The organism is Verrucomicrobiia bacterium, assembly GCA_036268055.1.
In the GTDB taxonomy this organism is placed as follows: Bacteria; Verrucomicrobiota; Verrucomicrobiia; order Limisphaerales; family Pedosphaeraceae; genus DATAUW01.
Map to the genome: position 1 here is coordinate 1 of DATAUW010000038.1, position 57,671 is coordinate 57,671.

The 57,671-nt window shown below is 54.5% G+C and carries 50 protein-coding genes and 1 tRNA gene; 6 read left to right on the plus strand and 45 right to left on the minus strand.

Translation table 11 applies throughout. The annotated features are described in order from the left end of the window. The 29 genes from VH413_19160 to VH413_19300 form a co-directional block, all read right to left on the minus strand. A partial coding sequence (locus VH413_19160) for a glycosyltransferase family 1 protein (protein ID HEX3800822.1) occupies positions 1–1,007 on the minus strand: 1,007 nt, incomplete at its 3' end. Between the two features lie 36 nt (positions 1,008–1,043). Beyond that, on the minus strand, positions 1,044–1,847 hold the full coding sequence (locus VH413_19165; protein HEX3800823.1) for a methyltransferase domain-containing protein: 804 nt from the start codon (positions 1,845–1,847) through the stop codon (positions 1,044–1,046). 53 nt (positions 1,848–1,900) lie between these two features. Further along, a complete protein-coding gene (locus VH413_19170; protein HEX3800824.1) occupies positions 1,901–3,202 on the minus strand; it encodes an ABC transporter ATP-binding protein in 1,302 nt (433 codons plus the stop codon). A 26-nt stretch (positions 3,203–3,228) separates the two neighbouring features. Further along, positions 3,229–4,059, minus strand: a complete 831-nt coding sequence (locus VH413_19175; GenBank protein HEX3800825.1) for an ABC transporter permease — start codon at positions 4,057–4,059, stop codon at positions 3,229–3,231. An 87-nt stretch (positions 4,060–4,146) separates the two neighbouring features. Beyond that, positions 4,147–4,851 (minus strand): ElyC/SanA/YdcF family protein, encoded by a 705-nt coding sequence (locus VH413_19180; protein ID HEX3800826.1) that lies wholly within the window; start codon positions 4,849–4,851, stop codon positions 4,147–4,149. A gap of 21 nt (positions 4,852–4,872) precedes the next feature. After that, the gene (locus VH413_19185) at positions 4,873–5,814 is read right to left on the minus strand and encodes a glycosyltransferase (GenBank protein ID HEX3800827.1); all 942 of its coding nucleotides are present in this window, start codon (positions 5,812–5,814) and stop codon (positions 4,873–4,875) included. A gap of 43 nt (positions 5,815–5,857) precedes the next feature. Next, a complete protein-coding gene (locus VH413_19190; GenBank protein ID HEX3800828.1) occupies positions 5,858–6,862 on the minus strand; it encodes a glycosyltransferase family A protein in 1,005 nt (334 codons plus the stop codon). A 1-nt stretch (position 6,863) separates the two neighbouring features. Next, a complete protein-coding gene (locus VH413_19195) occupies positions 6,864–8,030 on the minus strand; it encodes a glycosyltransferase family 4 protein (GenBank protein HEX3800829.1) in 1,167 nt (388 codons plus the stop codon). 27 nt (positions 8,031–8,057) lie between these two features. After that, positions 8,058–8,678 (minus strand): class I SAM-dependent methyltransferase, encoded by a 621-nt coding sequence (locus VH413_19200; GenBank protein HEX3800830.1) that lies wholly within the window; start codon positions 8,676–8,678, stop codon positions 8,058–8,060. A gap of 107 nt (positions 8,679–8,785) precedes the next feature. Then, a complete protein-coding gene (locus tag VH413_19205) occupies positions 8,786–10,585 on the minus strand; it encodes a right-handed parallel beta-helix repeat-containing protein (GenBank protein ID HEX3800831.1) in 1,800 nt (599 codons plus the stop codon). Between the two features lie 180 nt (positions 10,586–10,765). Further along, positions 10,766–12,163: an O-antigen ligase family protein gene (locus tag VH413_19210; GenBank protein HEX3800832.1), complete on the minus strand. Its 1,398-nt coding sequence runs from the start codon at positions 12,161–12,163 to the stop codon at positions 10,766–10,768. Positions 12,164–12,179: 16 nt separating this feature from the next. Continuing rightward, positions 12,180–13,955, minus strand: a complete 1,776-nt coding sequence (locus VH413_19215; GenBank protein ID HEX3800833.1) for a hypothetical protein — start codon at positions 13,953–13,955, stop codon at positions 12,180–12,182. A gap of 135 nt (positions 13,956–14,090) precedes the next feature. Then, positions 14,091–14,185 (minus strand) — tRNA-Cys (locus tag VH413_19220). 74 nt (positions 14,186–14,259) lie between these two features. Further along, positions 14,260–15,204: a hypothetical protein gene (locus VH413_19225; GenBank protein ID HEX3800834.1), complete on the minus strand. Its 945-nt coding sequence runs from the start codon at positions 15,202–15,204 to the stop codon at positions 14,260–14,262. Positions 15,205–15,238: 34 nt separating this feature from the next. After that, the gene (locus VH413_19230) at positions 15,239–15,988 is read right to left on the minus strand and encodes a ChbG/HpnK family deacetylase (protein ID HEX3800835.1); all 750 of its coding nucleotides are present in this window, start codon (positions 15,986–15,988) and stop codon (positions 15,239–15,241) included. Beyond that, positions 15,985–16,893 (minus strand): glycosyltransferase family 2 protein, encoded by a 909-nt coding sequence (locus VH413_19235; GenBank protein ID HEX3800836.1) that lies wholly within the window; start codon positions 16,891–16,893, stop codon positions 15,985–15,987. The genes VH413_19230 and VH413_19235 overlap by 4 nt, the downstream gene beginning before the upstream one ends. A gap of 73 nt (positions 16,894–16,966) precedes the next feature. After that, positions 16,967–18,229: a hypothetical protein gene (locus VH413_19240; protein HEX3800837.1), complete on the minus strand. Its 1,263-nt coding sequence runs from the start codon at positions 18,227–18,229 to the stop codon at positions 16,967–16,969. Beyond that, positions 18,226–19,467, minus strand: coding sequence for a glycosyltransferase family 4 protein (locus VH413_19245; protein HEX3800838.1), 1,242 nt, complete (start codon positions 19,465–19,467; stop codon positions 18,226–18,228). Before VH413_19245 ends, VH413_19240 begins: the two co-directional genes overlap by 4 nt. 20 nt (positions 19,468–19,487) lie before the next feature. Beyond that, positions 19,488–20,792 carry a UDP-glucose/GDP-mannose dehydrogenase family protein gene (locus VH413_19250; protein ID HEX3800839.1) on the minus strand — a complete coding sequence of 435 codons (1,305 nt, stop codon included), beginning with the start codon at positions 20,790–20,792 and terminating at the stop codon, positions 19,488–19,490. 28 nt (positions 20,793–20,820) lie between these two features. Beyond that, entirely contained in the window at positions 20,821–21,777 is a 957-nt protein-coding gene (locus VH413_19255) for a hypothetical protein (protein ID HEX3800840.1), read from the minus strand. A gap of 131 nt (positions 21,778–21,908) precedes the next feature. Further along, positions 21,909–24,227 carry an AAA family ATPase gene (locus tag VH413_19260; GenBank protein HEX3800841.1) on the minus strand — a complete coding sequence of 773 codons (2,319 nt, stop codon included), beginning with the start codon at positions 24,225–24,227 and terminating at the stop codon, positions 21,909–21,911. 62 nt (positions 24,228–24,289) lie between these two features. Further along, complete coding sequence (locus tag VH413_19265) at positions 24,290–25,327, minus strand: GNAT family N-acetyltransferase (protein HEX3800842.1); 1,038 nt, start codon at positions 25,325–25,327, stop codon at positions 24,290–24,292. A 59-nt stretch (positions 25,328–25,386) separates the two neighbouring features. After that, a complete protein-coding gene (locus VH413_19270) occupies positions 25,387–25,908 on the minus strand; it encodes an acyltransferase (protein HEX3800843.1) in 522 nt (173 codons plus the stop codon). A 3-nt stretch (positions 25,909–25,911) separates the two neighbouring features. Continuing rightward, positions 25,912–27,111, minus strand: a complete 1,200-nt coding sequence (locus VH413_19275; GenBank protein HEX3800844.1) for a Gfo/Idh/MocA family oxidoreductase — start codon at positions 27,109–27,111, stop codon at positions 25,912–25,914. 20 nt (positions 27,112–27,131) lie between these two features. Continuing rightward, the gene (locus VH413_19280; protein ID HEX3800845.1) at positions 27,132–27,905 is read right to left on the minus strand and encodes a sugar transferase; all 774 of its coding nucleotides are present in this window, start codon (positions 27,903–27,905) and stop codon (positions 27,132–27,134) included. A 164-nt stretch (positions 27,906–28,069) separates the two neighbouring features. Continuing rightward, on the minus strand, positions 28,070–29,158 hold the full coding sequence (locus tag VH413_19285; GenBank protein HEX3800846.1) for a PAS domain-containing protein: 1,089 nt from the start codon (positions 29,156–29,158) through the stop codon (positions 28,070–28,072). A 156-nt stretch (positions 29,159–29,314) separates the two neighbouring features. Then, positions 29,315–29,887 (minus strand): transcriptional activator RfaH, encoded by a 573-nt coding sequence (locus tag VH413_19290; protein ID HEX3800847.1) that lies wholly within the window; start codon positions 29,885–29,887, stop codon positions 29,315–29,317. Between the two features lie 556 nt (positions 29,888–30,443). Next, positions 30,444–31,205, minus strand: a complete 762-nt coding sequence (locus tag VH413_19295) for a hypothetical protein (protein HEX3800848.1) — start codon at positions 31,203–31,205, stop codon at positions 30,444–30,446. A 119-nt stretch (positions 31,206–31,324) separates the two neighbouring features. Then, a complete protein-coding gene (locus VH413_19300; GenBank protein HEX3800849.1) occupies positions 31,325–31,543 on the minus strand; it encodes a hypothetical protein in 219 nt (72 codons plus the stop codon). 327 nt (positions 31,544–31,870) lie between these two features. Between VH413_19300 and VH413_19305 the strand changes: the two genes are divergently transcribed. Then, positions 31,871–32,632, plus strand: coding sequence for a polysaccharide biosynthesis/export family protein (locus tag VH413_19305; GenBank protein ID HEX3800850.1), 762 nt, complete (start codon positions 31,871–31,873; stop codon positions 32,630–32,632). Positions 32,633–32,739: 107 nt separating this feature from the next. On the opposite strand, the gene VH413_19310 is transcribed toward VH413_19305, so the two are convergent. Further along, entirely contained in the window at positions 32,740–32,916 is a 177-nt protein-coding gene (locus VH413_19310; GenBank protein HEX3800851.1) for a hypothetical protein, read from the minus strand. A gap of 676 nt (positions 32,917–33,592) precedes the next feature. Here VH413_19310 and VH413_19315 point away from each other — a divergent pair. Continuing rightward, complete coding sequence (locus VH413_19315; GenBank protein HEX3800852.1) at positions 33,593–34,219, plus strand: fibronectin type III domain-containing protein; 627 nt, start codon at positions 33,593–33,595, stop codon at positions 34,217–34,219. A 428-nt stretch (positions 34,220–34,647) separates the two neighbouring features. Here the strand turns inward: VH413_19315 and VH413_19320 are convergent, their stop codons facing one another. From VH413_19320 to glk, 3 genes are all read right to left on the minus strand, one after another. Further along, positions 34,648–35,358: a YMGG-like glycine zipper-containing protein gene (locus VH413_19320; GenBank protein ID HEX3800853.1), complete on the minus strand. Its 711-nt coding sequence runs from the start codon at positions 35,356–35,358 to the stop codon at positions 34,648–34,650. Between the two features lie 82 nt (positions 35,359–35,440). After that, complete coding sequence (locus tag VH413_19325) at positions 35,441–36,127, minus strand: hypothetical protein (protein HEX3800854.1); 687 nt, start codon at positions 36,125–36,127, stop codon at positions 35,441–35,443. Between the two features lie 222 nt (positions 36,128–36,349). Beyond that, on the minus strand, positions 36,350–37,354 hold the full coding sequence (gene glk / locus VH413_19330; protein HEX3800855.1) for a glucokinase: 1,005 nt from the start codon (positions 37,352–37,354) through the stop codon (positions 36,350–36,352). 839 nt (positions 37,355–38,193) lie between these two features. Between glk and VH413_19335 the strand changes: the two genes are divergently transcribed. The 3 genes from VH413_19335 (at position 38,194) to VH413_19345 (ending at position 41,008) form a co-directional block, all read left to right on the plus strand. Beyond that, complete coding sequence (locus VH413_19335) at positions 38,194–38,622, plus strand: GxGYxYP domain-containing protein (protein HEX3800856.1); 429 nt, start codon at positions 38,194–38,196, stop codon at positions 38,620–38,622. Positions 38,623–38,685: 63 nt separating this feature from the next. Further along, a complete protein-coding gene (locus VH413_19340) occupies positions 38,686–40,149 on the plus strand; it encodes a hypothetical protein (GenBank protein ID HEX3800857.1) in 1,464 nt (487 codons plus the stop codon). A 256-nt stretch (positions 40,150–40,405) separates the two neighbouring features. After that, positions 40,406–41,008, plus strand: a complete 603-nt coding sequence (locus VH413_19345; protein ID HEX3800858.1) for a TetR/AcrR family transcriptional regulator — start codon at positions 40,406–40,408, stop codon at positions 41,006–41,008. 11 nt (positions 41,009–41,019) lie between these two features. On the opposite strand, the gene VH413_19350 is transcribed toward VH413_19345, so the two are convergent. The 9 genes from VH413_19350 to VH413_19390 all read right to left on the minus strand — a co-directional run bounded on the left by VH413_19350 (position 41,020) and on the right by VH413_19390 (position 53,112). Next, a complete protein-coding gene (locus VH413_19350) occupies positions 41,020–42,573 on the minus strand; it encodes a sigma-70 family RNA polymerase sigma factor (protein HEX3800859.1) in 1,554 nt (517 codons plus the stop codon). A gap of 374 nt (positions 42,574–42,947) precedes the next feature. Next, the gene (locus VH413_19355) at positions 42,948–45,077 is read right to left on the minus strand and encodes a DNA topoisomerase IV subunit A (protein HEX3800860.1); all 2,130 of its coding nucleotides are present in this window, start codon (positions 45,075–45,077) and stop codon (positions 42,948–42,950) included. 22 nt (positions 45,078–45,099) lie between these two features. Beyond that, a complete protein-coding gene (locus tag VH413_19360; protein HEX3800861.1) occupies positions 45,100–46,932 on the minus strand; it encodes a DNA topoisomerase IV subunit B in 1,833 nt (610 codons plus the stop codon). A gap of 166 nt (positions 46,933–47,098) precedes the next feature. After that, positions 47,099–47,437, minus strand: a complete 339-nt coding sequence (locus VH413_19365) for a hypothetical protein (GenBank protein HEX3800862.1) — start codon at positions 47,435–47,437, stop codon at positions 47,099–47,101. 75 nt (positions 47,438–47,512) lie between these two features. After that, entirely contained in the window at positions 47,513–49,408 is a 1,896-nt protein-coding gene (cysC, locus tag VH413_19370; protein ID HEX3800863.1) for an adenylyl-sulfate kinase, read from the minus strand. Positions 49,409–49,435: 27 nt separating this feature from the next. Beyond that, positions 49,436–49,750 (minus strand): thioredoxin family protein, encoded by a 315-nt coding sequence (locus tag VH413_19375; protein ID HEX3800864.1) that lies wholly within the window; start codon positions 49,748–49,750, stop codon positions 49,436–49,438. A gap of 10 nt (positions 49,751–49,760) precedes the next feature. Then, the gene (gene cysD, locus VH413_19380; GenBank protein ID HEX3800865.1) at positions 49,761–50,573 is read right to left on the minus strand and encodes a sulfate adenylyltransferase subunit CysD; all 813 of its coding nucleotides are present in this window, start codon (positions 50,571–50,573) and stop codon (positions 49,761–49,763) included. Positions 50,574–50,628: 55 nt separating this feature from the next. Next, entirely contained in the window at positions 50,629–51,411 is a 783-nt protein-coding gene (locus VH413_19385) for a phosphoadenylyl-sulfate reductase (protein ID HEX3800866.1), read from the minus strand. Between the two features lie 6 nt (positions 51,412–51,417). Continuing rightward, complete coding sequence (locus tag VH413_19390; protein HEX3800867.1) at positions 51,418–53,112, minus strand: NADPH-dependent assimilatory sulfite reductase hemoprotein subunit; 1,695 nt, start codon at positions 53,110–53,112, stop codon at positions 51,418–51,420. A 270-nt stretch (positions 53,113–53,382) separates the two neighbouring features. Between VH413_19390 and nifS the strand changes: the two genes are divergently transcribed. After that, the gene (gene nifS / locus VH413_19395; protein ID HEX3800868.1) at positions 53,383–54,588 is read left to right on the plus strand and encodes a cysteine desulfurase NifS; all 1,206 of its coding nucleotides are present in this window, start codon (positions 53,383–53,385) and stop codon (positions 54,586–54,588) included. 24 nt (positions 54,589–54,612) lie between these two features. On the opposite strand, the gene VH413_19400 is transcribed toward nifS, so the two are convergent. The 3 genes from VH413_19400 to VH413_19410 all read right to left on the minus strand — a co-directional run bounded on the left by VH413_19400 (position 54,613) and on the right by VH413_19410 (position 57,640). Continuing rightward, a complete protein-coding gene (locus VH413_19400) occupies positions 54,613–55,464 on the minus strand; it encodes a UbiA family prenyltransferase (protein ID HEX3800869.1) in 852 nt (283 codons plus the stop codon). 90 nt (positions 55,465–55,554) lie between these two features. Next, positions 55,555–56,727 carry a metabolite traffic protein EboE gene (gene eboE / locus VH413_19405; protein ID HEX3800870.1) on the minus strand — a complete coding sequence of 391 codons (1,173 nt, stop codon included), beginning with the start codon at positions 56,725–56,727 and terminating at the stop codon, positions 55,555–55,557. 55 nt (positions 56,728–56,782) lie between these two features. Beyond that, positions 56,783–57,640, minus strand: coding sequence for an alpha/beta hydrolase (locus tag VH413_19410; protein ID HEX3800871.1), 858 nt, complete (start codon positions 57,638–57,640; stop codon positions 56,783–56,785). Positions 57,641–57,671: the final 31 nt, after the last annotated feature.

Sequence of the window (57,671 nt, forward strand, 5' to 3'; positions counted from 1 at the left end):
CCACGCTCAATCATTTCCCCCCGTTCACCGCCCCCCTGCGCCGCCTTCAACATCGCCTCCACCCAATCATTCTCGCGCAACGGGTCCAGCATGATCCCCCCGTCCCCCACCACTTCCGGCAAACTCGTTGTGTTCGAAGTGATCGCCAGCGTACGGCAAGCCATCGCCTCCAGCGGCGGAATCCCGAACCCTTCGTGCAGCGACGGATACACCAGCGCCACACTTGAGCGATACAACTTCATCAAGTCCGCCTCGCTCGGAAACACCGAAACCTCCACCGCGTCCGTCAAACCGAGAAAATACAACTGCCATTTCTCATCCCCCGTAAGCGGCGATCCCGCCACCCGCAGGCGCAACTTGCCATTGACTTCCCGCGCCTTCGCAAACGCCCGCAACAAAAACGAAAAATTCTTATACCCACCGCGCCCGCCCACGAACAAAAAGGTCGGCTGCTCAAAAATCGTTTCCGCCGCCACCGGCGGCTGCACCTCAAAAGACGAACCCAAATAACTCACCGAAGTCTTGCCGCGTTTCTCCGGAAACCGTTCCAGCAATCCTTCCTCCGTCGCCTTGGAAATGCATACCACGTGATCCGCCCGCTCGACGGCCTTCCGTTGGTCCCGCAGCACCCGGTCGGAGCCATCAATCACCTTCGCATACCAGGCATAGACAAAATCATAAACCGTCACCACCAGCGGCCCCTTGAAATCCTCCAGCGCGTACCCCCACGTCACATCATAATAAGTCGGATGAAACACATCCACCCCGCGCAACAACTGAGGCTTCCACCACGCGTCGTAAAATTGCGCGATGCCCGGTCGCGAAGCTCCCTTCAGCCGCGGCTGCTTCAAGTTCGGATGATTCGGCGCGTGATTCCCAAAATCCTCCACCCCCGTCACCAGCGGCTCATATTCCGCCGGCAAACCGGAAATCACCTCCGCAAAATAACGGTTGATCCCTCCCGCCTTCTGCATCTGAAAAATGCGCCCGTCGTAAAAAATCCTCATAAAGAAATTCGCGAAATGCTTTTCAATGCCAAAACGCTATTTCTTTCTTAGAATTTCGTTTGCGATCAAATCGTGGTCCTTCATGGTGAACGAGGGCCGCGTCGGCAATGTCTTTCTCTCTTTCCAAAATTGCCAGCGGGGCGGCAACGGAGGCTGATAAAAAATATTTTGCGGAATGGCTCTTTTAGAGAAAATATGAAGATCGTCCCCGTTGGTCGCCATCTGAAATCCAAATCGCCGCGCCAGCGCGTCCAGACTCTTGCGCGTGTATAAAGCGACGTGTTGTCCGTGCTCCAAGCCAAAGTACCACCAATCTTCCGGTTTCGGAGCGGGCTCCGGCAAAAGTTTCGTGCTCAAAACCAGGCATGTGGTGATCTTTGAAATGATCTCCATTTCGTCACCCGGATTGACCAGATGCTCGAACACCTCGAAGGCCGTTACGCACTCGAACGGCCCGGCCAGTGGTGTTGGCGCTTCAAATCCGCGGCTGAAAAGATTTTCGCAATACATATCCGCCCAGCGGAAATCGTATCCCGCATCGCGCATCAGCCGGACAAACATTCCATATCCAGCGGCATAATCCAAAAAAATGCCCGCTGGATTCAAATACGTCTCGATGCAGTAGCGCATTTTATCGCGCGCCCAAAGATTTCGCGAAACATAGCCCGTGTCCGAGCGGTTGATCGGCTCGGCATACACTTCCGCGATCCACGTTGGTTCGGGAACAAAAATAAATCCGCAATCTTCACACCGGACAAATAGCGCCTGGTATTTGTTTTTGATGAGCGTGCGGGCGTGCTCAACCGTTGAACCATTACAAATCTTGCAAGGCATTGGCATTGGTTTTAGAAATTTTCAACCGCATTCGCCACCGGTGGCAAATGGACTGTGCTTCAATGGCGAACGCCGCACTCAGCAGGCTTGTTGCTGGAAGTTCGCCATTTTAATTGCGGGCAAACCACGCCCGGCCATTTTTCCGCAAAACGGCCGCTCGTTCCGCCCGTTTGCTCGACAGAAATGCTTAACGCCCGTTCTGCCAAAAAAAGAACTTTTTGAAACGGTATGTCGGCGCTGAGTTGCAAATCGTACGAGCCCTCATTGAGCAAATTTCCGTCAACCGAACAAACCGCCGTATAAACTCCCGGCTCACAGGACTTGCTTTCGTAACTCTCGTCAGAACTTTCGGAAGTCGTAAAGGCCACCGTTCCATCCGGCGTCATGAACCTCAACGCAATTCGAAAAGGAGGAAGCGTCTCCAAAATTTCGTACTCTATTTCGACCGTGAAGGGCTGGCGGATGTCAAAATTGCTGGATATATCCCGGTCGGGCGACAAGGTGCGGATCGCGCGAATTTTTAAGCGTGAATCTTTATTGCTCTCATCCGTTCCATTCCACGTTCTATAACCATCGGTATGTTTTCCACTGTTCAAATAATGAGGAATAACTGCTTCTGTCAGCCCAAATTCGATTAGTTGTCCGGACTTCATCAGTGCGCACTTTTGGCAAAGTCTCGTGATGGCCGCCATGCTGTGGCTGACGAAAAGCACCGTCCGCCCGCCCTTGCTCACGTCCTGCATTTTCCCCATGCACTTCTTTTGAAACTCCGCGTCACCGACGGCCAGCACTTCATCGCAAATCAAAATCTCCGGCTCCAGATGCGCCGCCACCGCGAACGCCAGCCGCACATACATCCCGCTCGAATACCGCTTCACTGGCGTCTCCAAAAATTTCTCGATCTCGGAGAACGCCACGATTTCGTCAAACTTGCGTTTGATCTCCACCTTGCTCATCCCGAGGATGGCGCCGTTGAGAAAAATATTTTCCCGGCCCGTCAACTCCGGGTGAAAGCCTGTACCCACTTCAAGCAGGCTCGCCACCCGCCCCTTGAGCGTGATGCGTCCCGACGTCGGCTCGGTGATCCGGCTTAGGACTTTCAGCAATGTGGATTTGCCCGCGCCGTTGCGGCCAATGAATCCCACCACTTCTCCCTGCTTGATCTCAAACGAAACGTCCTTAAGCGCCCAAAAATCTTCCGTGCCTTTTTTCTTCGGCTCGCCGCTGCCATTCCCTTTGAACCATTTCGCCGGGTTCAACCAGCCTTCCATGCGATGGCGCAAGTCATCCTTGGGATCGCGCTTCCCCCCGATCGCATATTTTTTCGAGACGTTCTCGACTTTGATGACCGCGTCACTCATGACTAAGATTTAAAATGATTTTTCGCTCAGATCACGTCCGCAAATGACTTTTCCGTCTTGCGAAAATACCAGATGCCGGATGCCAGCAGCAGCGTGATCACCACAATCGCGAACACGAAGCTGGGCCAGTAAAAATAATTCCCGTTGCCAAGAATGCACCAGCGAAACCCGTCAATCACCCCCGCCATCGGATTCAACGAATACACGATCCGCCATTTCGGCCCCAATCTCTCAGTGACCGTGCTGCTCAAATAAGCTACCGGCGTAACATAAAGCCCAAACTGAACCAGGAACGGCACGATCACGCGAAAATCGCGATACTCCACCATCAGTGCCGCAATCCAAATTCCCGCCCCCAGCGATGCCGCCACCGCCATCAAAACAAAAAACGGCAGGAACACGATATTCGCGCTCGGCACGAAATGATACCACAGCATCAGCACGACCAGGAACGTGGACGACACCGCAAAATCCACAAAGCTGGTGATCACGCTGCTCGCCGGTACGATCAACCGCGGGAAATAAATCTTCGAGATCAAATTGGAGTTCGCCACCAGACTGCTGCCACTCTCCGACAACGCCGTTGAGAAAAACTGCCACGGCAGCGTGCCGCAAAGCACCATCAGCGCATAAGGCACGCCACCCGATGGCATGTGCCCCACCGCGCCAAACACCACCGTCAGCACTGCCACCGTCAGCAACGGGCGGATCACCGACCACGCCACGCCCACCACCGTCTGCTTGTAACGGACGAGCAAGTCGCGCCACGCTAGGAAATAAAACAGTTCGCGGTAGCGCCACAAATCGCGCCAGTAATGCCGCTCCGCCCGTCCCGCTTCTAAAACAAGTTCCTGCATATCAAATCTATATATCGGCAAAGACTACCCTATCGTTAAGCCAAATCAAACCGCATCCCGTTCCGCCGGAATATTTCACATCGCGCTTCATTGAAAATTCGCCTCGTCCGGATGTCGCGTCGGATGAAAAATCAGCTTCGCGTAAAAATACGCGATGCTTTCGCTGATGGTTTCGCGCACCCCTTCGCTCGACCGCCACCAATGCGCCCGGTCATATTCATCATCCACGAGGCACACCACCCCCACACTCACACTGTCGCCCATCGCCTCTTGGAACAACATCCGCGACCGCCGCGCGTGTGCGCCCAGGGTCAACACATCAATGCTCGTGGGTTTCAAATGATTTGCGTCCAGCCAATTTCTCACCGCCAGCGCCGAGTGATAAGTGCGGTCCCTTTCCGTCAACGGCCCCGGCACACACGCCAGAGAATTCGTATCAAACCCGATATGCTGAAGTTCCTCCGCCGCCAGCAAGGCATACGTTACATTGTGTTCGTAACTCCACTGCCCCTTCGCCTGCCCGCCGCTCGTGATGATTTTTTTGTAATGGCCGATCTTGAATTCGTTCGTCGAATCATCAATCGCGTAAGCCGGCATCCACCCTTCGACCACCAAATAATCCCCGCGCAACGGCGCATTGAGACTCAAAAACGGCTGGATCCATCCCTTGAATCCCAGCGCCCCGACAACCAACACCATCAGCACGACCAACCGGGCCGGCCACGAAAGCCTCCAGCCCGTCCGGCGAACCAACATTCCAAAGAAACGCCGCTCATGGGTTGAATCAGGCATGAATTTAAACAATGCCGCGATTCACTTGCGTTGCGACAGCGGCTGCAAGCCGTTCGCCGCGATAAAATTCACCGCGCCGTTTTGGCCCTGCGCCATCGCCCACTGGCATTGCATCGAAAATTTCCCGTTCTTGAGCCCATGCAATAAAATCCGGATCCACTGCGCCAGACTGATCCGCCGATGCCGCAACCCCGTCAACAGATAAGCCAGGATGTCCTGCGAAAAACGATGCCCCTGGATCAGCCGCACGAAATACGGTTGATTGAGCCGCTGCGCAAAAATCAAATGCGTGATGCTCAACTCGGGAAAAATCCCGAAACCTTTTCCACACGCCGCCGCCGCCCACGAAAATAAATCGTCTCCTCCGCTAAAGAGAAGTTTCCCGCGCCGATCCAAAACTTCCTGCGCATTCAATCGCCGGACCAGCTCCGGATAATAGTCAGCCGTTTGCCGCGTCACACACAAGCCCGCGCCCCACGGATAACACGCCGAGTCCTTGGGATTATTGCTCCAAAGCTCCGTTGAGACAGTTCGCAACGCCAGCATGGATAATTTTGGAACCAATTCCGGCGGCGGCGGCGTCTCAAATTCCGGCTCCAATCTCCCCGCGCCAAACGCCCCCAGATGCGGGCATCGCGCCGCGATCCCGACCGCGCGCTCCAAAAATTCCGGCCCGAGAATATTATCGTCGTCAATGAACAGCAGCAATTCACCCTTCGCTTCGCGGATGCCGCGCAACCGCGCCGGCGTAAGTCCAAGCTGATCTTCACGGACGTGGCGGGCATTCGGCTGCCACGTCATGTCCCACGCTTCCGACAGATTTTTCTCCGAATGATTGTCCACCAGCAGCAGCTCCCATCGCTCGCGTGGAAGCGTCTGCGCCTGGAGCGCGCTCATCACCCGCTCCAGCGAATACTGCCGCGGATTGTGCGTGCAAATGATTACCGACAAGGAAATCGCCATAGCAACCGATCACTGCGAAAATTCTGCGAACTCAATCGCAACTTTATTTTGCCAGCTTGAAACACGTCTTGTCCCAGAAACGGTACGCTGAAATCTTGATTTGCGGCACCAGTGCATGCGCCCGCTTCGCCACGCTCCAGCCGAACAATTTTTGCACGATCGCATACCGCCGGTTCCACAACCGCGGTTCCGTCAAGGTTCCGCCTAGCGCATTCACCATCTTTTCCGTTTCGCGAAACAAGTCCGGCCGGTTGGGCAAAAAATAAAACGACCACGTCCGCAAATAATCCACCGCCGTCGCCCGCGTCGCGTCGCTCTCTTCCACCGCGAAAAAATATTGCAGATGCAACCGCATGGACAACATCAGCGATTCCATTTTTTTATTCGATTCGCCGACCACGCTCATGCTGCCCGAACCCGAACTGCGATAATAGGATTTTGCTTCCGGCACGAATTTTACCGCGTCGCTCAACGCCACGATCCGAGTGAAATATTCCCCGTCGTCGTCAAAATTAAGCCGCGTATCCCACGGTCCCGCCTGTTGCGTGAGTTCGCGGCTGACCAGCCACACGATCGGCGGCAGATAAAGACATGGCCCCATTTTTAACTTTAGCCATTCAAGCGGACTCAAATCGTTCCAAAAATCATTAGGACTGAACTTGGCTTTGTTCGCGCGGTAAAAAAACATACCCCAGCTCGACGAAAAAATCGTCCGCGGACTCGTGTTCTCTTCGGCCGCCTTCATCTGGCTCGCGATTTTATCCGGCGCGAGCAGATCGTCCGCGTCCAGCCATTGAATATACTCGCCCTGCGAAACCGCGAACGCCTTGTTCCGCGCCGCCGAGCCGCCCTGGTTGGTTTGCGCGACGAGCTTGACGCCTTGCGAAATAAATTGCCGCGCCACATCCGCCGTCCGGTCCGTCGAACCATCATCCACCACGATCACTTCAATGTTCGGCCAGGTCTGCGCCAGCGCCGAACGAATCGTTTCGGCCAGCCATTTCTCCGCGTTATACGCGGGTATCAATATGGAAACAAGCGGCGGCATTTTAATTTTGTAAAACCTGCTGATAAACTTTCTCGGTCAATTTCCCAATCCGTTCCCAGGAATAACGCTCGGCGGCGTATTCGCGGATGCGCGCGCGATGACTTTCCGGGTCGCGCATAAAATCGCTGGCGAGGTATTCCTCCAAAGCCTGCGTGAGACCCGCCGCGTCATTCGTCTGGCAAACCACGCCGGCGTTCGCCGCTTCCACGTCTTCACGCAATGAGCCGACATCCGTGACGGCCACCGGAAGACCAAAGCGATACGTCAGAAACAAAGCACCGCTCTGAAAAATCTCGCGGTACGGCAACACCATCACGTCAGCGGCCTTCAAATAAATCTCCACGTCCTCGTCGGGCACATGCCGCAAATCGGTGCGAACATTTTTTTTCAAACTGCACTGCTCGATCAGCCCTTCGATTTTTTCCCAATAATCGCGGCATTCTTTTACCCGGCCAACGATGACTAATTTGAACGTCTTTCCTTTTTTAGCCAGCGCCCCGCAAGCTTCGACCAGCGTCTCAATTCCCTTATACGGCGTGATCAATCCGAAAAATAAGATCACCGGTTCGTCCTGCGGCAATTCGAGTTTCGTCCGTGCCGCTTCGCGCGTCAAATTCGTGTCCGGCACGCAGGTCATGACGCCGTGCGGGATGACCGAGATGCGCGACTCGGGCACGCCAAAAATTTTTACCAGTTGCTCCTTCATTTTACCGGTGTGAACGATCAGATGATTCACGTTCCGGTAAAAGAAACGCAGGGACGCATGCCGAAGCCACGTCGAAGTCCCGTCACGCGCATCCGCGTCCACGTTGTGCGCGGTGAAAATAATTTTCTTTCCGAGCAGTTTGTAATAAAGCAACAGCAGCGTGCGATCGAAAAGCACCAGCTTGTACGGCCACTGGATATGGAACAACTTCGAGTCGGTCGTCGCGGCGTAACGGATCATTTTCCAATAGACGCCCGCGACCTTCAGCAATTTTCGCAGCTTGGAAATCCTGGGATCCGATCCGCCTTGGAAATTTCTAAAATTGACCCGCGCATTGCCGGCCAATGCGGGCTCCAATTCATCCCCTCCGATCACGTCAAGCGCTATGTTCTGATTGACCAAACCCTGGATCAGGCCGGTCTCATAGTGCGGCGCGCCCCCGGTCGTAAGCGTGATTTTCATTCTGCCCATTGCTTGAAAAACCGGCGCTCAACCGCCTTGATTGAATATCACCACCACGGCGCCGCCCGGAATCAGGGATTTATTTTCGACCACTTTGAAGGCCGATTCGATCATCGTCAGAATTTTTCCCTCGGCATTGGCGTCGTGCAACCGGACCATGATCACGCCGCCGGGTTTCAGATGCGTGAGGTAGCGTTCCAGCATGGCCACGATTTTCGGCGCCGGAATATAATAAATGGATTCGCGAAAAAGGATGACGTCGTATTTTTCGCCGGGAGTGAAATCGAAAATATCCGAGCGCAAATAATTATTGCGACCGGCCCGCTGTAATGCGGTGCTGCGCTGCCGGGCTTTTTCCAAAGCCACTTCGGAAATATCCACGCCGAGATATTTCTGATAGGTGCTGTCGGCCAGTTCACAGCCCGTATTGCCCGAGCCGCAACCCAAATCCAAAAGGTTTCCGTTGCGGCAGTATTTCTCGATGAAACCATAGATCGGATCGTCCGAAGTGTTCTCGATGAAATCCCATCGGCCGGAAGCGAACTCCGCGTCCCACAATTTTTGTTTCTGCCGGGCGCTTCCCCATTTCTGGACGCGTCCGCGAATGACTGAATGAATGCGGGTTTTGACTTTCGCGATGAGACTCATGGATGGAACCTCTCAGATCAGCAGGCCAAAGCCACGCCTAAAAGTGCGTGGCCGTGCCAGCGGAACGTGATGAAACTCGGGTGGTCGCGCGCGGCGGACAAGCCGGGTTAATTGAGCAAGTGCAAATTTGTCGGCGCGGGTGGCCGGCTGGGCGGTTGCGGGTTGCTGCCGACGGCTCCCGAAGGCGTGCTGTTAAAGACAAAGCGATAACCGGCGGGCAGATTGGTCACTACCGCCGCGCTGGGATTGAAAGGATCAATCGGAGGCCACGCGAGACTGCCAAACCAGCTCGGCTTCGAAGTCAAATACATTGACGGAGGAATCGTATGATCGGCAACCGACGGGTTCCAAACAATCGAGTTGTCGGCCACGTCATAATTGCCGTGACGGAACTGAAGCTGGGAACCGAGCATGGATCCCGCCGCTGGTGAACCGCCAATGGTGTAAACGCCCATCCAGTAAATCGCGTTGGGGGGATATGCATTCGGCACAAATTGAACATTGAATTCGTAATTCTTGTGGAAGCCCGCCGTTCCAAACACGCATCCGACAAAATTTTGGTAAAAATTGGTTCCCTGCACGGACACCGCGTAAGTGTAGCTCTGTTTGCCCGGCTCATAACCAATCATGCGCTCGCGGAAATGAGTGTTGTGGCTGGAAGAACCGTGAATGTAATCATGGCCGATTTGCGTTCCATAATTTCCCTCGAACAGATTCATCGTAGGATGCGCGCCATGCGTGGTTTCACAACCTTCCGCGAGGTTGATGCCCGGGTAGATCATGTTGGTCATGTAATTATATCCAAAAACGTTTCCCGAGCAGCCCTGATCGAGCAACAGCGGCGAAGTGATGGCGTTGAAAATATTGTTTTCCACCAAACTATCGGAAGTGCCGTAAGCGATGTTGACGCCGTAGGAAACCGAACCGCCACCGCTGGCGACGTCGTGAAAATAGGAATCGCGGATTTCGAGATGCGAACAAACCAGCGTGCCAACCGCGGCATATTGGGAGTGAGTCGTCTCCACATTTTTAAGCCAGCAGTTCAAACAATTTTGAAACAGGATCGTGTTCGGGAAAGTGCCGCCGACCGCCGCGTTGTCAATGGTCATGTTCTCCAGGCCGCACATCTGGAGCGGATTGGGCGACCAAGTGGCTTGGGGCGCTAACGAAGCGCTCCAGTTGGTCATGTAAATCGGCGGGTCAATCGTAAGCGTCTTGCCGTTGATCGCCGTCACGCGCACGGTCTGGACCTGATTGCGGATCAGTTCGGGATGGTTCACCGGGTCGCTGCCGCCGCGGCAAAAATTAACCTGCGTGCTTTCCACTCCGACCGGGTCAACAAAAGTGAATGTCGAACTGCTCGTGGCGTCCTGCTGGTCCAAAACCAGCAGCGTGCCGACAGCGAGACTGGCCGGCACGTTATCGAGCGTGATGCTGGTGCTCCCCTGCGCATAGCCGCCCGTCCAGTTGGCTACGAAGCTATTGTTGGGACCGGTGGAATAATTCGCCGGTAAAAATGAAATGGTTCCGAAGGGTTGTGCGCAATTATGGAAACGGATGATCGTCTGCCCGGGACCGGCTCCGCGCAGCACCATGCCATTGCCCTGGCCCAATGGAGAGAAACTCGATTTGCCGATGATGAGTGACGCCGTCAAATCATAAGTTCCGGGCGATAAGACCACCGCCGAATTACTCGGGCAGGTCAGGAGCGCCGCCTGGATTTTGGCCGCCGAGGCGTTCGTATCCAGAGTGATCCAAATGTTCGTCACGTTGGGGATGCCTCCGAGGACACCGGGACGGTTCGCCTGCCAGTTCACTACGGAACCCGCGGGAAAAATAGTGGCGAGCGCGCTGCCGGCCACGAAGACCGACAGGAACATCACTGAAAAATATCGTAATTTTTGCATTAGCCTAAAAAAGGAAAAAATCTTCATACGTCGAGACTCGTTAGCAGGTTCGTTGCCGCAATGTTTTCGGGCACACCATACGAAACATTTGACCATCTGACAAGGAACCTATCTCGTCAGAAAAATCCTCCCTTTGCACTGTCCAAATATCCTACATGACTGCCTCAAAAATACACAAACTCAGAAAGCCGGATTGGAAGGTTCGGCCTCGAAAGTCTCTTCGGTGGATTCATTTTCCAGTTCTTCATCCGCGTATTCGTAAAGCGGAGTGTTATACGTGGGATAGTCAATCGCCACCAGCAGGAACGCCATCCAAATGACACTTTGCCGGCCGAAATGGGCCTCAGTGATATTATAAATGATGTTGATCACGATAAAGATCAAGCGGATGTCGTCCACGCTTCCGCCTTCGATCGCTTTCTTTGAAAGCCGGCGGAAGCACGTGAACAGCAGCACGATCAGCAGCGCCAGGCCGATCAAACCGCCGTCCACGTAAGTCTCAAGATATCCATTGTGCGCCTCGGTCAGATGAAAGAAGAAACCGTCCGAAACGAAGTCCACCCGGCTGCCCATCCAGAAAGAATAAAACCCGACGCCAATCAGCGGATTGATTTTGATCTGCAAAACGCGGTCCCAAATCTCGGTGCGCCCGGTAAAGGTCGCGTCGCGCCCCAGCATGCTTAAAATCACTGTGCCAAACTTGAAGTTGACCTCCAGCCAGACCAGCAGCAACGTGCCGGCACAGAGGAAAATCGCGTAGCGCGCCACCATCAATCTCAGCCCCGGGTTGCGCATCATCAAAAAAAGGATTATCCCCATGATCGTGCATACCAGCGACGTTGAACTGCGTGCCTCATGCAACAGCCAGAAACTCGTCAGCAGCAATAGCGCAAAAATCAGCGGATACCGTTTGTCTTCGCGTTCCTCACCGTCACGCACGGCGAAATAATTCCACACCAGGAACACGGTGAAAACGATCAGGGAGCCGCCCAGTTCATTTTTATCGCGGGTCACCCCGCCGTACGAATATTGCCACGTCATCGGATTATAATAACGCCCGATGTCCGCGTAATATTTGATGAACAAAACCGACAGCGGCATCAGGATGTAAGCCGTCCGCACAAATAATTTTCTGATCGCCAGCGTCTGGTTTTCTTCTGTCAGCACCACCATGACCATGACGACGTTGCCGAAATCTTTGATCCATCTTTTGAAGGAGACGAATGGCGCATCTGACCACACCGCGCTCACGGCGAAATAAATGAAGAACAGCATCAGCCATTTGTTTTTGCGGAACAGCGTGCCCCAGGAAAAACCGCGCTTGGTCAGGATCATGACGCCAAGAATTTCCAGCACCAAAAAAACATTTCGGTTCAGGGCGTTTCCTTCGCTGATGTCGTCTATGGACACATAATCTTGCCCCGGGTTGAACCACATCGAAATTGGCCGTGAACCCAGGATCAAAACCCATAGCGTCGGAACCCACAGCGTCTTGGACACGCCTTCGGTGGAGCGATGATCTCGCACCAGCAGCCAGGCGATGAAACCGAGCGTCAGGATGAGGGCTACTTGTTGCATGACGACAAAGCAAAGTCTAACGCAAAACTGGCGATGCCGCCCCGTCAATCATCTGCCGCTGCAATAACTCCATGGTCAGCACGCGATGGATCTCGGTGGTATAGTTGGCATTCCCCTTCACGTGGCCATTGACCATTTTTTCCACGAATTTGCCGTTTAAATAACCGCGATTGCGCGCGCGCGCATCCAGCAGCACTTGTTTGAGATAATCTCCAAACCGGTCGCGATACCAGACGCGAAAGTGATGAAACTTGTGGCGTCCGAGAAAAAGTTTTTCAAAATGCAGCGGCGCAAAAACGTGATCCGCCTTTGCGAGCCATTGCGGCATGCCGTAGTCGTAGGCGTATTCGGCTTTGAACGTGAACTCCTGGAATTGATGGCGCAGTTGCGTCAACCCCGGAATCGCATCCAGGCGGCTGGCGCGGTCCGTGCCGATTTGTTTTAACACCGGTTTCGCGCCTGCGATCATGCGGAATGGCACATCGTACGTTTGCATTTCCGGCGACGCCTGAAAAGCCAGCGCGACCAAATCATTATCGAAATAAGGCGAGCGGATGGTGATTTGCGAACGCTCGGATTGCAGCCGCGAATAGAGATGCCACGCGGATTGCTTGAAAGCGATGAACGACAACCGGTGCTGCTGCTTTTCGCGCGCGTAAGTCGTGCTCGCATCGGCGACATGCTGGGCAAATTTCGCTTCGAGCAACTCCGGCGTGGGCGCCCAGGGCTTGAACATGATGATGCTGCGCAGGATTTCGCCGCCGTTCAAACCGGTGATGCGCACCGGCGCAATTTTTCGCGCCACCTGGTTCGCGTAAACATCCACCGAGCCGCTCACATCCAATGTCCCGTCCGTCACCGAAACAGTTTTTTCCGCCATCGCGGGAAATTGTTTCCAGAAATCCTCGGCTAGCGGAATGGTCTGGTAAGGCTGCTCACACAACGCCGCGATTTCACGCGAGATGGTCACGTCCGCGCAATCGCGATACGACCCCGCAAACGTATAGCAAGGCAGCGTGCCCGGCGCGCTTTTGGCATAAGCCAAAATCAACCGGCTATCCACCCCACCCGTCAGCGAAAGTCCCTTGGCTTCCTGGCCGCGAAAATAGCGCGGGAGAATCCGCTGCCAGGTGGCGTCGAGTTTTTCGTAATAGTCCGCGCTGCTAAGGGCGGGCTGATCTTCCCACAATTCTTTTTTGAAATAGGCGGATTTGCGAACCGGCTCACCCGGCGAGAAAACCCATTCCGCGCCGCCGGGAAGCAAATAAACGCCCGTGAAGAAGGAACGATTTTGCAGCACGCAACCGCAGGAGAAAAATTCGCCAAGGCTCTTCAAATCCAACTCGCGCGTCTTGGGAAGCACCCGCAACAATGCCTTCGCTTCGGACGCGAAATAAAATCCGTCCTCGTTCTCATGAAAATAAATGCGGCTCGCCCCGTAACGGTCGTTAAATAAAATCGCCTTGCGCTCGCGCAAGTCCACCAGCAGGCCGCTGAACCAGCCGTTCAATTTTTCCAGAAACGCCGCGCCGTGCTCTTCGTAAAGATGGACGAGATAACTCGCATTGTCCGCGGCGAACTCGTGGCCCTTCGCGCGCAGGTTCGCAAGGACGGGCGCATCGGCAAAATCTTCGCCGGTAAAAATCAGGCAGACGTCGTGGCGCTCGTTCCAAATCGGGAGGCAATCGGAAAAAGTTCCCGCGTGAGTCGTCCAACCGACCGCCACGCCGGCAGTTTCAAACACGCTCGCCCCGGAAGTATAAAACGACTCGTGCACCATGGTTTTAATCATGGCTTCAGCGGTCGCCCGGTCATTTTCCCGGATACGGGGTGTGATAAATCCAGCAATTCCTGGCATACGAAATCAAACGATTGGGATCAAACTATTTCTTGAAGTGAGGAAATCTCCGTGAGCGCCCGAAAGCATTGGCGGAGAGGGGAAGGATTCGAACCTCCGATACAGCTTTTGGCTGTATAACAACTTTTGCAAGTCGCTGCCTTAAACCGCTCAGCCACCTCTCCATTGCAACCGAGCTTACGCGCCCGGCCAAATTCTGCAAGTCTTACTGACTTCATCGGCATGATTGCGAAAAAGATTAATCAGGATTTTGCACCGGCGCGTTCGGCTTGATGTCCAGTTTCGCCGGAGCGCTCGCCGTCGCTTCGCCGGAATTTTTCCCCTGACGAAACGCCGTCCAGCGATTGCGCAAATCCACCGCCTTGTCCACCCACTTTTCCGGGATGCGGCTTCTCAAGGGCTGATGCAATTTTAATTTCAACGCGAGCGCGCCCTTCAAATTCAGCGGCACATAATATCTCGGTATCTGCTGCGGCACGAAGCAATGGTTGATTTTGAAAACGCCCATGCCCCGGCGCGCCCAGATTCCGTAATGCAAAAACTTCGCCTTGCGCGCCGCGGAAATCTCGATGGCTTTTGCCAGCAGCCCATTGGTCGGCGCCTTGTCCCGATGCGCCACTTTGGAAATGATATGGATGAAATTCACGATCTCGCCCGCATAAATCAGTTTGATGAAACCAACCATTTCATCCTTGAAATAAGCGCCCACGAAAATGCTGCGATCGGGAAACGTGCCGAGCATTTTTCTCATTTCTTCAAGGCTCTTTTGGTAATGCCAATTCTTGCGGCCCTGCACAAATGGCGACTCGTTATAAATGCCGATCACGCCGCGCACGAAGTCATCCGTCAATTCACTCTGGCGCAATTCAACGCCGTTTTTCCCGACCTTGCGGACTTTGTTGCGGGTCTTGAAATCAATCTGGTTCTTGAACCAATCGTCGTAAGTCGTGATCGGCAGCACGGCGTAAGTATCGAACTCATGCGGCAAATCATATTTCGGCTCCGTCTCGCTGATGCGTTGCGAGAAACTAAAAACATCCGCGCTCACGCCGGCCTTTTTCAGTTGCTTGGCAAAATCTTTGGCGTCGGGAACGACTTCGTACGGTTCATCCTTGAGCCGCGCGATTCGGCAGAACTTTCCGCTCACCGCCAATGTCTGATTCAAAGCCGTGATTTCGTTCATATCAAACCGTTAAATAATTTCCACAAATCGCGATTCACAAACGCGTATAATCAACCAATTTCAAACCGCGCGTGCTCGTCAAAAAATCTTCGCTCATCAGCCAGTCGAGTTCCGGGGATTTCTCCGGGTGCGTCATCAATTCAACTTTGCCCGACTTTGCTAAATCCACAACCCGCCCCACCCGCTTATTTTGCAAACATTGTTCGAGCGAAAAAAAATAATCGGTGATCGTGTGATCCTTCGCCAGTTTCCGATCCACCCACGCGCGATAACTGCGGTTCAATCCGCTTTTCTCTCCGGGCCAAAATGAAAAATTCCGGCGGACTTTTTTTCCGGCCGGAATGATCCGGTCCAACAGCATGTTCAGGCAAAGGTGTTTGTGCTGGTGTCCGTCTATGTGCGACGGCTCTTGGCCATACAACCGCCGAAACTCTTCAAGCTGCGCCTCGAAATCATGGCGAAAGTTTTGCCGCAGCCACGGGTTGTAAAGCAACTGCGCATATTTATTTTTCACCAAAAACCGGACGACTTTTTCGTGGTTCTCGTTGACGGCTGCGGAAACTTTTCCGTCAAAGCGCTGGTTCAGGTTGACGTGCAAACCCACCGAAAGATTCGCCGCTTTCGCAAGTTCAGCGGCCCGTTCGGTGTCCGCCATGAACATCATCGCCGTCACCGACGTGATGCGTCCGGCCCGAAAACACGCGAGCGCGGCGTCGGTGGCTTTGCGCCAGCCGCCCCAATCATCGGCATTGATGATCAGGAGGCCATCGTTCGCGCCGATCATGACTGGCCAACGCCCGCCTCGGGCACCGCGCGGCGGCCAGTGAAGAACCGCTTGAGCCGCGTCATCTGTTCGCGGCGTTGAAACGCAACCAGTTCTTTGGAAACCGGACGCTCCAATCCGCGCACCATGGACCACATGTAACCCGCAAAAAGTGTGACGCCGCCGATGATCACCGGCTTGCGGCTGATTTGATAAACCGAGCGGAACAATTGCCACAACGGGTGACGCCCGAGCATATAATCTTTTTGCCCGAGCTTGAAACCGTTCATGAAAACATTGTGCTTCGCGGAGCCCATCACGCGATGATGCTCGCAAAATTTTTCCGGGTAAGTGCGCGTCAGCCAGCCGTGCATGCGCGAACTCAACACGGCGATGACGTCAATTCCCCCGCCCTTCACCGGCGTGTATCCGCCGATGGCTTCGAAGCATTGGCGGCGAAATAACTGGCACGCGCCGGAAACGTGTTCGGTGCTGGTGAAACGATAATCGTAACTCACGTTGCCTTCGCGGAACGGCGTGCCGACCAGTCCGAGCTTGGGATTTTCGGCCAGCTTGCCGAGCAGAAATTCGAAATAGACGGGCTCGAATGAAATATCCGCATCGAGGCTGCCAATGACATCGTAGGGAATGTCCTTCAACCGCTCATAACCGGAATTGAAACAATCCACTTTGCCGGCGAAGTGGCGCACCTTGCGCTCCGGACGGCGGACCAATTCGATCCACGGATACTCGGCGGCGTACTTCTTGACGATTTCATCCGTGCGGTCGGTGGAACCATCGCTGACGATCACCCATTTCGCCGGCAGCACCGTTTGGTTGATCACCGACTTGATCGTAAGCTCGATGTAATCCTCTTCGTTGCGCGCGGGCGATACCAACACGTAGGTAAGTGGACTCGTTTTCATGCCGTCAATTCTTTCAGGAATGATGAAGTGCTGGTTTCAGCAACAGGAAATTCTGACACGCAAGCGGCGTAAATCAAGCCGACGCGAGTTCGCTCGACTTGGTGGGCTGGCTCGCGGTGCCGGGAACTTTTTCATTCAAATATTCGTCGAGCAACGCAAGCGCGGCGAACATCGTAGCCTGGCCCCAATGCAGCGTCGGCGTCTTGTTCGTAAGCACCGGGTATTTGCGATAATAAAAATAGCCCGTGCGGTCCTGCATGTTATTGATCGTCCACTGCGCCACCGAAATAGCGGTCTCGATGCTGCGGGGATGCAGGTCGCGCAAATTGACAAGCGTCTCAATCGCCTGCGAGGCGCATTGGATGTCGAGCGGACGCGTCTTGTAATCGTAATAGCGCGGGGTTCCGTCCGCTTCAAAAAAAGTCTCCACGAAAAACGTGTAACCTTTTTTCAATTCCGGCAAAAATGTTTTGTCATTTTTCCAGCGGATATAATGGTCGAGCGCTTCGAGATTGTAACCCGTGTGGAAGGAGTCCACCCACGCCCATTTGGGATGATTGCCGTAATTCCATGCGCCGTTCGGCATCTGGTCGCGGATGGTGAACTTCACGCCTTTCTCAGCGAGTTCCAAATAAATCGGCTTCGGCGAATGACTGTTCAGGCGCGCGAGAAAACCGGCGCCAAGAATATTCGAATTATGAATGCCGTACTCGCCCTGGATCGGCTTGCCTTCCGGCGTTGGCGTGTAGCTGATGCAAATATCGCCGTGAGACGTGGCGATGTGGCCAAGTTCGTTGCTGGTGAATTCAGCGATGCCGCGCGCGACTTCAAGATAACGCTCTTCCTGCAACGCGTCATAAGCATCCAAAAACGCATGACCGATTAAGCTCGTCCAAACCACCGTCGGCGTGCCGGGTGCGATGCGTCCGCTGCGCGATTCGTAATCAAAATGATTGCCCCACGCGTAACCCTTGAATTGCGGGCAGCGATTTTTGATGAGCCACTCCAGGCACGAATGCATCTTGGCGAGATATTTTTTATCGCCGGTCGTTTGATAAAGATGCAGATAGCCTTGCGCGAAAAATCCCATGCCCTTGCTGCTGTTCGAGGGCTTGATGCCGAGCAGCGGACGGATGTTCATCGGGAACCGGCGGACGCCCTGCTGCCACACGCGCTTCATGAACGGATTGCCGAACGAGAAGATCGGCGCCAGCGGTGAGGACAAACCGTCGAACGTATCGTAACCCTTCCATTGCGCCTGCGTGGACCAGTCGTCCAGTTTCAGGAGTGATTCTCGGATTTGGCGGCTGGCGTTGGTGTTGGCCATTGTCGTCATTTGAGCAAAGTCTGGTAGGCAGTTAATAAATTCCGGCCGGTCACGGCCCATTGCAAATCACTCTCCACGCGTTCGCGGCCAAAGCGGCCCATCTTCGAGCGTAGCTTTTCATCGTCCATCAATTTCACGATGCCCTTGGCAAAAGCCATCTCGTCATTCGCCGGAACAAACAACGCCGCCTGTTGCGCGGAGAAGCGCGTCTCTTTCAAATCGAATGAAACGATCGGCTTGGAGAACGCCATGTATTCCATGATCTTGATCCAGGTCGAGACGTCGTTGAGCGGGCTCGACGGATCGGGATCCATGCAGATGTCTGCCGCGGACAAATTTTCCATCAATACCTGGTCGGAAACGAAACCGGGCAGTTCGACGTACGCCTCAAGCTTCAATTCCCGCGACAGTTTGCGCAGGTCTTCGAGCGAGTCACCCATGCCCATGATGACACAATAAAAATCCGTGCGCTTGAGGTCGTGAACCAAATGACCCAAGGCACGGAGCAAGTAATCAACGCCGTCCTGCGGGTTAAGGCTGCCGATGTAACAAAAGATCATTTTGTTCATCGCCCGAAGACGGGGACTCGACGGTGGAACCTGCATCCGTTCAAGGTTCGGACCGTTGCGGACCAGAAAAATAGTTTCAGCTTTGCGACCGCCGCGCGCGATCTGGATTTCCTTATACGACTCGTTCGTCGCGATGGTGACGTTCGCCAGCTTGAGATTGCACCACTCGAAAATGCGCAGCAGCGTCGTGTAAAATCCTCCGCGCGAACCGTAGCGCGACTGATAAAGCTCCGGGCAAAGATCGTGATGATCGAAAACGAATTTCTTGCCGATCAACTTATACGGCAGCGCGACCAGGAACAGCGTGTCCGGCGGATTATGCGCGTGAATGGCGTCGAACCCGCGCGTGAAAAAAATCTTCAGGCTGACGAGAAAGCACGCGGTGGTGAAATAGCTGTACTCGATGCAATAGCCGAGAAACGATTTCGCCAGCAGAAATAATTTGCCGATGAACGATAATTTATCGGAAGGCGTCTTCTGAAAAAGTTCGATGCGCGGCAGCCGGTGGACATGAATGCCATTGAGCACTTCATAGGGCGCCTGGTTTTTCTTGCGAAGACAAATCACCGAAACCGTATAGCCGGCTTCGTTCAACAGCGTTGCTTCATTTTTGACCCGGGTATCCTGGGGAAAATTGTTTTCCACCAGCATTAATATCCGGCCGAGGGATTTCGGCATAACAAATAATCAGGGACAACTTACCAGCAGATGCCTTCGTAGCTTGAAGGGGCTTGGGATGGTTCAATGATGCGGACCAGGTCAATCACAGTGACGCCTGGCGGTACTTGGTTCACGACTGCCTGGAATTCCTTATTGCGCTTGCTCACGATGACGATGTCGCAGTCCTTCAGGACATCCGCAGCCTTCGCGACCAGCAGCGACGAGATGTGCGGGATGGTCGCCTCGATGTAACGGCGGTTGGAGCCGATCAACTGCGAAAGCGAAACTTCTTCGTCATATACTTTGAGTTGATACCCCTTGCCCAAAAGTTGCTCGATCAAGATCACGATCGGGCTTTCGCGCAAGTCGTCCGTGCCCGCCTTAAAACTCAGGCCCAGGACGCCGACGCGTTTCTTGCCCGTCTTGCGCACGAGATTGAACGCGTGGTCGAGATGGCGGCGGTTGCTTTCCAGCAGGGAATTCAACACCGGGAAATCGAGGTCCTGCTGGCGCGCGAGATGCAAAATGGCGCGCAAATCCTTTGGCAGGCACGACCCGCCAAAAGCAAACCCGGGCTTCAGATAGTAAGGAGACAAGTTCAATTTGCCGTCTTTGCAAAAAACTTCCATGACTTTGTGGCTGTCAATTCCCAAGCTCTTGCTGAGAACGCCCACTTCGTTGGCAAAGCAGACTTTCAGCGCGTGAAAGGCATTGCAAGAATATTTTATCATTTCCGCCACTGCGATCGGCGTTTTTTCCAGCGGTGCGGCCAGGCTCTCGTAGAGTTTGCCGACGGTATTGATGCTGCGCTCGTCCAAACCGCCGATGACCGTGAAGGGCGGATTGTGAAAATCCTGCACAGCGGTCGTCTCGCGCAAAAATTCCGGATTCATGCACACGCCAAAATCTTTTCCGGGCGTCTTGCCGGAGCGTTCGGCGAGCAAGGGAATGATGATATTTTCGACCGTGCCGGGAATGACGGTGCTGCGGACATTGACGACGTGATAGGCCGAACGCTCGCGCAATTTATCGCCGAGATGCGAGACGACACGCTGAACGTGATCGAGACAAAGGCTGCCGTTGCTGTTGCTCGGCGTGCCGACACAGATGATGGAAACATCACCCAGATCTTCGACTTCGCGGCGGGCTTGCAGACGGCCGGACGAAACGCCCTTGCCGATCAAATCCTCGAGGCCGGGCTCGATGAGCGGGCTGTGGCCGGAGTTGATGAGGTCAATTTTGTTCTGGTCGAGGTCCACGCCCGTGACGTGATGCCCGCAGGACGCGAGGCACGCCGAGGTGACACACCCCACATAACCCATGCCAAAGATGGTGACTTTCATGATGGTAAAAACTGGTTGAACTTTGAAATTATTTTGCGGGCGAATTTTCCCGCATTGCCGGAGGACGCTTGACGTCCTGGGTTTGCAGATACCACTGGACCAGATCTTTCGGGAGCGTTTGCCAATACTGCCCGGCGTACTTGGTCTTCACGTACTCCAAAAACTTTTGATACAACGCGGCGGGAAATTCGCGCGGGCCGCTTTTGCCGGGACCAAAATTCACGTAATCGGGATGCACGATGAGCATCGCCATGCCGCCACGGGAAACGATCCAGTCGAGCTTCTTCGTCCAAATATCAATCGAGGTTTCCTGGAGCGAGATGAACAGCGTTGAGTCCTGCACCAGCGTGTAAGGCAGTTCAACATAGCCATTGCCGGTCCCGTTCTTTTTCAGGAACGGAAAAATGGTGCCGACCCCGTCCGGCTCCGGCTCGAAAGGATCCGTGTCGAACGTGGAGGCATCATACTGGATATTCAACTGATGCAGCCACTCGAGATTGCGCAGCATGAAACCGGAACGAAAACCGGTTGAGCCCCACTCCTTCAGGTAACGGTTGATCTGCCGCGCTTTTTTCGCGAAGTCTTCCTTCGTCCAATACAACTTCCCGTCGTGATGCAGGTCGTGGACGCCGATCTCGCAACCGGCCGCCTGCAATTCCTCGCGCAATTCGCGCGGGACATTGTATTCGCCTTCGGGAACAAAATTGAAAGACGAGCAAAAGCCCAGTCCCTTTTCTAACTGCATCAACTGGCGGCAGCGCGTCACTCCCAGCGGGCCTTCTACGTCATGGGTCAGGACGAAGGCGAATTTTTTGCCATCGGGCCAGCCCGGCCAGCCCGGCGGAGTGAAGCCCGCGGCGGGATTGATCGGCCAGGTGTGTTGACTGTCGCGGCGGGCGCGGCGGGCCAGAACGCGGCGGGCGGCAATGCGCAAACGCCACGGCAAATAGGGCTTTAGATGATAATAAAGAGCGAGGTTAAACACGTGACGATCGTTTGAGGAAAAACGGGGATTCAAAAAACGATATTTTGCAACTTGTATGGCGCTGAACCGGAAGCACAGCCCGACGGGAAATCATCGGAAAACAATCTGCGCGCCCGGCCCATTTGCCAAGTTCAAAATTCCTGGTGAAAGCGTTTGGGGATGTAAGTGCGGGTCTTGTTGAGCACCACACTGACGTTGGCTTTCGATTCAGTCAGCAAACCGCCGGCTTGTTTGACCACGTCGCGGCTGGTCTTTTCCGCTTCCACGACGAGCAGCATCATGTCCATGAAACCGGCAAGGCGTTGCGTCACGCCGGTGCGCGCGATGGGCGGCATGTCGAAGATGATGTAATCGTAATCGCTGGCCTTGAGCTTGGGCAAAAGGTTGGCGAAACGCTTGGGCAGCATGCGCGAGAGCTGGTCGCCGTTCGATTTGCCGGAGACGACGTAAAGGTTGTTCTGCACCATCGCGCTGTCGCGGGTTTCGTTGGCAAGCGCGGCGTCGAGTTCGCAATTCGGTTTGCCGTTGTAGAACTCCTGCGTGGCGCCATGCTCAAGGTTCATGTCAATCAGCAGCACATTGCCATCACCCGTTTCGGAAAGCGAAGCCGCAAGGCCCGCCGCGATGGTAGTCGTGCCCGCGCCCTGCTCGGAACCGGTGACGGCGACAAGCTTGGGTTTGTGATTGAGATTGTTGACTTCGAAATACGAAATCAAACGGTCGCGCAAGGCTTCATAATAATTGTGCAGCGAATGATTGCGGTCCCACGGCGCGACTTCAAGCCGGTTGCCCTTGGCGCCCGCGCCATTGACAGCCACGCCGGATGCCGCCGGAGCAGCGCCATTGGCGGCAGTGCTGCCGTTGCCATTCACGGTTTCAGGAAGCAACGCGGCTGGTTTGCCATTTCGCTTTTTCGCGCCCGTGCCAAGGAAGCGCGAGCCATTGGAATAGACATCGGGGATGGAAAGGAAGAGGCGCATGCCGAGGCTGCCTTCGATTTCCTTGGGACGGCGCACGCTGTGGTCGAGATAAAGTTCAACGAAAAAGGCCCAGACCAATCCGGCCAGGATTCCCATGACCGCGGCGATGCCCATCATCTTGGGCGTCTTGGAACGCTCTAGCGAAGGGGGAGTCGGCTTTTGGGTGACCTGAATGTTGGCGTTCTTGCCGGCGGTGACGTCGTTTTCGATCTTGGCCTGTTCGAGGCTGTTCAAATAATTGCGATAATATTCCTCGCGATAATGAACCTGGCGCTCGAGTTCCTGAATGGCCGGCGCAGCGGCATCCAGGTTCGTGGACTCGGCGTGAAGTTCGACCATGTCCGCTTGAAGGATCTTGATTTTTTCCTGCAAGTCGTCAATCGCGTCCTGTTCATCGGTGATACGGTCGTCGGTGGTCTTGACGGTGGAACGAGTGCCATCAGTATTGGAAGCGATCTTCAAATGGCGCAGGCGCGGGTCGGCTTTTTCCAGGTCTTGTTTTTTCTTCAATGCGATTTTGAGCTGGGCAAACTTCTCCTGAACGAGGCTGTTGTGCTCAGGCAGCTCAACGCGCATGTTGTCATAACTTTTCTTGATCAGATTGTAGGCTTCCCGGGCATCGTTATATTCATCAATTTGATCATCCGTCAGTTCCGGCAATGTATTGGAAGACGTCACGGATGAGGCTGCCACATGGTTGGTGGAATCCTGCAGTTTCTTCAAATTGTTTTGGCGCTGAGTCAACTGGCTTACCGCGGCCATAAGGTCATAACGGATTGAAGACATCTTCTGGCTCGTGGATTTCCGGGCTTCGTCGAGATCGCTTATGTTGGCCTTGGCTTTTTCCCGGCGCAGATTGTCTTCGGCCGCATCCAATTCACTTTTGAGAGTGCTCGTTTCCGACTGCAACGTGTCATAGGAGGAGTTGGCGGAACTATTCAGTTCGGCATGGCGGCTTTGGTAATCCACCACGATTTCCTCAAGGACGCGTTGCACCAGATCCTTGTCCGGATGTGAAAAGATGACTCGCAATACCGGGCTGTGCGGGACGCGCTGGATCAAAAGATTATCATGGATCGCCGTGGCAGCGGCGACCACATCGCTTCCTCCACCCAGCTTGGCGAGGACTTTTTCCGGCCCGACATTGGTCGCAACTTGCTTGGCCAGGTCGAAGCTATTAATGATGGTGATTTCCGTATTGATGATGTCGTCGCCATCATGGTACGGGACGATGGTATCCACCGCCGAAGGCGTCGGACTGACCGGCTTGGTGCTTTCGACGTATTTGATCCAGACGTCCGCCTCGGATTGATACGTGGTGCCACGATAAAAATAAATGCCGGCGGCAGTCGCGAGACCAAGGATGGAAAAAATAAGTATCTTCCACTTGTGCCGGAAAAGCACGTAGTAGATGTCGTTCAAGGCCAATCCCACAACCGGCGGATGATTGGCGTTTCGTTTCTCGTTCATATGATTGATGTTCCCGACCGACCCGGTGAAAATCTTGTTTGATCTTCGATAAAAAATTCTGCTTATGCCCAATGGCGATACAAAGCCGCCCCGACCCATCGCGATGCAAATATCGGCATGCGATTAAAAAGCTGATTGTGCCACCCGGAAGATTCGTCGCGATCCTGCACGAACCGTTCCTGCCGAAAATCATATTTCACATATTCAATCGGGTGCTCGGCAGCGCCCCAATTCAACTTAAACCGCCGCAGACCTTCATTGCCCAGCGACGTCCGGCCAAGATGCAAACTCGCACAACCCATTGCCGCGTGCCACTTGATCGCTTCCCACATCACGAGGTTGTTGCCCCGCAACTGCTGGACCGTCTCATCCGAAGCGCCGTATTTGTATATGGCACGTTTGCCAAGCCGAAAATAAACCGCCGCCGCGATCGGCCGCCCCTCGAACCGGGCGATAAAAATATTCCCAAAATTCTTGGACAACACCTGCCGGTGGATATTCTCAAAAAAACCCAACGGTTGTGGCGGCATCCCGTGTTTTTTACGCGTCTGACACAGCAAATCGTAAAAAACTCGCATCGCTTCCAGCGATTCCGACACTTCGACCGTTACTCCGGCTTTTTCCGCTTTGCGGATTCCGCGCCGTACCGAGCCATCCACCCGCTCGAAAAGCCGCGCTTCACCCGCCATCAAATCCAACTCGTGCCCGTAAAACGAAACCGAGGCTGGCACATCGCCAAACCATTTTCTGCCGCCGCGGAATTCAACATATTTCCATTTCCGCGACCTGCCAAATTCGAGCACCGCGTCACTCACCTTTTTGAATGCCCCGGCATCGGCATAAAAAGGTTCGCTATCATCAGTGAACGGCAGCGAAACTCCGCGCCGTCCCGTCAGCCAGCTATCCACTTCCATCATGGGCAGCAACGCTTCCATGCCGCCCGCGCCCGCCACCGTGAAATATTGTGGCACGAAACCGTATCCTGCCAAAACTTCCGTCCACTCGGCGCTTTGAAAAAACGAACTGTTCGGCAATGCAGCCAACTGTTCATCCCAGCCCGGCTGCCCGGCGGGATTGACGCGTTGCACAGCGGCTTTCACAGGGGTGCGAGCCCCGGCAGGCGCGTCACTCGCGCTCAAAGCCAGTGGCGCCGGCTGCATTACGTCACCTGGGCACACTCGTTAGTGACCAACCGATTGGATTTTTTAACGACGCGCGCTGGATTACCAGCGACGATTGCGCCCGCAGGCACGTCTTTGGTCACGACGCTGCCCGCGCCGACCAAAGCGTTTTCGCCCACCGTCACGCCGCACAGAAGTGTCGCTCCCGAACCAATGGACGCGCCGCGTTTCACAAGCGTGCCGACGCAGGCCCAATCGGCCTCGGTTTGCAACTGGCCGTTGCCAGCGGTTGCACGCGGATGACGATCGTTGATGAACGTCACGTTGTGGCCGATGAAAACCTCGTCTTCAATCGTCACGCCTTCGCAGATGAATGTGTGGCTGGAAATCTTGCAGCGGCTTCCGATCTTCGCGCCTTTCTGGATTTCCACGAAGGTGCCGACCTTGGTGTCGTCACCGATCTCACAACCGTAAAGGTTGGTGAAATCATACACCTTCGTATTGTTGCCGAGTTTCACGTCGGCCGAGATGCGCTTGAACGCTATGGGAGTGGAACTCATGGATCAGCGTCCGCTGACTTCGAGTTTGGGCGTTCCACCGCGCGGCGTGCGCTTTTTCGCCGGCGCAGCCGCCGGAGGGGTGAAAGCGACTTTGACCGCGAGATCAGCAGTCGTGCCGTTGGCGCCGTTGCCATTGCCATTGGTTCCGTTCACACCGTTGGTGTGACCGTTCGTGTATGGCTTCGAGGTCAACTCAACCGGCCCGCCACCGCGACGCAGCGATTCCGAAGAGGCTTCGAGAATTTGCACCAACTCAAGTCCGCGGCTGCCGCTGGTGAGCGGGGCCGTGCCGTGGCGAATGCAATCGAGAAAATGCTGGCACTCGATCTTGAGTGGTTCTTCCTGCTTGATGTACGGGACATAAACATCGCCGTAGTGATAAGCGTAATGAAATTCGGCAAAGGTGTCGTAATGCGGTGGGCGTTCCACGCGGGCATCAAAGATCTTGATCTTTTCCTGCTGCACCACGTCGTCATAAACGATCATGCGCTTGCTGCCGACGATGGTCATTTCGCGGACTTTGCGCGGATCGAGCCAACTGCTGTGAATGATCGCGGTCCGCTGGCGCTGGAAGCTCAGGCACATCGTGGTCACGTCTTCGACGCCCGGGGTGACGTGCGCGCTGCCGCGGCAATTAATGGTCACGGGTTGTTCGCCCATGATGTATTGGATGATTGAGATGTCGTGCGGCGCGAGGTCCCAGGCCACATTGATGTCCTTCTGGAAAAGGCCGAGATTCAAACGGCGGGCGGAGATGTAGCGGATTTCGCCGACGTCGCCGCTGTCCACGATTTCCTTGATCTTGCGCACGGCGGGCGAATACAGAAACGTGTGGCCGATCATCAGCACGAGACCGTTTTTCCTGGCGATGTCCACCAGTTCTTCACATTCAGCCACGGACGACGCCATGGGCTTTTCGATGAACGTATGTTTGCCGGCGAGCAGCGCGGCCTTCGCCATCGGAAAATGGAATTTAACCGCGGTGGCGATGACGACGGCGTCGAGGCCCGCGCCGTTCAAGGCGTGGCTGAAATCGGCGGTTCCTTCGACTTCAGGATAAAGCGCGCCGAGATGCTTCAAGCGGGCTTCGCTCAGGTCGCACATTACTTTGAGATTGCAGTCGGCAAGCGAACGGAAATTTCGAATGAGGTTTGGTCCCCAATATCCACAGCCAACTACTCCGACGTTTATTTGCTTTTTCATGTTGTTCCTAGGTTTGTGATCTAATCCGTATCAATAATGGGTTTGAAAGTTCTCGCGGGCACGGGCCGGGCGGACTTCTGCTCGGCTTGTTCAGTGTGCGCCGTATTTTCGGCGGCGCGGCGGCGGGCGCGGGTCTCCAACATCTGGACGATCAGCGCGGGGATGGTCTTGAAAATGATTTTGATGTCCAACCAAAGATTGCTTTTCCGGGAATAATGAATATCCAGCCGCATCATTTCCTCAAAAGTCGTATTGTTCTTGCCGCTGACTTGCCAAAGACCAGTCAAACCGGGCAGCACATTGAAACGCTCCTTCTGCCATGCAAGATATTTGTCAAATTCGTATGGCACGCAGGGGCGCGGACCGACCAAGCTCATGTCGCCCATCAACACATTGAATATCTGCGGCAATTCATCGAGGCCGGAAGAACGCAGCGGCACGCCAAATGGAATGATGCGCGGATCGCCGTGGGCATCCATCTTCACCATCGGCGCATTGGAATCCATCAGGCGCGTCAAATGGCCCTGATGCACGGCGGTGTTGTTGCCGACGTGCATCGTGCGGAATTTGAAGCAGCGAAAACGCGAGCCGCGATGGCCCACGCGTTCCTGGCGGAAGAGCACCGGCCCCGCCGAGACGCAACGGACAAACAGCGCGATGCCCAGCATCACCGGGAACAGCACCGGGAGAGCCAGCAGAATAAGCGCGATGTCCAGGACACGCTTCCAGCGCGGAATCTCCAGCGTGGAGAACTCAGGCGCTGGATTGGGCTGGCTGTCGTTACCGATTTCCATTTGGGCAATTCTTAAATTTTCAACATCAGTTGGTACGTCCCGTCGCGGTCATTCGTAAGCAATTATTACTCCACCATCACACTATACGAACGACAGATGGCATTCGGATGCCTTTTAAGTGAACTCGCGGAAACAAGGTTGTAAGTCATAAGTTTGGTTGTGAGTTACACTTTGGAGCCGAGTAATTGAAAATCCGTTTCCTGCATGGCCTCGCTCGTGCGCTTTTGCTGGAAGCTGCATGAAATCAGCGTGCCCCCGGTGGCATTGCGATGCACCTGCAAGCGCCCGCCCGCCATGGTGGTGCGGAATTTGATGATGCTGAGGCCGATGCCGAAATTCCGCGCCTCGTCCTCGTCGCTGCCCAGGCCGTTGTCTGTCACGCTCAAATGAATGTTGTCACCCTCTTGCGAAAGGCGGATCAAAATCTGGCTGGGGTTGGCGTGCTTGATTGCGTTCTGCACGGCTTCTTGCGCTATGCGGTAAAGATGCGTCGCCACGGCGTATTCGTGAATGAACACCGCTTCGGAACAATCCGCGCCGCAAACCACGCCGGAACCGTGGCTGACATTGCTGGCAAGTCCGCGCAAAGCAATCGCGAGTCCGTCGCCCGCCAGATTCACCGGGCACAGGGCGTTGGACAAATTGCGCGCCTGGGTGATGGCGCTATCGAGCAAGGCGGTGATCTTCGCCGCGCGAACGGCTTCTCCGGGAGATTTGGCGATCAAATCGCGACGCAACAGGTCCGTGGCGAAAGCGATGCTCACGAGTTGCTGGCAGATACCGTCGTGTAAGTCCTGGCCGAGACGCGAACGCTCGCGGTCGTTGATCTCGATGACTTCTTTTTCGAGCAGGCGATGTTCGGTGATGTCTTCGGCAATGGCCGCGATCCGATAGACTTCACCTTTTTCATTGCGGACAGGAAAACCACGGTCACGCACCCAGCGCATCGAACCATCGGGACGGAGGATGCGATATTCCTCGTCGTAGCCGCAATGCTTCTTGATGCTCAAAGCAACTTCCAGCATGCGGTCGCGGTCTTCGGCGTGAATGGCGTCGAACCACGCGCGGGACGACTGATAAAGAATATCGCAAGAGCGGCCCCAAATTTCCTCGTAGCCGGGGCTGACGTAAACGATCTGCCCTTCATCGGCGTCGGTGATGCGGAAGACGGCGCCGATGGCCTCGGCCAGTTGACGAAAACTTTGTTCGCTGGCGCACGCCTCAGCGCTTCCTTTTTGCGGTGGTATGGACATGGATGGATCTCTCTTTTGGTTAGCGGACTGGCTGTCTCCAGGTGAGGCGGCTGAATCCGGCAAGGCTCCGCACTTGTTGGGCGCGGAGGATTTTCCGCAAAACCAACTTTCGCGCTCCCGGGAGGCCGGAAGCTTGAGTTTTTTCTGGCATTACAACTAGATCCGCAACATGGCTGGTTGCGGCGCGGCCAGCAGTGGCACCAGGCTCGCCATGGTGTTTTTCTCCAGCGCTACAAATCGCCGGTCCACTTCTACGGCCGTCGGGCGGCCTAAAATATCCAATAACACCTGCACCCGCCGCCCCGCCGGCATCACCCGCAGAACCGAGGCATGCATGCCGGTAAAGGCGCCTTCGCCGAGGACCACATCCACACCGGGCACAAGCTGTTCTTCCACCGGCATCGGCTCCTCCGCAGTAAAACACGCCCGCAAGTCGGCAATGACTTCATCTGACACGGGAGGAATGCGGTCGGCAAAATGCACAATCGAACTCACGCCATTGGTATAACGGATTTCGTCGAGCCGCTCTTGAATCACGCAATGGACGAAGACGTAGCAGGGAAAAAGCGGTTCCACCACGCGAACCAGGCCGCGGCGAGTCGAGCGTTCCATCCGCAGTTGCGGATTGAACACTTCTATTCCCAAGTGTTTGCGCATGTTCGCCGTGGCGATATGCTCGTGCTTGGGCTTGGTTCTGGCACAGTACCAAGCTGGATGATTAGTAATCATTCTCAGATCGGGAAATAAGCAGCTTTCTTTCCAAAATTTCTCGGCAGCCGGGTTTTGGCGAAGACCGATGTAGTCCTGAGGATGACTTTTGACACGTTTTCGCATGAAAGCAAGTGACATGTCAAAGATCCACCTTGGGCAGAAAAATCCCCGAAACAGGCGGCTTTTAATAGAAATACAATCGGTCCAGCAATCATGCGGCGGAAGTTATCCTACAAATCAAATCGGTTGTCTGTCGTGGCCCGCCCTCATTTTTCTGTGGCGTGCCATTGGACAGCTTGTAATGGCAACCGCCACAAACTTTTTTTCTGGCGTGGCTTAAAAGTATTGCAGAAAGTCGGCGAATGCCTCGTTTAAGGGTATTTTGCTAGCCATCAATGGTTTGGGTTTCCATAATTTGCGACACTGGCCTGTCTGTTTCTGTCATTTTTAAGACAGTCGTCCCGGAGCCCATTACATTGGCAGAAGAAACCGCCGTAGGGGAATACGCCAAAAGCGTAGAGGGCGGAAATTGCTTTCCGCCCTCGATCACTATGTATCCACTTTAACCTGAAAATCAGCTTCGGCGCAGCTTTCGATTGGCCACACCCAAGGCGCCCACTACCAGGCCGAGCAACCCCAAAGTAGAGGCCGCATCGGGACTCGGCGTGAGGTCCGTCGTGGTGGTGGTCTCATACAACAACCCTTGCGAACCGCCGACCATGCCATTCGGTTCGACCGGCGCCAGCCATTCCACATTGTTCGGAGTCGGATCGTTGGCCAGATTGCTGAGCAATGACGTCGCGTAGCTCTCCACCGCGAGGCTTTGCATATCCGAAGTAGTGATATAAAAACCATTGTTGGCGGCACTGGTAAAGCTGAAGCCACTGCTGATGTTGTTATAAAGCAATTCCCAGATGGCCAGTTGCAGGCCCGCGGTCGTGACCGCGCCACCCGCCGTGGCCGCATTGCGATCTGCGGCCCAAAGCCGCGCCACATTTTGAATACCGCCGCTGATCCAAGTAGGACTTACGCCGGTCGGCGAAGAAGCCGTGATCGGCGTCGGGCTATATGTATAGCTATTTTGCAGGAACGCCCCCACGTCGGTGCAATAAGTCAAAAGCGGTGTCGTGAACCCCGGAGTCGTCGAAGTCATGACAAATTCCCCAACCAACGCGCCCCCATTATAGTCAGCGGTGTGGATGCCCATAATGACGCCGCCGCCGGTTTCGCCAGTATAGTTGTACTGCACCACAGCCGCCGCGGAAGAGACTTGGACTGCTGAGGCCAACCCGGCAGCCGCGAGTGCGACCTTGCCGAGTAAAGGAATGTTTTTCATAGTTTTTTTACCGATCGCAACATTTACAATGCTGCCGGGTATGATATAGCAAAAGGATTGCCAGAAGGTTTCTTATTTTTATTAATTCCTTTCTATTAACGATTTATGAATATTCAATTTTAAGAAATCCGTAGTGCTGCGGATTTTTTTTCGTGGAGTTTTATGTAAAACAAACCGACGTTTTTCTGGCGACTCCAGCTTTTATCCTGTAAATCAATGATTTGTCCGTGAAAACGCGCCTTTTGCCGCACACAAAATGGAGATTTTTCACTTTTATTGAAAAATGCCGGACGACTACCGACAACCCTCTCCGTAGCAGTTCGTAGAAAAATTTTCATTATTTTGTAAAGAGTTCCGACAGCGTTCAAAAACCAGGTAGTCTTGCTCTAAATACGCTTTGTTTGGCGTGTCGGATGCACTCAGATTGACTTGGAAGATTGCTCAACATACATACACAGCTTGCCGAGCAACATCGGAGGCCGAAAAAATCCGTGTTTCTTCAGTGGTTCAATCCGTGGCGAAAAAATCTCTCCTTTATTGATCCACTCGATGATTCATCGCCCACCCCGAAATAATCTTTACTTTGAGTGCAGAATGTTCTTACGCTCGGCCCCATGTTCTCATCCTTTAAAACAAAAAAGGTCTCACACCTCAACTCAAACCAAATGAGTGCTCTACAAAGGAATTCACCAGCGGCCGCGATTTCTTCCGCCGCGACGGAACAAACCAATTCTGCCGGCCGGTCGGCGATCGCCCGCGGGCTTTTCCTCAAACTCGCCGTGCTCATTGCGGCCCTTGCCATCGTCACCGGTTGCGAAACACAACATTTGCGCTTTGACGACGCCCAGCTTCAGCAGGAGATGGGGACCAATGAAATGGGCATCAACGGCATGGCGATGAGTTCCATGTCCAACACCAATGAGCATTCCGAAACCATTCTCCTTCGCGAAGGTGATGTGCTCAAAATCACTTTTCCCACGGCGGCGAACTTGAATACGACCACCACCATCCGCCGCGATGGCAAGATCGCTCTGACGCTCGTTGGCGATGTTCAGGCCGCCAACAAGACGCTCAAGGACCTCAAGCAGGACATCCTCACGCTCTACAAAGATCAGATAGACACGCATGAAATGACCTTGGAATTAGTTTCCTCGCTTTTCCCCGTGTTCGTGACTGGCGCAGTATTGAGCCCGCACAAAGTTATGTCCGACCATCCGATCACCGCGCTTGAAGCGATCATGGAATGCGGTGGATTTGATTACGCCAAGGCCAACTTGAAATCAGTAACGGTGCTGCGCTGGGAAAAATCCCACTTGCAGGCGTATCACCTGAACTTGAAAAGTGTGATGCGGGGAAACGATGAAAAGCGTTTTTACATGGAGCCCGGCGATATTCTTTTCATCAAGGAGAAGTTTACCTGGTTCTAAGTCCGCACTGGACTCGACCCTTGCTTGCGCAAGCGGTGTTGGGCGGACTGGAGAAGCAACACCTTTTCTGACCACTGCACCGCACGCCCTTCAACGGGCGTTACAACTTAGTAGGCGGAGCGCCAATCACTCGACTTGCTGACGGGCTCGGCGCCCAGATGAAAACCGTTCTCGTCCTGGTAACCCACAGGCACTTGCTTATCCATGGCGGCGCGCACCTTGGCGAGGATGCCGGCGAACAACATTGTGACCACGATAGCGTAGAATGAATTCTTATTTGTCATACGCTTTATTGAAAGCATCGTAAGTGCCAAGGCAGAAATCGACTATTTTTGGCGCATTTTGATGATATTTCACCCGAACTGTCCTGTTTTCCACCTAAAACTGTCTACTGTCCTGTGTCTTGTGTCTCAGAAGAAGACACTTCACGCGTCAAAATGCCCCATCAAATCTCCTTCTGTTCCCTGGCAAATATCTGCCTCACTTAAGATTGTTGATATATAAACAATCTGGTGGCGGAGGCGGTTTGATCTGCATTCCTCACTCAGGAAAAAATAATCTTCCCGTTATAGATTGAGCGACCGGATTAACGCGATTCTTCTAGCCCGAAAATTCTCAGGTTTAAAATTCTTATCTATAAGAATTGCGAAACAGTAGCTTAACGAAACCGGAATGAATTAATTCTAGACAATGTCTTGTTTGTCTGTCCTGCTCCGCGTCAACCTATCTGAAATTGCCGCCGTTTTCTTTCCAAAACCCGTCCGTAATCTCAGCGCGCTTTCATTGATTTTAATCAATGTTTGCAATGGTTTAATCCACCACTGCTGATTCATCAAATCCGCCCCTGTCTGCCCTTTATCGGCTTGGCGAGGCAAATGCTTTAATGGGTTTAGGCAAGTTACTTCGGTAACTTTTTTAGTTAGGTTTTAATTTTTAGTTTTTAGAAAAGATCAATTATTCATGAACGCACGGATTGGCGATTTCTTTTTTGCTTATCCGGCTTCGCAAAGCCAAATGAAAACTTCCACTGAATTGGATATGCGACATGAAGGCAGCAAGGAAGCCGCCCCGAAAAAGAGCTGGACGTTTGCCAGCCTGGTGATGTTTTTCCTTCTCTGCCTTACTGCTCGCGCGGATCAAAGTGTCATGCTCGGGTGGACTCCTTCCACCAATACGGTCGCCGGATATTTCGTTCACTACGGCGGCGTCAGCCACAATTATGCGGCCAAGCTGGATGTCGGCACCAACCTCGTCGCCAATTTTTCCAACATGCAGCCCGGTGCCACGAATTATTTCGCCGTTACCGCCTATGACTCGGCCGGCAACGAAAGCGATTATTCCACTGAGGTTGCGTTCATCGTTCCGGGTGTGATTCGTTTCCGTAATGCGATGGCCGCCAATCAAGCCGCGATGCTCGAATTCCCCGTGGCTCCTGGCCATTGGTACGAAGTTCAAGCCAGCACCGACCGGCAGAACTGGAGCACGATCGCCACGACGGCCATGTGCACCTCGAATTTTTGGAACTCATTTCAGGATCCCAAGTCCCGCGCGTTTCGCAGCCGCTTCTATCGCCTCGCACTGCATTGATTAAAACGCGCGGCACGCGCCAAACGCCGAACGCGCAAAAAATTGGGAAACCTCTGGAAGCATCAAAGTCGTTTTGAGAAACCGCAAACCCTGAATTCCATCGTCGAATGAAATTGCACAATCATCAGGGCAAACCCACCGACGTAGCACAACTTCGCGCCAGCCTGCGATTGATCATGGCGTTGCGTTTCGGTCATCAACTTCCTTTCAGACTGCGGCCAGTAGTTGATTTTCCTTTGCGGAATATATCCCCCTCCCACGCCAGTCTGATCACTCCAGCCCGCAATTTATTTCCTGCCGGAAATTTTGTTGGTTGCCGCTCCCTCTGTAGCTGCCGCTCGTGCCGTCGGCAACTTCGCAGGTATCTTCCCGCCGCCGCCTCCCGGCTGAATTAAAAGCTTCGGCGCTCCTTCTCCAAACACTAAACGTCAGCGCCAATACCCCGGAACGCGGTGCCATCCGTAAGGGCCATAATCCCAACGCGCGCCAACCCACACCGCGTGCGGATAAGGTCCCACTACCCAGCGTCCCCGAACCCACACCCACGCAAAGCCATTCCAGACATATTCGCCGCTGACATAAGTATAATTCGGCCCCGGAGCCGCTACCACAGTTTCAGTCACCGGAGTTGGCGGCGCCTGGCTGACGGTGGCATTGCTCGTATTGATCATGTACGAAATGACTTTTTGGCTGACGCCGGAACTGCTCAGGTCAATGATCGCATTCGCATCCAAGTGATAGACCGTGTGCGTATTGTTGATCTGAACAATGATATTGTCGTCAGTGACGCCGGACTTGGTCATCGCCTTCACCTGATCAATTGTCAACGGCTGCGCGGCGGGCGCGGGCACATAGACGGGAGCTGGTGGCGGTGCGGAATAATATTGGCGGCGCGCTTCGTTCTGCTCGTCCACACTGTGACCCACCAGGCCTCCGGCAATCAAGCCAGCCGCTCCGCCGATCAATGCCCCCGCGCCGGGATTTCGCCGGTCCACAAGCGCCCCGATCGTCGCGCCACTGGCTCCGCCGATCAACGCGCCGGAAGCGGTATTGTCCGGCCGACCATCAGGCGAATAACAACCCGCCAGCAGCGCAACCAATCCTCCACAAGTAGAAACCTTAATCAAAGTCGCTTTCATAAATTATAGACTCTTCCTTCTTACCAAGACCCACGCCCGGGCGAAAAGTTACGCCCGGGTTTGCTCCTCTGAAATCACCGGCTCAGCGATGTCCGTGAAATCCGCCACCGCCATGAAAACCACCGCCGCGGAATCCACCGTAGTAGCCTCCACGATACCCACCCCAACGGCCTCCGTAATAACCTCCCCAACCCCAGCCATAACCAACGCCGATGCGCAACCAACCGGGCCCAACCCAAAGACCATCCACGCCATAATAACCCGGTGACCAATAATAATCCGGTCCCGGCGAAACGTATTGCACGTCAGGTTGCTGAACCACAACCGTGGTGGGAGCGGGCTGCTGCACCACCGCCTGATTTGGATCCGCCGGCGCGGGCGGCGGAGCTTGAGTCGTTTGGGTTGGCGCAGGCGTATTGGCATAACCGCCCGGACCGTAAGGATTGTTGTTTCGCAACATCATATCGTGATTGAGCATCGCAGTGATCACCGAGGACGAAACCCCCGCTTCCTTGAGATGCACAATGTCGTTCGCCGACAAATTATATAGCGACTGCGAACCGTTCACATAGGACAACACCACATCGTTGCCCAACCCGGCGCTCGACAACTTGACGATCTCATTCACGTTCGGTGGAAGCACCATCGAAGGCACAGTCGCTGCCGGTGCCGGCGCCGGTGTTGTCACTGTGTTGGTCTGCGCATACCCCGCAAGGGGCAATGCCACTGCTAACATCAATCCCGCCTTGTTCAAAAAATTTAGTTTCATAAAAAGCTCACCTTCTACGGCTTCTCGCCGTTATACCATTGGACTGCTAATGCCTCGGATTATTCAGGCGCTTCGATGTGCGCACAACTGGCATCCGCTCATCCACTTAAAGTAACCTCACCGATTTAAGTGAAAAAGTCAAAAGCCCGAAGTCTCCCTTGTCCTCCTCCAAAAACCCTATAACGATAAATTCCCGCAACCGTCACACCTGCAAGCCCATCTTTACGCCGTCGGACTCGTTATGCTTTCCGAGCCATGCGCCGCGTAATGCGCCGCGCCCAGCAACGCCGTTTTTTGATTCAACACCACGCGAATCGGCATCGCTTCCAATAGTGGCCGCATCCGGCCTTTGCTGAAAAATGCGTTCAGAAATGCGCCCTTCTCCAAATGCGGCAAAATCTTCGGCGCAATTCCCCCGCCGATATACACGCCGCCGATGGACATTAATTTCAGCGCCAGGTTGCCCGCCTCCGACCCGTAATAAGTCACGAACATGTCCAGCGCTTGCGCACAACGCGAACTCGTGCCTTTTAATCCCGCCACGGAAACCACCGCGCTCGGATCGCCCTTCGCCATTTCGTCCGCGAGCGATGCCGGCTCTTCGCCGCGCTTGGTGTCGCGCAAAAATTGATAGATGTTATAAAGCCCCTGCCCCGATAAAACTTTTTCCCAACTCACATGCCCGAACTTGTCATTCAAGTAAGCGAATAATTCCGCATCCAGTTTCGTGAGCGGCGCAAAATCCGAATGACCGCCTTCGCAGGCGAACGGATGAAATTGTTTGCCGTCCCAAAAAAGTCCCGCCTCGCCCAGTCCCGTGCCCGCGGAAATCATCGCCGCGTTTCCGGTTGCATCCGCTTCGCCGGCATTCAGCGTGTGCAAATCCTCTGGCGGCAATTCTGCCAGGCCATAACCGTTCGCCTCAAGATCGTTGATCATCGAGACGGGGCCGAGTTTTAGTTCGTCAGAGATTTCGCCCGCCTCAACTTTCCAGGAAAGATTCGTGGCCTTCACGACGCCCTTGCGCACCGGACCCGCAACCCCGAAACACGCGCGCTCTATCTTCGGCTCGCCAACCTCACCCAAAAACTCCTTCACCAAATCTTGCAGCCGCGCGTAGGCCTTGCTCGGGCGCGTGCCCTCGCGCACTAATTTTAGCTGGCGCCCATTTACTTCAAAAAGCCCCAGATTAACTTTCGTCCCGCCAATATCTCCAGCCAGAATCATGCGCCCGATTAAACTGCATCGCCGCAAATATTCCAGCGTAATATTTCACAGGTTTCATTATACCCACTCACGCGCACCGAGACGCACCAAACCGCCGTTCGACCTAATTCTCGGAAAATATTTATCCCAGTCTAAGCGAGCTTAAGCGAGCCAAGGCGGACTTATCCGAACCAACGCGAACCATTTTGGCGAACTTATCCGAGCCAAACCGCATCAACTGGCTTTTTTTATCCACTTCAGCCTTCAGAACACCCCGAATCGCTAAAACCGGCCTTGGTATAAACTCTCATCTCCATTGTCAAAGAACTGCCCCCACTATGCCACATCCTCCAAACACAATCCACCCTTCCATAGGTTACAAATGCATATTTCCCAGAGGCGCATTTTGACACTGTTCTGAAATGCAGGAAGGCGGATTTTTATTCCCGGGGAGCGCACGCGCCCTCGCGTGCAGTGGTTGGCGCCCTCGCCAACCACATCCGAGATGGTTCGGGAAATTCGCCTATCCGCTTAATAGCTTGTTCACCCAACCACCATCGGCGAGGGCGCCGATGGCAGCACGCGAGGGCGCGTGCGCTCCCCGGGACAAGACCGGCAATCGTACCCCTCGGACATGTGGACGCAAACTTCAAGAACAGTGATGAGATACGCCCGTTTCCCAGCCTCGTCACTCTGAACGATTGCCAAATAATTTAGTCGTGATACCGTTGACGCACCTGCCAGCCATGATTCTTCAGGCATTATTCACCGTCGCATCCCGATGGACGCTTTTTCTTTTCCTCTCGCTAAGTATTCTTGCGCCCTCTCCACTCTTTGCCGCAAGCGGCTTATTTCCCAAAATGCCTCCGGCGACCAATGCTTTCGTGTTTGATATTTCAAACGATGGTGGAAATGCAAAAATGACGGCCTGGTGCCTGCAAGGCGTCGTAAATCAGAAATCGGCGCAAGTATATTTGATTAACAATCCTTGGGATGTCGAGCCGTTGCAACGGTGCGGGCGGCCTTTCGTGAATGTGCCGGCCTTGACCGGGACCAACGCCGGGTTGAGAACTCTGTTCCAGAAATTTCAGGGTCGTGTCGAGAGAATGTTCATCTACGACCCGCAGAAGGATTGGACGTGGTATCTGGCATTGATGTCCGCTTCCCAACAAAATGGAATCGCCGTCACCGAACCCATTCAGCACGCCCTCGCGTCCGAGTTTGGCTGGAAAGGCGAAGTGCAGGACTACCGGGCAATTTGGTCCACCCGGATACAAGCCTACGATTAGGCGCTGGTTAATTTAATGCCGGGTTGCACTAGAAAGGTGATCTTCGCAACCGCCAATCGGCTATTGGATCCGGTAAAAGGGCGCGTCATGGACACCAATCGCATCGGCAATCCCATCACTGATTACGCCGTCGCGAGCAAAGGATTTGTTTTTTGGCTGGATTTTAATTCCGAACGATCTGAAGTAGAAAAAATCTTCCGCAGCGGTTATGGCGTTGGAACCTCATTGATGGGTTATTCGAGCGCCGGAGATGACGGCAATCTGCTGGCCAATCCGCAAGGCATCGGTTCGGTGGTTAGTGAGCTATACGCCAACGGAAGTTTCTGGGCGAGTTTTCCAAATACAACCCATGCCCATGCGCAAGCCAGGGGGCACGCCGTCAAGGCTGAACCGGGGAAAATCTATGCTCACATCATGTGGAGTGACGGCGACAATCTGGAAATGGATCAGAACCCGCTCTACAAATTTTGGCACGATCCCGCCCGCGGCAAAATTCCCGTGGCCACCGCCCTCAGCGTCACGCTTCAGGAGCTAAACCCGCCGTTGCTCGATTGGTATTACACCAACCTGAGCGATAATGACGAATTGATGGCCGGAGCCACTGGCCTTCAATTCATTTACATTCATAATTATCTCGAGAAACTATTTCCTTTTTGGTGTCAGTTAAGCCGGAAATGGTCCGATGACGCGGGGTTTCGCTGTTGCCGTATCTGGCTGGCGGACAAGCCAAGCGTTGAATATGGCGAATACATGGCCACATGCGGATTTGACGGCGTCATGGGCGAAGGCTTTTCCGTTAAATCTGGTTTCCCCATTGGGCTGGATGCCTGGGGAGCCTTTAGCGAAGAAGAATTGTTTCAACAATTTCTCTCAGTAAAGCCAGATCCAACCAAGCCGGTCTTCACCGGTTTCACCTGTATCCTCGACGGTTTCTATCAAGGAGATCGCGGTTATTCAGCAGTGAAACGGCAAATGGACCGGGTTGAAAAGCTCTATCCCGGCCGCTACGTCTTCATGTTGCCCAGGGATGAATTCGCCACGATTCAAGCTTATTACAATTACGATGTGCAGCAAATCTCCGCGCAACCGGATTCGTCTGATGGATTGACTGCGCTCGACGAGGGCGATGGAAAAGCAGCGGTGGTTCAGCGCAACGGCCTGTCGGGCTGGCTGGTATCAAAGCATGATCCTCCAGGCTATCTTTACTTCCGTGTCGAACCGAAGTTTCAACCCAAGCCAGGACAAACACTCGAACTCCGATTGGTTTATCTCGATGCCGGCGTTGGTGACATCGCGCTCGAATATGACTCTTATGATGCTTTTGCTCCGTGGTCGCAAGGGGGCACTTATAAGCGGCACGCCTCTGTGATTCACCGCCTTAATACCGGACGCTGGCAGACGGCTCGCTTTTTTTTCAAAGACGCCGGTTTTGGAAAACTGCAAAATGGCGGCGCTGATTTTCGCATATTCAATGGCGGAGACGACCTTGCAATTCACATGGTGAGAATAAGCCGCGTCGGACCTTGAAGTCAGCCCCGGCAAAAACGACTGCGCCTTTCGCACAAGCCCGGCCTTGTTTCAATCTTGCAAAATCCCATTTGACCAAACGCCCGATGCGATTACTTTACGCCCGTGAAGGCTGGTTTAGCTTCACGCTGTAACCGCTCTTTCGTGGCGTTGTTCCGCCTGTTTTACCACGGCGGGAGTTATGTAACTCGCAGTAAAAGCTTGACCTGCCACTAGCGCATGTTATCTTTACCAGTCAGTCAACAAAACGCACTTTATGGGCCGAACGAGTGATGCCAAAGAACGTTTGCTCCGGGTGGCCTTCGAGCTAATTTGGGAGCAAAGTTATGGCTCCGTGTCCGTGGATAACATCTGCGCACGCGCGAAAGTGAAGAAGGGCAGCTTCTATTATTTCTTCCCCTCCAAGTCCGATCTTGCCATCGCTGCTTACGAAGAACACTGGCAACAAAGCCGCCCCTGTTACGACCGCATTTTTTCCCCGCTCGTCCCTCCCCTGCAACGCATCGAAAATTATTGCCAGAATGTTTATGAGAAACAGCGGGACAAATATGCCAAGACCGGTTGTGTTCTCGGCTGCCCCTTCGGCTGTCTCGGCGCGGAGTTGAGCACGCAGGACGAAAAAATCCGCGCGAAATCCCAGGAGATGTTCGACCGTCATTGCAAATATTTTGAGAACACCTTGCGCGATGCCCACAAGGAAAACCTCATCGAGTCGAATGATTTCGCCGACAAGTCCCAAGCCATTTTTTGTTTCATCATGGGCATGCTCCTCCAGGCCAAAGTCAAAAACGATCCCGAAGTCCTGCGCCACCTCAGTTGCCACATTATGCAGATGATCGGCGCGGCGGTTCCTGCCTGACGCGCTGGGCGTTAGTAATTCTTGTCGTCCGGATCTCCCGCTTCGCCAATGCCGGTGGCTACCACCGACGAAGTCCCCGCGCCGAACTTGATGCGCGTATCATAATCCTTGTCCACTGGCGCTTTTTCCGTCGCGAGCCAGGTTCCCGCCGGCAGATCGGCGTACTTCCCGGTCTGCAAAAGCTGATAGCGATTTAATATCGCATCCAGGTTTGCTTCATCGGCCGGCGAATTTACACCCTTCCAATCCGAAACTGAACTGTCGGTGACGGGAGCTTGAAAATATTTTTTAAGTTGTGAGATGTCCGTTGGCAACTGCCCGTCGTTATCATGGATGTAGGACCACAATGCGCGCCCAAGCGGTAAATTATTTTTTGCCACCCGGCGCAATTCCCGTAGCGAACGGCGAATATCCGCCTCGGTGTCGAAGTCGGCCTTCTTCGCTGCGTTAAGCCAATCGTCCGTGGTGAGAAATTCCAATTCTGGAATTTTTTTATCCGGCATTTGTTGAAGGTATTGATTCAACTGTTCTGCGCGCACCGTCCAATTTTGCGCCAACTGCTCGAGCGGATCGCTGGTGTCCGCATTGCTGCCTAGCGCGCCGCTCCCTAACCGCGTCAATTCTCCCCGCAGCTTCAAGACCTCCGTCCTGCTTTGCGAGAGCCGGGCGTTTTCATCGCGCAAACTTCCTAGTTCAGCTTTCGCGGCATCACGTTCGCGCGCAAGTTGCTGGCTCGCGTCTTCCGACTGCGCCTGCTGTTCGGCCAGCGCCTGGACTTGTTGTTGCAGCGACGCCACCCGGTGAGTTTGATAAACGCCCGCGCCAACAGTCACCGCCAGCGCCGCCGTAATGGATATTTTTTGCAAAGTAGTCATGGCAATGGTTTTGATCGTGGTTGCAGTTGCGGAGGTGACGGCGGTGGTCGCGGCCAAACTTGCGGTGATGGTGGCCGCCAATCCGATCGGCGCGGCTTGAACTCCGTTGGCCGCGAGGACCGTCGCCAAACTTCCCGCGCCCACGGCGACACCGCGCTTCACAAAAATTTCGCGCAATCGTTCCATCGCGCGGCTCACGCGTTTCTGCGCGGCGGCATCGCTGATGCCCAAAGCTTGGGCCATCTCCCGCGCGGATTTGCGCTGGAAAAAATGCAGCCACAGCGCGTCGCGATCCGGGTCGTTTAATTCGCCCAGGGCGTCATCGAGCAGCGGCGAAATATTTTCCCACGACGCGGAAGTTTCGTCCGCCATCAATTCATTCATGGCCAAGGCCTCCTGTTCGCGATTTCGCCGGCGCACTTCCGTGCGCACCGTGTTCGCCGCCAGATTTTGCGCCGTGCGATGCAGCCAGCCCGAAAGCACGGGATGACCCGCAAGTTGCCGCGCATTTTTAGCGCACGCAACCAACACGCTTTGCGTCACATCCTCCGCAAGCTGCTCATCCCGCACCATCCGCAGCGCCGCCGAATAAACGAAATCCACATGCCGCCGCACCAACTCCGCAAACGCGCTCTCCGTTTTGCGCTCGGCATATTCCCGCAATAATTCCTGGTCCGTCTGTTCGTTCACTCATTAAACAGTAACCGCCGAAGTGAAAACCAGACAGGCGGAATGAAGTTTTTTTCGACGGCGGTCTATGGCACGGTGCTTATAACCGTCGAGCCTCCCAACTCGCCAATACACTCCCAAATAACCCACCCACACAGTAGGGCGGAGCTGCCGCTCCGCCGTCCGAAGTCCCGCAGGGACGGCCGAACTTAGCCCAGCCACTTATGGCTGGGTTTATATCCGTTCCAAATCAAGTCCCGTAGGGACGACAGAAATCAACGACCCAACCAACGCCATCCCCGCCACCTGCAATCGCCAACCCGACGCACTCCACTTTCTCGCCCCGCGACCGCGCGGGGAGAGAGCCGGAGAGAGGGGTTCTTATTTCTTCTACTTCAAACCCCAAACTGTAACTTGCTCACCGGTGCCTCCGGATCCCAACCACGGCTCGGCTTGCTATTGATCGAGGAAACCTCCTTGATCGAAATCTGGTTGCCGCGCGCCTTCGCCCCTTTCACCGCCAGTTCCTCCGGCTTGCACGTCTGCTGGTTGATCTTCTGATACGGCGCGGGCTTGTACCGAATATAAAGTTCCGCCGGCGTGTCCATTTCGAAAAATAGAATGCGCGATTTTTCGGGAATGCAAAAATATTCCTTGTTCATGATCGTGCCGCCGAACGTGAACCGCTTCACATACGTCGCGTCGCGATTCGTGTACGCCAGCGTGAACACCCGATCACGCTCCGGCAACCCGCAATAAACCAGGTCCGGCCCCACGAACAATTTTTCCGGCAACTCCGTCACCTTGTAATGCCCATCCTTGAACACCATGATGAGCTTGTCGAACTTCGTGCACTCGACGCGGAATTCTTCACCCGAAACTTTGTAACCCACGTAACCCGACTCGCGATCATACGCCACCTTGAACGACTTGAACGCGACTTCCTTCGCCTCGACTTCGTCGTAACGGCTGCTCTTCGTGAGCCGCGGATACATTGGGCCATATTTTTCCAGCAACCCTTCAAGCCGTCCGATGGCGTATTTCGTGACCGACTTGAGATGCTTGCGCGTCTCTTCCAAATCGGCCTTCACCTTGTCCATCTCTTCGCGATGCTTGTTGATGTCGAACAGCGAAATCCGGCGGATGCGCACGCCGAGCAATGATTCCACGTCCTCATTCGTCAGGTCGCGATACATCTCCTTGCGATACGGCTTGAAACCGTCATGCACCGCTTCAAGCACGGATTCATTCGTCTTCGCCTGCTCGATTTTTTTGTAAATGCGGTTCTCGATGAAAATGCGCACGAGCGTTTTGAAATGCAATTCCTCCTCAAGCTGCCCCTGCTTCAATTCCAACTCGCGCTTCAAATCCGCCACGAGTTTCTCCGTGTTCTCGCGCAGGACTTCGGACACCGTCATCTCGACCGGTCGGTTATTTTTGATGACGATGATGCGGCTGCTGATGCTCACTTCGCAATCGGTGAACGCATACAACGCATCCACCAGCTTCTCCGCGCTCACGCCATTCGGCGCCTTGATTTCAATCTCCACGTCCTCCGACGTAAAATCATTAACCGTCTTGACCTTGAGTTTGCCCTTCGCCGCCGCGTCTTCAATCGAGCCGATCAGCGAATCCGTCGTCGTCATCGGCGGGATTTCCTTGATGATCACCGTGGACTCGTCCTTGACCTTGATCTTCGCGCGGACCTTGATGCTGCCCTTGCCATCGGCATATTCGCGCGCGTCCATCAAGCCGCCGGTGATAAAATCCGGCAGGCATTTGAAGGGCTGCTTCTTGAGTATCGCGATCTGCGCTTCGAGCAACTCGGGAAAATTATGCGGCAATATTTTGCACGCCATTCCCACGGCGATGCCTTCCGTCCCCAGCATCAGCAGCAACGGCAGCTTCGCTGGCAATGCCACCGGTTCCTGGTTGCGCCCGTCGTAACTCGGCACAAACTCAGTCAGGTCATTATTAAAAATTTCGTTGCGCGCCAATTCAGTCAGCCGGCATTCGATATATCGCGATGCCGCCGCCGGATCGCCCGTGAAAATATTGCCGAAGTTCCCCTGCCCTTCGATGAGATAGCGCTTGTTGGTCAGCACCACGAGCGCGTCGTCAATGGACGCGTTGCCGTGCGGATGATATTGCGCGCAATGCCCCGAGATGGTCGCGACCTTGATGAAACGCCCATCGTCCTTCTCATGCAACGCCCAAAGAATGCGCCGTTGCACCGGCTTCAAACCGTCGGAAAGATTAGGAATCGCGCGGTCGCGAATGACGTACGACGCGTATTCCATGAAGCTCGTATTCACGCGCCGATGCAGCGCCAAATCCATTTTGCCCGGTGAAAACGGCACATGCTCAATCGCCGGAACTTCTTCGGCAAGCACGTGGCTTTCGCCGTTCGACTTCGGCGTTTTCGCCGCGTCTTCTTTTGCCGGCGTGCTGGCGTTCGCGGCGGTATCGCCATCAATCGGCAACTCTGGTTGGTCCGGCGTCTTTTTACGTTTGGCTGCGCTCATTCAAAAAATATTTCGTCAAAAATTAATCTTCCACCGGCACCACCAGATTTTCCATGATGAAATCCTTGCGGTCAGGCGTGTTCTTGCCCATGTAGAAACCGAGAATATTTTGCACCTCCGGTTTCGTCGCGTATTCGACTTTGCTCAAGCGCATGTTATCGCCGATGAATTGTTTGAATTCCGCCGGTGAAATTTCTCCCAGGCCTTTGAATCGCGTGATCTCGCAACTTTTTCCAAGCTTGGTGGAGGCCGTATCGCGTTCGGCTTCAGAGTAACAATAAATCGTTTCGTTTTTATTCCGCACGCGGAACAACGGCGTCTCGAGCACGAACAAATGTCCGTCGTGAACCACCTGCTCGAAGAAGCGGAAGAAATAAGTGATGAGCAAATTGCGTATATGCAGGCCGTCCACGTCAGCGTCGGTCGCGAGAATAACTTTGTCGTAGCGCAAACCCTCAAGGTTGTCTTCGATGTCCAGGCTGCGCATCAGATTATACATCTCATCGTTTTTATAAACGATGTCGCGCTTGAGGTCCCAGACGTTCAGCGGTTTGCCCTTCAGCGTAAAAATCGCCTGCATATTCACATCGCGGCAACTCACGATCGAACCCGCCGCCGACTGCCCTTCCGTGATGAACACCATCGAGCCTTTGCCTTTGCCCTTCGCCTTGTCGAGATGGACTTTGCAATCCTTCAACTGCGGAATGCGGATGGTGATCGCCTTGGCGCGTTCGCGCGCGAGCTTTTTCACTTCCTGCAATTCCTTGCGCAACTGCTGGGTGTCCTTCACTTTCTCGACCAATTTTTCCGCAACATCTTTGTTGCGATTAAAGAAGTGCAGCAACTCCTCGCGCACCTGATTCACGAGGTCGGAACGGATTTCCGTATTGCCCAATTTATTTTTCGTCTGCGACTCGAACACCGGGTCCTTCAACCGGATCGCCACCGCGCCGACCATGCACTCGCGCACGTCATCGCCTTCGTATTTGCCTTTCGCGTATTCGTTGACGGCCTTCAACAAGCCTTCGCGAAATGCGCTCAAGTGCGTGCCGCCATCCGAAGTGTATTGCCCATTGACGAAAGAATAAAACGTCTCGCCGTACCGGCTGTTGCTGTGCGTGAAACAAAATTCCAGCGTCTTGCTCGCGTAATGCAGCGGTGGATAAATCGGTTCGCTGTTGTCCGCCTGCAAATCTTCCAGCACCAAATCCATCAGCCCGCGCTTCGATTGAAACGTCTGCCCGTTGTAAATTAATTTTAGCCCGGTGTTGAGATAACTGTAATGCCGCAGCCGTTTTTCAATCAGCTCCTGCCGAAATTCAATCGTTTTGAAAATCGTGGGGTCCGGCTCAAAACGGATCAGCGTGCCGTCGGGTTCATTGGCAAGCTTGCCGTCTTTTTCATTTTTAAGTTTGCCCTGCTTGAAAGCGGCCTCCGCGAATTCCCCGCCGCGATGGCTCCGCACATAAAAATCTTTCGAGAGCGCGTTGACGGCTTTCGTGCCGACGCCGTTCAAGCCCACGCTGAATTGAAAAACTTCGTCGTTATATTTCGCGCCGGTATTGATTTTGGAAACGCAATCCACCACTTTGCCGAGCGGAATGCCGCGCCCATGATCGCGCACCGTCACGGTCGAACCTTCGATGGTGATGTTCACTTCCTTGCCGTAACCCATGATGAATTCATCAATGGCGTTATCAATGACCTCCTTCAATAAAATGTAACAGCCGTCGTCGTAATGCGAACCGTCGCCGATGCGCCCGATATACATGCCGGTGCGCAGGCGGATGTGTTCCAGCGAGGACAACGTCTTGATTTTGCTCTCGTCGTAAACGTGCTTCTTATTTTCTGCCATAAATCAGGGACAATGAATATTCAGCGGAATCGCCAACTTGCCAATGGAAGAATTTTGCGAAGTCTCCACAACATATTTCAATACCATCGCATGGTAGGGCGGCGCTGCCGCGCCGCCGCGGTTGAAGCGCCATCTCCGCTCGGCCGCTACAAATAAACACGGAAACTTATTTCCCATTCGGATGACGGCGATTCCATTCCTTCTCGGCGCGCACGCAATCGTCGCAAATATACACCACACATTTGTTGCATTGATCTGGCAATGCAAATGGATAGGTGTGCGGGAACGCTTGTTGCCGCGCGATGACGTATTCAATGGTCTTCGCCGGTGGATGATCGTTATCAATCAATTCCGTGCGCATCAATACGTGATGTATCTCGCACTCTTCCGAAGGCCCGCGCGCGTCGCAGGTGGAATGGCAGCCGGTGAGAACCAGCCCCATCGCCAGCATGATCGAGGCTAAAACAAAACGGATCGTGATCCGCAAACTCGTTTGGATTTTCACGCTCGAATAATATATACGCGTGAATGGCGTGTCCATTGCAAATGGCCTTCTCCACGAATCACAACGCACCGCGAATTAAATCGAAATCGCCGTTTCTTCTTCCTGGACGTGCAAATACTCCAAAACTTTCGCCACGGATTCCGCCGTGGTGAGCTGATCTGTGCGCAATTCCAATTCCGGTTTTTCCGGCGCTTCGTACGGCGCGGATACGCCGGTGAATTCTTTGATCTGGCCCGTGCGCGCCTTCGCGTAAAGTCCCTTCACGTCGCGCTCCTCGCAAACTTTCAGCGGCGCGTTCACATAGACTTCGATGAATTGATCTTCCTCAAGAAGCTTGCGCACCAAATCGCGGTCGGAACGATACGGCGAAATGAACGCGGTGATGCAAATAATTCCCGCGTCCGCAAACAACTTCGCGACTTCGCCGATGCGCCGGATATTTTCCTTGCGATCAGCGGGCGAGAATGCGAGGTCGTTGCAAAGGCCGTGGCGAATCTTATCGCCATCGAGCACGTAAGCGTGCTTGCCCGCGTTGAACAATTCGCGTTCGAGTTCGTTTGCTATGGTGGATTTGCCCGCGCCGGAAAGACCGGTCAGCCACACCACGCAACCCGCATGGCCGTTGCGCAGCGCGCGCTGTTTCGCCGTGACCGTGCCGTGGCTCCAGAAAATATTATCGCTCTTGTGCAGGCCGTCCGACGTGCGTTGCGGATAATCGCTTTCCGCCACGATGCCCCCGCCCGAAACTTCAAATCCGTCCACGATGACGAACCGCCCCGTCGGCACAATCTCCGAATGCACATCAAACGCCACCGGCCGCTTGGTGCGAATGGTCAACTCGGCGACCTCATGGCGACCGACAAAAATTTCGTTGTGCGCGCGCGAAATAGTTTCGAGCGTCGAGGCATCAATGACTTTTTCGATGGACTCGATTTCGCAATCCGCTTCCTGCGTCGCGAGCTTGAGCTTGTAAATTTTGCCCTTGGTGAACGGCTTGCGGCCAAGCCAGAACAGCCGCGCCTTGAAACGGGTCAACTCGTATGGCGGAGCCGTTTCCAACGCCGCGACCGCGCCGCGCTCCACGAAAATCTGTTCCGTCAAAGTGATGCCGATGGATTCGCCCGCGCTGGCGCTGTCCTGCGCCGGCGCGCTCCAACGCTCGATGGTTTTCACCGTGCTCGTTTTGTTGGTTGGGCTGAAAAGCAGTTTGTCGCCGACCTTGATCGAACCGGCTTCAACGCGCCCCGCGAGAATGCGGCGTTCGTCAAACCGATAAATGTCCTGGATGGGAAAACGCAGCGGCTGATTCGCCGGACGGTCGAGAACCTTGAATTCGTCCAGTGCGGACAAAACCGTCGGCCCTTTCCACCACGGCATGTTCGGGCTGAGCGAGGCGATGTTGTCGCCGAGCTTCGCGGACATGGGGATGAATATTTTTGGCTGCACGCCGATGCCCGCGAGGAACGCGCGATAATCCCGTTCGATCTGCTCGAAGCGCTCCTGCGAGTAATCCTGCAAATCCATTTTATTCACGAGCACGGCGATTTGGCGGATGCCCAGCAGATTGAGGATATAACCGTGGCGGCGCGATTGCTCCTGGATGCCTTCGTTCGCGTCAATCAACAGCAGCGCAGCCTCGGCGTTCGCCGCGCCGGTGATCATGTTCTTGAGAAATTCCTTGTGGCCCGGCGCGTCAATGATGACGTACTGGCGCTTCTTCGTCTGGAACCAGATTTGCGCGGTATCAATCGTGATGTTCTGGTCGCGCTCGGATTGCAAAGCGTCCATCAGGTTCGCCCACTCGAAAGGCACGCCGCGGCGCTCGGCAATTTTTTGCAACTGCTCAAGCTTGCCTTCGGGCAGCGAGCCGGTGTCGTTGAAAAGGCGTCCGACGAAAGTGGATTTGCCGTGGTCCACGTGGCCGACGATGACGATTTTAAGTTGTTCGCTGGGAGCGCTGGTGGGATTCATTCTGAAATTCTAAAATGGAAAATAAAATTAATTGCGGCCGTCAATCCAGGCCGTGAACAGTTTTTTGGAACGCGCGCCGATGATCTGCCGCTGCGGCGCGCCGTCCTGGAAAAGAATAAACGTCGGCATGGCGGTCACGCGAAATTGCGCGGCCAACTGCGGGTTTTCGCCGGCATCCACCTTGACGATCTTGAGCGCATCGCCGCGCTCGCGGGAAATTTCATCGAGCAACGGCGCCATCGCGCGGCACGGGCCGCAATCGGGCGTGTAAAAATCCACGAGCACCGGCCCGCTGGACAACAGGACTTCCTGGCCAAAATTTTCCGAAGTGGCGCTTGTCATAATCTCTTTCTTACATGTAACCATCGCGGCGCAATTTCTCGAAAGCGTCCTCGCTTTCCTTGTCCTGCGCGCGACCGGAGCGTTCCGAAGTTTTCGTGTGGCGCAATTCCTCGATGATCTCGCGGACGTTGCTCGCCTTCGACTTGATGGGAAAAGTGCAGGGCGCGCAACCGAGGCTGCGATAGCGCTCGCCTTTTTCATTCGCGAAATAAAGTGGGATGATGGGAATATTTTCGCGCTCGATATATTCCCAGATGTTCAATTCCGTCCAGTGCAGCAGCGGATGGATGCGGATGTGCGTGCCCTTGTCGAAATCGGTCTTGAACTGGTCCCACAATTCCGGCGGCTGGTCCTCGACGTTCCATTCCATGTTTTTATCGCGCGGGCTGAAGTAACGCTCCTTCGCGCGCGTGGGCTCCTCGTCGCGGCGCACGCCGACGATGACGCCCGTAAAATGATGCTGATCCAGAACCTGCTTGAGGCCGTCCTTCTTCAACGTGCCGCAGCACTCGACGCGCGTCGCGCGGCCATTGGGAAAGGTCACGCCGCTCTTGAGCACCGGCTCGTTCTTGCCCACGACCAACTGCAATTTCCAATCCTTCACCAGCTTATCGCGATACTCAATCATGGAAGCGATCTTGTACGTGGTGTCCACGTGCACCAGCGGAAACGGCACATGGCCGAAAAACGCCTTGCGCGCGAGCCACAAAAGCACGGTTGAATCCTTGCCGATGCTCCACAGCATGGCGAGGTTTTCAAATTTGTTGAACGCCTCGCGCATGATATAGACGCTTTGGTTCTCGAGCTTGGAGAGATAATCCATTCCGCCAGTGTCACTGGGTTTGGCCACGGATTCAGGTGCAGAGGTTGTCATTTATTTAAATCTGAAAGTCCGCCTTTTTAGGCAGGAAAGTGTGAATGCCGCATTCGACTTTGTTGAAACCCGTCCAACGGCCCGCGCGTTCACTGTCGGCTTCACCCGTCTTGCGCGTGCAAGGCCAGCAACCGATGGAGCGATAACCCTGGTCGTGCAACGGATTGTAAGGAATTTTGTGGTCCTTGATATATTTCCAAACGGCGTCGCGCGACCAGTTGGCCATCGGATTCAATTTAACAATGTCGCGGCCGCCGGATTGTTCCAGCGTGTAAAGTTCAATGATGCCGATGCCCGCGCGGGTGTCCGATTGTTCGCGGCGCAATCCCGTGATCCAGCAATCCAGGTCCGAAAGCTTGCCCTGCAAGGGAAGCACCTTGCGCATGGTGCAGCAAAGGTCGGGATCGCTCTTCCACAACTCCGGGCCCTGCGCGGCCTCCTGTTGTTCAACGGTCAGGTCGGGCACGAGCGATTCGATTTTAAAACCGTAAAAATCCTCGAGGCGTTTCTGGAGTTCAACCGTTTCCTTGAACAACAAACCCGTGTCCAAAGTGAATACCGGAAATTGAATTCCGTTTTGTTTGGCGAGATGCATCATCACCAAACCCGCGCCCTGGAAACTCGTGCCGATCGCGGCGCGATTGCCAAAACGCTGCCACGCCCACGCGAGCACTTTCTCAGTGGGCAGGCTGTTGAACTGCTCGTTCAACTCGCGGACGGTGGCCGGCGTCAGTTCGACGCCAGAATCGCCGCTGGTGGCAAGCGTATCTGAAATGTTGGCAGACAAGATGGTTCAGTTCTGAGCGGGCGCCGGAATTTCTTTCAGCAAAACCCGTTCGCAATAATCGCCGAAGTGTTCGCCGCCGCTGCGTTCCTTCACGAAGCGCGTGAAGACCGGGCGTAGCTCGTTGATGATGTCCTCGTTCTTGACGCTTTCTTTGTAAAGGGTATTCAGGCGCGTGCAGGTGTGGTTGCCGCCGAGATAAATCTGATATTTGCCCGGCGCTTTGCCGATGAATCCCAGTTCCGCCATGGACGACCGCGCGCAGCCGTTCGGGCAGCCGGTCATGCGAATGATGATCTCCTCACCGTTGAGGCCGACTTCCGTCATGAGACTCTCAATGCGTCCCAGCAAGTCCGGGAAAATACGCTCCGACTCCGCGAGCGCAAGGCCGCAGGTCGGCAATGCCGGACAAACCATCGAGGCGCGATGAATCACCGTGGATTGGTTCTCCACTTTAATGCCGTGCTCGCCCAAAACTTTCGTGATGGCATCGCGGTCGGAAGACTTCACACCCACGATCAAAAGATTTTGCGAAGGCGTCAGCCGGATTTCGACGCGATATTGCTCGACGATTTTTCGCAGCGCGCTCCTGAGGTTCACGCCATTGGCGTCCTTGATGCGGCCACTTTCAACATGCAAGCCGACGAAGAAATTTCCGTCGAGCTGCTTATGCCAGCCGAAAGTATCGCCCTGGCGGGTGAATTCAAACTTGCGCGCGGGCGCGAGTTTGAAACCGATTTGTTTTTCCAATTCGTCGCGGAACCAGTCCACGCCTTTTTCTTCGAGCACATATTTAAGGCGCGCGTGTTTGCGATTCGTGCGGTCGCCAAAATCACGGTGCACTCGAACGACGCCCTGCGCCGCGGCGACGATCTGGTCGCGCGTGACGAAACCAACGACATCGGCAAGGCGCGGATACGTCTGCACATTGCCGTGGCTCATGCCCATGCCGCCGCCCGCGAGCAAATTGTAGCCGGCGAGAACACCGTTCTCGACGATGGCCACAAAGCCGAGGCAATTCGTAAAGACATCAATATCGTTCACCGGTGGAATGACGAAGGCCGTTTTGAATTTGCGCGGCAGATACGTTTTGCCGTACAGCGGGTCCACGAAATCTTTGGCTTCGTTTTCCAAATTCAGCGCCACACCTTCGACCCAGATCTGATGATACGCCTTGGTCTTGGGGAGAAGCGCGTCAGAAACTTTGTGCGCGTCCGCCTGCACTTCAGCCACGACGGGGCTGCTCGCGGGCGTCGGCGAAGCCATGACATTGCGATTCACGTCACCGCAAGCGGCAAGCGTGGTCGCGAGCGCCTCGTTGATGCCCTTCATCATCGGGCCGAGGCCGGACTTGACGATGCCGTGAAATTGAAATCCTTGGCGCGAGGTGATGCGCAACGTCTGGTTGCCGTATTTCGTCGCGAGCGAATCGAACGCGAGATAATGATCGGGCTGCACCACGCCGCCCGGCAGACGTCCGCGCACCATGAACATATAATGCTTGGCGGTCTTGCGCAGGTCACGGTCGTCCTGCTGATAAATGCCGTGAAATTTCAAAAATTCGTAGTCATCATCGGAAAACCGATCTACGGAGGTATCCGCGAGCGTGGCGCTAATGTTACCGGCCAAGGTAGGCGATGCCTCCTTAAGCCCCTCATTACGAGTCAGTTTAGGCGGTGCTCCGGGTGCTGCTGTTGTAATCATAAGTTAATTACCAATGTTACTAATGTATAATATTTTCGGTGAGACTGCCGAGGTTGTCAAATGGAATTTAAATTCCTTTTTCATGCCGCTTCAACATCTGTTTTTTGGCATCCAACCCTCGCTTCTTCGCGGTTCACCCGCGCGCACATTTCCATCGTTATTGTTCCCTGTCGAAAAAATCTTTCCTCATTTTTACTTACACATCCGTTTTCGGTTTTTCGTTGGCGATTCATTCGCTGAGCATTTATAGTTACGCTTCACTGGTGTGCCATGAGTCATAAACCGCAGAAAATTTTTTATTTCGATAACAACGCCACGACCCGCGTCGCGCCGGAAGTCGTGACCGCGATGCTCCCGTTCCTGAGCGAGGCTTACGGCAACCCTTCGAGCGCTTATACCTTCGGCAAAACGGTCGCCCACGACCTCAAGGTCGCCCGCGAAAAAGTCGCCGCCTTGATTCATGCCGATCCGCGCGAAGTTATCTTCACCAGTTGCGGCACGGAAAGCAACAATTCCGCGATCCACAGCGCGCTCGTGACGCACCCCGGCAAACGCCACGTCATCACCACCGCCGTCGAGCATTCCTCGAATATCAAATTTTGCAATTTTCTCGAGAAGCGCGGTTACGAGGTCACTTATCTTCCGGTCGAGCACGATGGTTCGGTTGATATTCATCTGCTCGAAAAATCCATTCGCCCGGACACCGCAATCGTCTCAGTCATGTGGGCGAACAACGAAACCGGCGTAATTTTTCCGCTGGAAGAAATCGCTGCCATTTGCCGCAGCAAAGGCGTGTTGTGCCACACCGACGCCGTTCAGGTGCCCGGCAAAGTGAAGATCAACGTCGCCGATATGGGCGTGGATTTCCTTTCCTTGTCCGCGCACAAGCTCCATGCGCCAAAAGGCATTGGCATGCTTTACGTGAAACGCCGCACCAAATATCAGCCGTATGTCATCGGTGGCGGCCAGGAACAGGGGCGTCGCGGCGGCACGGAGAATGTGCCTTACATCGTCGGTTTCGGACGCGCGGCGGAATTAGCGATGGCCAGTCTCTCGGATGAAAACACCCGCATCCGTGTCCTGCGCGACAAACTCGAAAAAAATATTTTAAGCGCGATACCGAACACGCACCGCAACGGTGATCGCGAGGCGCGTCTGCCGAACACGACAAACCTCGCGTTCGATTACGTGGAAGCCGAGGCGATTCTGCTGCTGCTCGACCAGGCGGGAATTTGCGTGTCGAGCGGTTCAGCCTGCACGACCGGTTCATTGGATCCGTCGCACGTTCTCGTGGCGATGGGTCTCACGCCCACGCGCGCGCGCGGCTCGATCCGTTTCAGCCTTGGCATCTATAATACCGCCGAAGAAGTGGATTATTTGATCGAGCACCTCCCGCCCATTATCGCCAAACTGCGCGCCGTATCACCGCTCACACCGCGCGGGCACAAGCCGGCCAAACATCCGGTCTCGGGTTAAATTACTTTTGCGGCCCGCAGAATTTCAAGTCGCCGGCACGAAGCGTTGAAACGCCAGCGCCAGCAGTAGGAGAATAATAAACACCAGCGCGAATGCGTGCGGTACATCAGCTACCGCGAGCAAATCCACCAGCACAATCCCCGCCAGCAATCCTGAAACCGCGCGGCCAATGCTTCGTTCCGCCGCGCGATATGCGAAACGCAGCGAGCGCACCACCCAAAGCACGAGAACGATCGAGAGCAGCAGCGCATTCTGGCGATAGCTTCCGGGGTTCATCAGCCACGCGAGAAAAATCGGCGCCGCCAAAAAGGCGCATGGCCAATAATTGACTTCCACGCCCGTGCTTTCCTTCCGCGCGAGAAAACTCAAACCGACGATGTAACACGCCAACGCCAGCGCGCTCCAAACCGCCGCGCCGACGACACCATTTACCGCAATCGAAGCCGCGACGAGATAAAGAAAAAACCGGCAGGCAGCCATGATGACCGGCGAGAGGGTGATGACCTTATGGATGGCGTCGTAAATCAAAATGCACAAAACGAGCAGTACGCCCAAAATTCCCGTGGTCTTTCCGAGAAAGAATAAAATGATCAATCCCGCCCCGAGCAAACCGAAGCCGATTTGCCAGACGCTTTTCACATTGATGACGCCGGAGGGAATTGGCCGGTCGCGGCGATGTTGCGCGTCGAAGTTTGCGTCGAAGGCATCATTCAAATACATTCCGCCGACGTAAAGCAGCGTCGCGCCGAGCAGCAGTGGAAAAAGTTTATGCGCATTGCCGCCGCCCGCGAGCCACCAACCAGCGAGGCAATTCGACCACACGGTGGGCAGATTCGAAGTGCGGCCAAGGACCAGCAATGTGCGCAGCGAAAACATTTCAATTTAATGTGCGGCAACGGGCAAACTCAAAAATTGGGTTGTCACAATCTTGCGAGTGTAACTTGCGCGGCGGGCGTTGGGCAATCTTCAAACGGTGAAGCCGCGTTCGGCAAGCCGTTTCAGCGTCCAATCGTATTCGGCGACAAGCTGGCCGACGACATCGCGATTTTTCAATTCGGGCGGCAAAACTTCCCACGTGTAGGTTTCCATTTCGAGATGCGAGCACAGCGCGGGATTTTGTTTCAACAAATCGAGCACGCCAAGAACATGGTCCGACGTGTTGCCGTACCAGGCGGTCGGCGGACTGTGCAGTGGAATATGAAAATGAATGCGCCACTCGGTGCTTTCGGGCTGCGCAAACGCGGCGGGCATTTCGAGCGCGGGCGCAAGGTCTTTGAAAACCCGCCGCGCGCCATCCGCTTCGCGCGTGATGACCTGATGCAAATAAATATCGTCCGCGAACGCCGCGAGTGATCGCCGCACCTCAGCAGTTGGATGAACTTTCAACGCCGAACTCAAGTGCAGTTTGCTGATTTTGATTTGATGCCGCGTGAGCGCGCCGATGACGTTCGCCGGTTCCTCGAATTCCACCGCGAGATGGCAGGTGTCGTAATTGACGCCAAGATGTTCGTTCAAACGCGGATCGTTCGGATGCTCATCGCGAAGCTTTTCAAAAAACCGAATTGTCTCCGCGCTCGTTTCAAACCAGCCGAGTGGTTCCGGTTCGAGTCCGAGATGAAGTTTTCGCCCGGTGCGCTCGCTCAATTTTGAAATGTGCTCGACGCATCGCCAGATGTTGTCGCGGATAATCCTTTCCTGCGCCGGTTGCGTGATGAATTCCTTGAACGAGCCCGGCAACGTGCTCACGCTGCCCTCGATTCCTTCCGGCACAAGCTCGGCCAGCAAATCGAAAAGCAGATTCGTATAGGCGAGCCGTTCGGGCGAAGTCCAATCAGGCAGATACACCCGCTCCTTCACGCGCGTGCCGTGGAATTGGCCGTAGGGAAAACCATTGATCGTGAAAACGTAGCAGTCGTGTTGCGCCAGCCAGGCTTTGAATTCGCGAAATGTTTTTGCATCGCTTAATTCCTGCGCGGCGCGCTGGCTCAATCGCAGTCCGATGGCGTAAGGTTTGTTGGGCGAAACTTTTTCGCGCACCGCCAGCGTGTGGCGATTCAACGAATCAAAAGTCTCCGCCCAATTTTCACCGCGATGAATATTGGTGCAATACGCAAGCTGCAAACCGTGAGTCAGTTTCATGAAACGTCAGCGCCCAACTTCGTCACGATTTTTCAAAATGCAAGCGGCCCACCCACTACTTCTTGAGAAAACCCTGCTCCTTCAACCAGTAAATGCAATCGCTCGTCCACGGATGCATGCGCGCGGGGTCGTATTTGCTGCCACCATAACCGCCAAGACCGCCGCCGTGCGGACCCTTTTCAAAGATGTGCAAAGCGAACGGCACGCCCGCGCGTTGCAATGCGGCCGCGAATTGCAAACTGTTTTCAACCGGCACAACGGTGTCGTTGGCGGTGTGAAAAATAAAACAGGGCGGTGTGTCCTTGGTGACTTGCAGTTCGTTGGAAAGCGACTTGATCAATTCGGGCGAAGGATTTTTGCCGAGCAAATTTTCGCGCGAACCGCCGTGCGTTTTTTCACCCATCGTGATCACCGCGTAGCAAAGGATTCCTGCATCGGGCCGCGAACTGGCGCGTTCGATGGGATCGGCGGAGTCCGGTTTGCCGGCGTCGTAGTGAGTGAGCATTGTCGAAGCCAAATGTCCGCCGGCGGACGAGCCCATGATGCCGATGCGTTTCGGATCAATGTTCCACGCGGCGGCGTTTGCGCGGACGGTTCGCATCGCGCGAGTGGCGTCCTCCAACATCACCGGATGATGATAGCCTGAGGAACCGAGGCGATATTTCAGCACAAAACACGCGATGCCTTCATGGCTCAACCAAAGCGCGTATTCCTTGCCTTCGTGTTCGGCAAGATGCGCATAACCGCCGCCCGGACAAATGACCATCGCCGCGCCGGTGGCCTTGTTGGGATCGGGAAGATAAACGGTGAGCGTGGGAATATCCTGGTCCGCTTTTCCGAGCGCGCCGGGCGCATCGCCCTGCCAGAGCCGCATGACACTGTTGGTGACGTTGGCGATGACGGAGAGGGCCATCGCGTTGGAGCTTCCATTGAAGTTCCACTGG

Coding starts and splice junctions, on each gene's coding strand:
- eboE (HEX3800870.1), bottom strand. CDS start 56,727: ATGAAACTGACTCACGGTTTGCAGCTTGCGTATTGCACCAATATTCAT.
- VH413_19335 (HEX3800856.1), top strand. CDS start 38,194: ATGCCTCCGGCGACCAATGCTTTCGTGTTTGATATTTCAAACGATGGT.
- VH413_19300 (HEX3800849.1), bottom strand. CDS start 31,543: ATGAAAATTTTTCTACGAACTGCTACGGAGAGGGTTGTCGGTAGTCGT.
- VH413_19290 (HEX3800847.1), bottom strand. CDS start 29,887: ATGATTACTAATCATCCAGCTTGGTACTGTGCCAGAACCAAGCCCAAG.
- VH413_19345 (HEX3800858.1), top strand. CDS start 40,406: ATGGGCCGAACGAGTGATGCCAAAGAACGTTTGCTCCGGGTGGCCTTC.
- VH413_19185 (HEX3800827.1), bottom strand. CDS start 5,814: ATGGCGATTTCCTTGTCGGTAATCATTTGCACGCACAATCCGCGGCAG.
- VH413_19270 (HEX3800843.1), bottom strand. CDS start 25,908: ATGAGTTCCACTCCCATAGCGTTCAAGCGCATCTCGGCCGACGTGAAA.
- VH413_19375 (HEX3800864.1), bottom strand. CDS start 49,750: ATGACAAGCGCCACTTCGGAAAATTTTGGCCAGGAAGTCCTGTTGTCC.
- VH413_19165 (HEX3800823.1), bottom strand. CDS start 1,847: ATGCCAATGCCTTGCAAGATTTGTAATGGTTCAACGGTTGAGCACGCC.
- VH413_19280 (HEX3800845.1), bottom strand. CDS start 27,905: ATGGAAATCGGTAACGACAGCCAGCCCAATCCAGCGCCTGAGTTCTCC.
- VH413_19195 (HEX3800829.1), bottom strand. CDS start 8,030: ATGAAAATCACGCTTACGACCGGGGGCGCGCCGCACTATGAGACCGGC.
- VH413_19360 (HEX3800861.1), bottom strand. CDS start 46,932: ATGGCAGAAAATAAGAAGCACGTTTACGACGAGAGCAAAATCAAGACG.
- VH413_19190 (HEX3800828.1), bottom strand. CDS start 6,862: ATGCCGCCGCTTGTTTCCATATTGATACCCGCGTATAACGCGGAGAAA.
- VH413_19180 (HEX3800826.1), bottom strand. CDS start 4,851: ATGCCTGATTCAACCCATGAGCGGCGTTTCTTTGGAATGTTGGTTCGC.
- VH413_19260 (HEX3800841.1), bottom strand. CDS start 24,227: ATGAACGAGAAACGAAACGCCAATCATCCGCCGGTTGTGGGATTGGCC.
- VH413_19250 (HEX3800839.1), bottom strand. CDS start 20,792: ATGAAAGTCACCATCTTTGGCATGGGTTATGTGGGGTGTGTCACCTCG.
- VH413_19205 (HEX3800831.1), bottom strand. CDS start 10,585: ATGCAAAAATTACGATATTTTTCAGTGATGTTCCTGTCGGTCTTCGTG.
- VH413_19410 (HEX3800871.1), bottom strand. CDS start 57,640: ATGGCCCTCTCCGTCATCGCCAACGTCACCAACAGTGTCATGCGGCTC.
- VH413_19210 (HEX3800832.1), bottom strand. CDS start 12,163: ATGCAACAAGTAGCCCTCATCCTGACGCTCGGTTTCATCGCCTGGCTG.
- VH413_19390 (HEX3800867.1), bottom strand. CDS start 53,112: ATGATTACAACAGCAGCACCCGGAGCACCGCCTAAACTGACTCGTAAT.
- VH413_19400 (HEX3800869.1), bottom strand. CDS start 55,464: ATGTTTTCGCTGCGCACATTGCTGGTCCTTGGCCGCACTTCGAATCTG.
- VH413_19245 (HEX3800838.1), bottom strand. CDS start 19,467: ATGCCGAAATCCCTCGGCCGGATATTAATGCTGGTGGAAAACAATTTT.
- VH413_19235 (HEX3800836.1), bottom strand. CDS start 16,893: ATGAAAACGAGTCCACTTACCTACGTGTTGGTATCGCCCGCGCGCAAC.
- VH413_19175 (HEX3800825.1), bottom strand. CDS start 4,059: ATGCAGGAACTTGTTTTAGAAGCGGGACGGGCGGAGCGGCATTACTGG.
- VH413_19315 (HEX3800852.1), top strand. CDS start 33,593: ATGAACGCACGGATTGGCGATTTCTTTTTTGCTTATCCGGCTTCGCAA.
- glk (HEX3800855.1), bottom strand. CDS start 37,354: ATGATTCTGGCTGGAGATATTGGCGGGACGAAAGTTAATCTGGGGCTT.
- VH413_19325 (HEX3800854.1), bottom strand. CDS start 36,127: ATGAAACTAAATTTTTTGAACAAGGCGGGATTGATGTTAGCAGTGGCA.
- VH413_19240 (HEX3800837.1), bottom strand. CDS start 18,229: ATGACGACAATGGCCAACACCAACGCCAGCCGCCAAATCCGAGAATCA.
- VH413_19170 (HEX3800824.1), bottom strand. CDS start 3,202: ATGAGTGACGCGGTCATCAAAGTCGAGAACGTCTCGAAAAAATATGCG.
- VH413_19295 (HEX3800848.1), bottom strand. CDS start 31,205: ATGAAAAACATTCCTTTACTCGGCAAGGTCGCACTCGCGGCTGCCGGG.
- VH413_19320 (HEX3800853.1), bottom strand. CDS start 35,358: ATGAAAGCGACTTTGATTAAGGTTTCTACTTGTGGAGGATTGGTTGCG.
- cysD (HEX3800865.1), bottom strand. CDS start 50,573: ATGGATTATCTCTCCAAGCTCGAGAACCAAAGCGTCTATATCATGCGC.
- VH413_19200 (HEX3800830.1), bottom strand. CDS start 8,678: ATGAGTCTCATCGCGAAAGTCAAAACCCGCATTCATTCAGTCATTCGC.
- VH413_19355 (HEX3800860.1), bottom strand. CDS start 45,077: ATGAGCGCAGCCAAACGTAAAAAGACGCCGGACCAACCAGAGTTGCCG.
- VH413_19275 (HEX3800844.1), bottom strand. CDS start 27,111: ATGAAAAAGCAAATAAACGTCGGAGTAGTTGGCTGTGGATATTGGGGA.
- nifS (HEX3800868.1), top strand. CDS start 53,383: ATGAGTCATAAACCGCAGAAAATTTTTTATTTCGATAACAACGCCACG.
- cysC (HEX3800863.1), bottom strand. CDS start 49,408: ATGAATCCCACCAGCGCTCCCAGCGAACAACTTAAAATCGTCATCGTC.
- VH413_19215 (HEX3800833.1), bottom strand. CDS start 13,955: ATGATTAAAACCATGGTGCACGAGTCGTTTTATACTTCCGGGGCGAGC.
- VH413_19230 (HEX3800835.1), bottom strand. CDS start 15,988: ATGATCGGCGCGAACGATGGCCTCCTGATCATCAATGCCGATGATTGG.
- VH413_19285 (HEX3800846.1), bottom strand. CDS start 29,158: ATGTCCATACCACCGCAAAAAGGAAGCGCTGAGGCGTGCGCCAGCGAA.
- VH413_19225 (HEX3800834.1), bottom strand. CDS start 15,204: ATGAACGAAATCACGGCTTTGAATCAGACATTGGCGGTGAGCGGAAAG.
- VH413_19310 (HEX3800851.1), bottom strand. CDS start 32,916: ATGACAAATAAGAATTCATTCTACGCTATCGTGGTCACAATGTTGTTC.
- VH413_19305 (HEX3800850.1), top strand. CDS start 31,871: ATGAGTGCTCTACAAAGGAATTCACCAGCGGCCGCGATTTCTTCCGCC.